We start from the raw sequence: 54,023 nt of genomic DNA, 5'->3' as shown, positions 1-54,023 counted from the left end.
GCACATGCCGTGACCTGGTACAACATCGCGGTCGAGCAGCGGGACATGGCTGCGGAACTCGAGGCCTTCATCGCGTCCGACGTGCCGGGCTGGGACGGTGCCGGTGAGCACCTGCGGTTGATGGGGCACAACATCGAGGCGATCAGAGGGCTGAGCTCGGTCTCCGCGGGTTTCGCGGAGATCGTCCAGAGTGTCGGGGTGCTGGTCGCGCAGACCCGGCGGCTCGTGCGGGAGCTGGTGATCGGCCTGGTCGTCGCCCCGACGGACGCGACGCTGTGGTGGCTGGCGTGCCGGATCGCGGTGTACGGGGTGGCGTTGAACGCCACCCTGACGCACATCGAGGACCGGCTGAACGGTTAGGCGGTCGCGGCACGCCGGGCGGCGCGGCGGCGGGCGATGGCCGGCAGGAACCACATGTAGACGCCGGTGCCCATGAGCACGAACAACGGCAGCAGCGGCACGTACGACACCCACACCACGGAGTTGTCCACGGTCAGCGCGACCGCCGTGAACACGACGGTGGCCATGAAGACCATGCTGACCACGCGGTGGAACTGACGGATCCCCTTGGTGCTGCTCATCTTTCCTGTCCTTCCGGTTGTTCGCTGGCGTTGGGGACAACGGTAGGAGCGGGAGGCTCGGCCGTGCTTCTCGATTCCTGACCGGTACTGTGCTGCGCCATGCAGTTCCAGTCCCCGGTGCTGGTGGGCCGGAGCGAGGAGACCTCAGCGCTGCGGGCCGCGGTGGCACGGGCCGAGCAGCGTCGCGGTGGCGCGGTGTTCCTGGTGGGGGAGCCGGGGATCGGCAAGTCGCGGCTGGCGTCCGAGCTCGCCGCGCACGTCGCGGACCGCGGGTTCCGCGTGCTCAGGGGCCGGGCGAGTCGCGCGGTGCCGTTGCGGGCGCTGTGCGAGGCGGTGCTCTCGGCGTTCCGCAAGGCTCCGGACGAGCGGCAGCTCGGCGCGTACCTGCCCGTGGTGCTGAGGATGACCCCGGACGCGCCCGCCGGGGTGCCTGATCCGGCCGTGGTCAGGGCCGAAGCGGTGCTGCGGCTGTTCACCGCCGAGAAAACCGTTGTGGTGCTTGAGGATCTGCACGACGCGGACGGCGAGACGCTCGCGATCGTGGACTACCTGCTCGACAACCTCGCGGGCGAACCCGTCCTGCTCCTGGGCACGCTGCGGCCGCATCCCGATGGCGCGCAACGGCTCGCGGACTCGGCCGTCGCGCGCAGGGTCGCGTCCGCGTTGCGGCTCACCGGACTGCGGGACTCCGAGGTCGCCGAACTGGCCCGCCACCTGCTCGGCGAGCCGCCGCCCGCCGACGTGCTGGCCCAGCTCACCAAGATCGCCGACGGCGTGCCGTTCGTCGTGGAGGAGCTGCTCAACGGTGACCTCCGGGCCGTGCCTCCCACCGTCGCGGCGGCCACCCTCCACCGGGTCGACGCGCTGGGCCCCGAGTGCGTCGCGCTGCTGGAAGCCGCCGCGATCTTCGGACCGGTGTTCCCGCTCGACGTCGTGGCGGAGGTCGCGGAGGTCGCGGACGCGACGAAGCTGTTGCAGGAGGCCGAACGCGCGCAGCTCGTCCACGGCGACAGGTTCCGGCACGCGCTGACCGCCGACGCGATCAGAGGCCGGATGACGCCGACGGCACGTGCGTCGCTCGCCGGAAAGGCCGCGCGAACCACGGAAGTGTTGCGCCCCACCGAACTGGAGCTCGTCGCCGAGCTGTGGGAGGCAGCCGGCGACACCGCCAGGGCCGTGCACTCCCTGGTGCGCGCCGGAAAGCACGCCGCTGCTCTCGGCCGGTTCGAGACCGCCGTCGAGCTGCTCGAACGCGGCCAGGCGATGACCGGCGACCCGGACCTCACCGCGGACCTGCTCGACGCGCTCGCCACCGTGCTCCCGCTGGCCGCGGTCGTCGTGCCCGCGGACAACGGCGCCCGTGCTTTCGCGCTGGGAGAACGACTCCAGCAGGCGCTCACCGCGGCCGGTGCCGAGCCGGCACGCCGGGCGGCGGTCCGTCTCGCCCAGGCCCGCGTCGCGGCCGTCGCCGGTCAGTGGGAACGCGGGCTCGACCTGATCGCGTCGGCCGTGGAGACCGATGCGGCCGTCGACGTCGTCAAGGCGACGTTGCTGTTCGGGCTCAACCAGCTCGACCTCCTGCCCAAGGCGCGTGAGCTCGCCGAACGCGCGGCCGCCACCGGCACCCCGGAGATCGTCTGCGAGGCCCTGGAAGTGCTCACCCGGTGCACGCGAGGGCAGGACCTGGCCGAGGCGCGGCAGCACGTCCGGCGCTGGCAGCAGGTGGCCGAACAGCACGGCCTCGCCGCCTGGCGGCTGCGCGCGTTGCTGGAGCTGGGCGTCGCGGACAAGTACCTGTCGATCGACGTCACGACGCTGCTGGCCGCCAGACGGGCGGCGCTCGACGCCGGTGCGATCGTCATCCTCATCGCCGCCGACCTGCACCTGGCGTCGACGTACCTGGTCCGCGGGGAGTACGACGAGGCCGCCCGGTGCGGTGCCAGTGCCGCCGAAGCGGCCGGGAAGCTGGGCCTGGACGCGTTGCAGCTGCTCGCGGTGGCCGTCGAGGCGGGCATCGCCGCGATGCACGGACGGCGCAAGGAGACCGATCAGGCGTTGGCCCGGCTGCGCGACCACGGCGGCTCGGAGGAGATCTGGTCGTACAGCTCGGCGGTCTGCGCGTTGATGGAGGAGCGGTACGACCGCGCGCTCGCCGAGTTCGAGGAGGTCGAGCGGGCCGTCACGGAACCGCGGATCCTGCGCGGCACCTTCTACCAGGGGCCGCGACTGCTGGTGCGGGTCGCGCACGGCCTCGCGGGCTGGCCCGAGTACGAGCGGCTCGCCGAGTCGCACCTCGCCCAGGTGCTGCTGTACCGCGTCTACCTGGCGTGGAGCCGTGCCGTCCTGCTCGGCCGCGACGGTCGCGCGGACGAGGCGGGGACGGCGGCGGCGGAAGCGCTGGAGCTGAGCACCGGCCTCGGCCTCCCGCGTCACCTGGGGCTCCGGCTCGTCGGTCCGGCCGCGCTCGCCGACGGCTGGGGCGAGCCGCTGGAGTGGGTGCGGGAGGCCGAGGAGTACTTCCACCGGCTCGGCGTGCCCGCCGTCGCCGCCGCGTGCCGTGCGGTGCTGCGCGAGGCGGGCGCGCCCCGTCAACGACGCCTCCGCGACCACGACACGGTGCCCGCCGAGCTGCGCAAACTAGGCGTCACGGTCCGCGAGCACGAGGTGCTGAGGCTGGTCGTGGACAGGTTCGGCAACACCGAGATCGCCGAACGGCTGTTCCTGTCCCCCCGGACGGTCGAACGCCACGTCGCGAGCCTCAAGGCCCGCACCGGCAGAACGACCCGTGCGGACCTCATCTCCTACGCCCGGCCGTTAATTGGGGGCTCTGCCCCCATGTAGTGCGGCGCGCGGGCGGGAAGACTTCCGAGCACGCCGGCGGCGCTGGACTCGGTGGGGTGTTCAGCGCCGCCGTCACACGTGCCGAAAAATTCTCCGCGAGGTGTCGATCCCGGCATCTACCGTTCGACGCACTCATGACAGCAAGTGCGACAACCAAGGAGAAACCCCGATGCGCACCCTCATCGCCACCGCGTTCGTCTCGCTCGACGGCGTCGTCGAAGCCCCTGGCGGCGAGCCCGGTCACCGCAGCTCCGGCTGGACCTTCAAGGACATCGAGTTCGACGAGGCCGCCTACGAGATCAAGGGCCGTGAGCAGGAGGAAGCCGCGGCGATGATGATGGGCCGCGTCAGCTACGAGGCGTTCTCCCCGGTGTGGCCGACCCTCGACTACTTCCCGCGCTACAACGTGCTCCCCAAGTACGTGGTCTCCAGCACGCTCAAGGAGGACCAGCTCGTCGACAACTGGGGCGACATCACGATCCTGCGCTCGCTCGACGACGTGGCCGCCCTGAAGGAGACCGAGGGCGGGCCGATCTCCATCCACGGCAGCGCGACGCTCAACCGCAACCTGTCCGACGCGGGCCTGATCGACCGCTACCACCTGCTGGTGTTCCCGGTGCTGCTCGGCGCGGGCAAGCGGCTGTTCAGCGAGACCGACAAGGACAAGCAGATGCTGAAGGTCGTCGAGAGCGAGTCCTACTCGAACGGCATCCAGAAGCTGGTCTACGACGTGGTGCGCTGACCCGGACCGCACTGGCCGCGGTCGTCGCGCCCACCGCGGCCAGGTGCGCCCTGGCCTCCCGCCGTGCGGGCGATTGACGGGATCCCCTCTCCGCGCGAGGTTGAAGAAGACAAGGGGAGGACCGGTGCGAGCAACTCTGTGCGGCGTCGCGCTGACACTGGGCAGCCTGGTCGTCGCGGTCGAACCGGCCGCAGCGGCAGGACCGTGCTCGGTGAACCTGACGAGAACGACCCCCGGCGGGTACGTCGTCAAGACGTCCTGCTCCAGCCCGAACGCGTTCATCGACGGCTACGGCAGCACCACCGGCGACGCGAACCGCGAAGCGTTGCTGCTGCGGCAGTTCCAGAACAACACCGGAACGTTGTGCAGCGGCAACCTCAGCCGCGCCGCCGTCGGTGGCTTCGAGGTGAAACTCTCCTGCTCCAGCCCCAGCTCGTTCGTCGACGCCTACGGCACCACGCTGACGGACGCCGCGCGTGAGGCCCGGCTGCTGAAGGAGATCGCACCAGGACGGCACTGCGGCCACTCGCTCGTGCGTGCCGTCTCGGGCGGCTACGAGGTCAAGGGGTCCTGCTCGAAGCCGACCGTGTTCTTCAGCGGGGTCGGCCCCACCGTCACGCAGGCCGCGGAGAACGCGCGACTGTCCTCAGGCGTCGGCTGAGTGCTTGCGATCGGTGTGGCCCAACGACTTCTCCGGCGCCACCCGGTCGCGCACCAGCTGCTTGAGCACCGCGAGGTCGGGAAAGCCGTCCTGTTCCTTGCGCGACCACACCGTCTCGCCGTCGAGCCGGACGTCGAACACGCCACCGGTGCCGGGGATAAGCGCGACCTCACCGAGCTCGGTCGTGAACGTGGTCAGCAGCTCCTGCGCGGTCCACCCCGCGCGCAGCAACCAGCGGCACTGGGTGCAGTACTCGATCTCCAGACGCGGTGTCCTCATGCCTGAGTATTAACAGACTTCCCGGCCCTGGTCGCGTCCGTGCCCCAGCTCGCGAGCAGCTGCAAAGCCTCGGCGGACGCGGTGCCGGGTTCGGCGTGGTAGGTCGTGAAGAACAGGTCGGGCTCGCTGGGCATCCGCAGCGTCTCCCACGACAGCGACATCTCGCCGACGAGCGGGTGGCGCACCTTCTTCACGCCGAAGGTCTTGTCCTTGACGTCGTGCTTGGCCCACAGCTGCCGGAACAGCTCGCTCTTCACGGAGAGCTCCCCGACCAGCGCGGCGAGCTCGGGGTCGTTCGGGCAGCGGCCCGCGTCCATCCGCAGGAAACCGACGACGTCCGCGGCCTTGCTCTGCCAGTCGACGAAGAGCTCCTGGTAGGACGGTCGCAGGAAGATCAGGCGCGCCCAGTTCCGTTCGCGTGGCTCCAGTTCGCCCCAGTCGCCGAACAACGCGGCGGCCATGGGGTTCCACGCGAGGATGTCGGACCGGCGCCCGCCGATGTACGCGGGCACGCTGACGCCGTCGAGCAGGTGCTTCAACGCCGGCCGCAGGTGCGTTCGTGGGGCCTTCTTCTTGCCCGGCTTGCTGTGGGTCAGGTTGTGCAGGTACGAGCGCTCGGCGTCGTTGAGCCGCAACGCGTTCGCGATCGAGTCCAGCACCTCGGCGGAGACGTTGCGACCGTTGCCCTGCTCCAGCCGCGTGTAGTACGCCACCGACACGCCCGCGAGCTGTGCGAGCTCCTCGCGGCGCAGACCCGGCACGCGGCGGGTCCTGCCGTACCGCGGCAGCCCGACGTCGTCGGGGGACAGCCGCGCCCGGCGGCTGCGCAGGAACTCGCTCAGCTCGGTGCGCGGATCGGTCATGCGTCCGAGTATTCCCGGACCAGGCCATTCGTGCCTGATACTGCCAGTGGTAGGCACGGCGGACGTACGAAAACCAGGTGTCTGGGTAGACCCCTCGAACGGGAGCAGTGTCGTGAAGCGACACGACGAAACGAGGAGAAACCCTGATGAGCACCGTCGCTGCCTACGCCGCTCCCGCACCCAAGGCACCGCTGGAGCGCACCACCATCGTGCGTCGCGCGGTCGGCGCGCACGACGTTCTGATCGACATCAAGTTCGCGGGCATCTGCCACTCCGACATCCACCAGGTCAACGAGGGCTGGGGCGAGGGCATCTTCCCGATGGTCCCCGGTCACGAGATCGCCGGTGTGGTCGCCGAGGTCGGTTCCGAGGTGACGAAGTACGCCGTCGGCGACCGGGTCGGCGTCGGCTGCATGGTCGACTCGTGCCGCGAGTGCGAGTACTGCCTGCGCGGGCTGGAGCAGTACTGCGCCAAGGGCAACATCCAGACCTACAACGCCGTCGACCGCAACGGTGACGTCACCTACGGCGGCTACTCGAAGCAGATCGTCGTCGACGAGAACTACGTGGTGCGGATCCCCGACGCGCTGCCGCTGGACGTCGCGGCGCCGCTGCTGTGCGCCGGCATCACGCTGTACGCGCCGCTCAAGCACTGGGGCGTCGCACCGGGCAAGAAGGTCGCGATCGTCGGCCTCGGCGGGCTCGGCCACATGGGCGTCAAGATCGCCCGCGCGCTCGGCGCCGAGGTGACCGTGCTGTCGCAGTCGTTGCGCAAGAAGGACGACGGCCTGAAGCTCGGCGCCCACGACTACCGCGCCACCAACGACCCGGAGACGTTCCGGGAGCTGGCCGGCAAGTTCGACGTGATCGTCTCCACGGTGTCCGCCCCGCTGGACTTCAGCGCCTACCTGTCGTTGCTCAGGACCGAGGGCGCGCTGGTCAACGTCGGCGCTCCCGAGGAGCCAGTCTCGGTGAACCTGTTCAGCCTGATCGCGGGCCGCAAGACGCTCGCCGGTTCGATGATCGGCGGCATCGCGGAGACCCAGGAGATGCTGGACTTCTGCGCCGAGCACGGCCTGGGCGCGGAGATCGAGCTGATCGACGCCGACCAGATCAACGTGGCCTACGACCGCGTGCAGTCGAGCGACGTGCGGTACCGGTTCGTGATCGACACCGCCACGATCTGAGCCTCAGGCAGGCGGGCACGGCACGCCGGACTCGTGCGCCTTGACGGCTCCGGCGATCACCGAGTCGAGCTGCTGAAGCGTTCCCCGCAGGTCCTCGATCTGCCGCACCACCGACGACCGGTGTTCGTGCAGCTTGGTCAGGACGTGCGGGGACGCCTCACCGGTGACCACGCACGGCAGCATCTCCAGGATCGACGCGCTGGAGATCCCGGCCGCGTACAGCTGCTGGATCAGCCGCACCCGGTCGACGGCCTTGTCGCTGTAGTGCCGTTGCCCGCTCTCACTGCGTTCGGACGTGAGAAGGCCCTGCTCCTCGTAGTAGCGCAACGCGCGCACGCTCACGCCCGTGCGTTCCGCCAGCTCACCGATGCGCATGAGACCTCCGCCACAAAAGCTACCTCTGACGTCAACGTCAGGTTTCTAGTGTAGCTCTCATGCTTCTCACCAGCTACCAGCTCGGAAACCTGACCCTGCCGAACCGTCTCGTCATGGCGCCGATGACCCGCGCACGGGCCGTGGACGGCAAACCGACCGCAGCGACGGCGACCTACTACGCGCAACGCGCCACCGCCGGTCTCATCGTCACCGAAGGCGTCCACCCGAACGCCGTCGGCCAGGCCGGTCCGTTCATGCCCGGCATCCACACCGAGGACCAGGTCGCGGCTTGGCGGGTCGTCACGGACGCCGTGCACGCCAACGGCGGCCGGATCTTCGCCCAGCTCATGCACGGCGGGCGCATCGGCCACTTCGCGGTCGCGGGCCATGAGCCCGTCGGTCCGTCGGCGATCGCGGCCGGCAGCGAGGTCTTCACGTCCACCGGCATGGCGCCCGCACCGGTGCCGCGCGCGTTGGCGACCGGTGAGGTCCGCGACCAGGCCCAGGCGTTCGGCGACGCGGCGAGGTGCGCGGTCGAGGCGGGGTTCGACGGCGTCGAGCTGCACGGCGCGAACGGCTACCTCATCCAGCAGTTCCTGTCCTCCAACGCGAACCAGCGCACCGACGGCTACGGCGGCTCGGTCACCGGCCGGATCCGGTTCGCCGTCGAGGCGGTCGAGGCGGCGGTGGACGCCATCGGCGCGGACCGCGTCGGCATCCGGCTCTCACCCGGCGGTCAGGTGCAGGACATCGTCGAGTCCGAGATGCCCGCGCTCTACGACGCGTTGCTGAAAGCGTTGCCGGACATCGCTTACGTCCACGTGCTCGCGACGGCCGACGACGAAGTGCTGATGGCGCTGCGCAAGGCGTGGCCCACGGCGTTCATCCTCAACCCCGGCGGCCAGATCGGGCCGCACGAGAGCACGCGCGAGCAGGGCGAACGCTGGCTCGCCAACGGCGCCGACCTGATCAGCTACGGCCGCGCGTACCTCGGCAACCCCGACCTCGTCGAACGGTTCCGGCTGGGCCTGCCGCTCGTGAGCACCGACCGCGAGACGTGGTTCCAGACCGAGGCCGGCTACGTCGACTACCCCAGCTATCAGCACTGAAGCGCACGCATCAGGTGGTCGACGAGCCGTTCGAGGTAGTCGGGCTCGACCTCGGCGCGGCGCACCGACAGCCGCCAGTAGACGGGCGCGGCGACCAGGTCGAGCGCGATCTCCACGTCGAGGTCCGCCGGTAGCTCGCCACGTTCGACCGCCCGCCTGAGCGTCACGGCGCCGAGCGCGCGGCGCGGTTCCCCGATCGTCGCCGCGATCGCCTCGGCCAGCGCGGGCGTGCGGGCGGCCTCCGCGGTGAGGTCGGGCAGGATCGTGGCGAACCGGGGGTGGGTCAGCCAGTCGTGCACGGCCCGCACGGTCGCGAGCAGATCACCGCGCAACGACCCCGTGTCCGGAACTTCGGCCAGTGGCACGGAGAACTCCGACAGCGCCGCGACCACCATGTCCTGTTTGGACGGCCAGCGCCGGTACAGCGCGCTCTTGCCGACCTCCGCGCGTTTGGCCACCGCCTCCATCGACAGCCGGCCGTACCCGTGCAGTGCCAGCTCGTCGAGCACGGCGTCGGTGATCGCCCGGGTCACCTGCGGCTGCAGGACGGCGGCGCCGGTCGGGGTGCGCTTGGTCATGACGCACATCATAGGACTGGACGAGACGGTCCCGTCCCGCCTAACGTTGTGGACGGGACGGGACCGTCTCGTCCATTTCAATCGGAGGAACATCCGTGGATGTCATCCAGAGGGCGTTGCAACTGCTGTTGGACAAGGACATGATCGGGTTCGCCGGCCTGTGGGCGGAGGACGGTGTGGCGGAGTTCCCGTTCGCCCCGCCCGGCTGGCCCTCCAGGCTGGAGGGCCGTTCCGCGGTCGAGGACTACGTGCGCGACTACGCGAAGACGCTCGACATCAAGGCCTTCCCCAAGAAGGTCGTGCACCGGACCACTGACCCGGACGTCGCCATCGTCGAATTCGACGCCGAGGGCGTCGTGGTGCCGACCGGCGAGCCGTACCGGTCCTCGTACATCGTGGTCATCGCGACCCGCGACGGCGAGATCGTGAACTACCGCGACTACTGGAACCCGCTGCAGCTGCAGGAGTGGAGGGCGTGAGCGCGCTGGTCATCGGCGGCACCGGCACCACGGGTGGCCTGCTCGCGAACCTGCTTCCCGACGCTCGCATCGGCACCAGGAAACCGTTGCGCGACAACCACGTCCGGTTCGACTGGGACGTCCAGGCGACGTACGGGAGCGCCCTCGAAGGCGTCGACCGCGTCTACCTCATCCCGCCCCTCGGCGTCGTCGATCCCGCACCGGTGGTCGAGTCGTTCCTCTCTCGTGCGCGCCATGTGCGGCGAGTGGTGCTGCTGAGCTCGTCCGCGGTGCCGGAGAGCGCCACGGGAATGGGCGCTCTCCCGGCGCTGGTGCGGACGATGCCAGGGTGGGCGGTGCTGCGGCCGTCGTGGTTCATGCAGAACTTCACCGGTGACCACGTGGTCGCGGCGGGCGTTCGCGACGGCGAGATCGTCACGGCCACCGGTGACGGCCGCGTGGCGTTCGTCGACGCCGCCGACATCGCCGCCGTGGCGGCACGGGCGTTGACGGATCCGGTGCCGCACAACACGGATCACGTGATCACCGGCCCGCAGGCGCTGAGTTACGCCGATGCCGCCGCGATCATCACCGAGGTCACCGGGAGGCCGGTGCGGCACCGTTCGGTCAGCACCGGGGAGCTGGCCGAACGGCTTGCCGCGTCGTTGCCGGGGGAGTTCGCCGCGATCCTCGCCGGTCTCGACGAGGACATCCGCGGCGGCGCGGAGGACCGCGTGACCTCCACCGTCGAGGACGTGACGGGAAGGCCGGCGCGGTCGTTCCGGGACTTCGTCAGCCGAACGTCCATCGGGTAGCGCCGCCCGGTTCCGCGGTGGCCACGGCGTGCGCGGCACGCAACGTGATCCGGTAGACGTGCCAGGGCGGAGGACCACCGCTCGGCGCCGTGTAGGGCGCGGTGAACGCCTGGCCGTCGCGCTGGGCGGGCCAGCCGGACTCCCGGTACCGCGCGGCGATCCTGTCCAAAGTGGACTCGTCGGTGATCCGGTGCGCGTCACCCTCCAGCACGAGGTCCATTCCGGTCAGCCGCACCGACACCGTGCAGGCCGGGTTCTCCGCGAGGTTGCGCGACTTGCGGGTGCCCGGCCCGCTCACGAAGTGCAGGGCGTCCTCGAACCAGACGGCGCCGATGCCCACCGAGTGCGGCCGGCCGTCCGGGCGCACGGTGTTCAGGAAGAACGGCACGTCCTTCGACGCGGACTCGGTGGCGAGGAGGTCCCGCGCCAGGCTCCACGGCAGAGCGGTGTTGCCGTACTGGTCGAGGTTGCGTGTCTCAATCGTCGTCATGCACACACGTCGAACGAGCACGGCCGTTTTCGACAGCGGGCACTCACCGGCCGACTGAACCGCACGGCACGACGAAGAACCAGTCCTTCGGCTCGTGCTCCAGCCTGGCCTCAGGGGCACCGCCCGCACACGCCGCACGGGCCCGCGCCAGGCTCTCGTCCCACGGAACGCCCTTCAGCACGGCCTTGGGTTCCTGCAGGTGCGTGAAGACGCTCACGACCACGGCCATCCCGACCAGGTAGCGGCTGCCGCCCACCACCGCGCGTGCCCAGGTCTTCGACGGGGTCGCGTCGAGGCCCACGAAGATCGCCGTGAACAGGAACAGGCACGGCGCGATGCTGTAGCGCTGCCCGGCCATCACGACCTCGGGCGCCTGCACCTGCAGGGCCTGCGTCCAGTTCAGCACCAGGCACGCCACGATGACGATCACGCTGTACGCGACCGCCGCCAGCGCCAGCGTCCGTCCGGCCCGGTCGCCGAACCGCAGGCCCGCCACGATCGGCACGGCCGCGACCAGCAGGGCGGCCAGGATCACCAGGTTGCCGTTGGCCGGGTAGAAGTCGCTGACCCGCTCGGACCCGGTGAACGCCACCACCGGCACCCGCAGCAGGCTCGCCAGCAGCACCTGCACGGGATCGACTTCGTCGTGCGAGTACGGCGTCCGCGTCGCGAACACCACGACCAGGCCCTGGACGACCAGCCCGGCGAGGAACGCGATCGGCACCTCCCTGCGGGACAGGAAGAGCCGCAGGAGCGCGATCGGCGCCAGCACGAACACCAGCGGGCTGGACACGGCGGCGAGGAACACGAACAACGCGACCGGCACCCGTGGGGCGTTGCGCCACAACAACGCCCAGAAGACGCCGTAGAGCAGGAACCAGTGCAGGTTCGCCATGTTGTTCAACGTCTCGGAGTTGCCCGCGGGCAGCACGACGACCAGCGAGGCCAGCGCGAACCGCATCGGCGCCGACCGCAGGTACGCCTTGGAGGCCGCGAACGTGATCAACGCGACGAGTGCCCGCAGCACTGCCGCGGCGATCGCGAACCCGGCGGCGGTCCACTCGATCGGCAGCAGCGCGACGACCTGGGCGACGATGCGCGGCAGCGTGTGCAGGTAGCCGCCGTAGGGCTCGACGAGGTTGCCGAGCGCGGGGAAGCGGATCGCGTCGACCGCGAACCTGGCGCCGTCCTCGGCCCACAGGTGGTCGAGCCGGGCCCAGCCGGGCGGGATGAGCAGCAGGAACGCCACCGAACCGAGGAACCCGGCCAGCAGGCCGAACCACGCCCGCTCGTGCGGCGGCTCCGCGGGCAGCGGGACCACGCTCTCCGCGAGCGCTTTCGGTCGTTCGATCGTCGCCGTCACCTGTCCGTCCCCCCGATGTCGAACTCGGAGGAGAACGTACCGGTCAGCGTTTCGCGAGGTCCGGCAGGCGTTGGTAGCGCGCCCACTGCTCGGCGGACACCGGGGTGATCGTGGAGGAGTTGAGCGTCGCGACCTCGGCCGATCCGACCACCCAGAGCTTGTCGTCGAGCACCAGGCCGACCACGTTGTCCGGGTTCATCACGGCGGGGGCTCCGGCGGGGACCCTGACCGCGAGCTTCAGCGAGTCGACGCCCGGCGGCCGGGTGCCGAGCACACCACGCGCGAACTTGGCGGCCACCGAGCGGCGCTCGAACCGCATCACCGTGCCGTTCACCACGACGTCGAGCGTGCGTTCCGGCGACGGCACCGCGTAGCCGTTGAGCGCCTTGGCCTCGGCCGCGGTGGCGCACCCCTTGATCCCGACCGCGTCGAGGCCGAAGTGGGAGATGTTCGTCGGTCCCGCCGGACCGTCGATCGTGCCGCGCAGCACGTCCAGCGCCACCCGGCCGCACGGGTCCTTGGGGTCGACGGCCGCGTGCCCCTCCGGCGTGCGCACGAGGCCCGGGCCTTCCTTCCAGCTGCCGGGGATCAGCACCGGTTCGAACGGGTGGCGGGTGAAGTCCTTGTTCCAGAACGTGATGGTCGTGCCGTTGTCGGTCTCGTGGGCGATGGCGAACGAGGACACCGCCTCGATCCACATCCAGTCGGCGCTGAACGCCTCGACCACCGACCGGGTGCGCGGCTGGTTGTTCGAGGTCACGGGCTTGAAGCCCTGCGTGCCGAGCGCCTCGACGCCCTTGGTGAACGCGGGGTCCTTCGAGCGCAGCACGTACTGGCCGGCGCCGTTCTGGTGCGAGGCGAGGCCGGTGGTGTCGGTGAACATCAGGTACACCCAGCCGTCGACGTAGACGGCCGACTGCTGACCGGCGCCGTAGGTGTTCTCGCGGATGTTGTCGCCGGCGGGGGCGACGATCGACTGACCGCCGTTCTCCCTGGTCCAGCTGATGCCGTCCTTGCTGGACGCGACGCCGACCGAGCTGCCGTTCGCGTGGTTGTCCCGCGACGCGCCGGTGTAATACATGTAGTAGGTGTCGCCGATCTTGATCAGCGACGGGTCGCACGTGTGCATCGCGTCGAAGCTGGTCCCGCTGCCCGAGAACACCGGGACGGCCGTGCTGAACGGCCCGTCGGCGCTGGGCCCCTCGCTGTAGAGGATGTCGTCACCGCCGGGCGGCGCCGCGCTCAGCTGGCTGCACCACCACGCGCGCACGCGGCCGTTGTCGAGCATCACGGCGGGCGCGTAGTTGTACGGCGCGTCCCCCGCCCCCGCCAGCACCGTTCCGGAGCTCTGCCGCCCGTTCTCGGTGGCGAGAGTGATCTTGTCCCGCGGCGGTGCCGGTGCCGGGGTCTTCTTCGTCGACGTGGGCGCCACCTGCTCCTGAGGGATCCCGGACGGGTCGCCTGCCGCCGCGTTCGTGCACGCCGTGACGGCGCTGACCAGCGCCAGCGCAGCGAGTAACGCGGGAGGGCGACGACTCAGGGGCACTCACCCATCATAGTGATCAAGTCCGCCGTCCGGGTGAAGTCGCCGTGGCGGGCACAACGCCGCAGCTCACGTGTACAGCGCCCGAGCGAGGCCGTCGATCACGGAGGCGGTCAGCGGCCCGAAGCCCAGCACCTGGTGGTCGTCCATGTCGACGACCCGGCGCTTCTGCCCGGCCGGCGTCCGCGCGACACCGGGAAGGGCCTCCAGGCCATCGACTCCGCCGACGGACTGGAGCCCGCCGGACATCACCAGGATGACGTCCGGTGCCGCCTTCACCAGTGCGTCCGGATCGATCGGCACCGCTCCCCGCAGCCCTGTCGCGGAGGCGGCGTCGACCCCGCCGACCGCGGTGATGAGCTCGTCCGCGCCGGTGCCCTCGCCGAGGATCTGGTGCACCCCCGCCCCGCCGCGCAGGTAGAGGAACACGATCCGCGGCTCCGAGTCGCCGGAGAGCTTCTGCGCCGCGATCTTGGTCTTCTCGATCTCCAGGTTCGTGCGACCGGCGAGCTCGCGCCCCTCCGCCGGGACACCGAGCGCGTCGGCGACCTGGTGGATCAGCGTGGCGACGTTGTTGATGGCACGCCTGGAATCCGTGACGACGACGGGAACGCCGGAGTCCCGGAGCTGCTGCACCACGTCCCACGGCCCGAGCGACGTGTCCGTGAGCACGACCGTCGGCCGCAGCCTCGTGATCGCGCCGGCGTCGAGCTGGTGCCCGTTCGCGGTGATGAGCGGAAGCCTTGCGGCGGCGGGAAATCCGGTCGAGAGGTCGCGTCCGGCCATCCGGTCGCCGAGCCCCAGTGCGAACACCGTCGCGCCGAGCGTGCCGTGCCGGTCGAAGGCGAGGATCCGGTCGACGCTGGTCACCGTGACGTCAGTGCCCTGCGCGTCTGTGACGGTCGCCGGCAGGTTCGGCACGACCTGGTCGCTGATCGGCACGACGTCCGGATCGGCCACCGTGGCGGTGCTCGGCCCCGACTTCTGCCGGGGATCCTCAGGCACGAGCTGTTCCAGCGGCGTCCGGGTGCTCGGAGGCGCGTTTCCGTTTGCCGGCCCGGTGCACCCCGCGGCCAACGAGATCGTGAGCACCACCACCCAGAGCCTCACACCTCGAACCTAGTAGCGTGTCGCTGCTTAGTTATGGCGCCTGCGGCTGGGAGGCTGTTGTCATGGCCTCCCAGCTGAAACGGCCGGTGACGTTGTCCGCGCGGGATCGTGAGGAGTTGATCCGGCTGACGACAACGGGTGTGCATTCGGCGTCGGCGATCAGGCGGGCGCGGGTGCTGCTCGCGCTGGACACCTCGGTGGGCGAACCGGATCCGAAGGAAGTGATCGCGGACCGGCTCGAGGTCTCGGGCGAGATGCTGCGACTGGTCGCCAAGCGATTCGCCGAGACCGGTGGTGATGTGCTGGCCACGATCGGACGTAAAAAGCGGGATCTTCCGCCGGTGCCCTCGCCGGTGACCGGCGAGGTCGAGGCGCGGCTGATCGCCCTGGCATGCTCGCAGCCGCCGGCCGGGCATGCGCGGTGGTCGTTGCGGCTACTGGAGAAACACGTCCAGCTCACCGAGGACATCCCGAACCTGGACCACTCGACCATCGGCCGGGTTTTGAAAAAACGGAACTGCGTCCTCACCTGAGGAAGTGCTGGAACATCCCGCCGCGGTCCAACGCGGAGTTCGCCGCCCGCATGGAGGACGTGCTCGCCGTCTACGCCCGGTGCTATGACCCGGCCCGGCCGGTCGTGTGCATGGACGAGAAACCCTTCCAGTTCCTCGGCGAGGTCCGCGAGCCACTCCCGGCCCGGCCGGGCCGCGATGCCCGGCAGGACAGTGAATACGTCCGGTGCGGCACCTGCTCGATCTTCGTGTTCGCCGAGCCCCTGCGCGGCTGGCGCCGCGTGCATGCCCTGCCCCAGCGCACCATGCTCGACTGGGCCGCGCAGGTCAAACAACTCCTGACCGTGGACTATCCCGACGCCGAGACCGTGGTGCTGGTCATGGACAACCTCAACACCCACGCCATCGCCTCTCTCTACGAGGCCTTCGCGCCAGACGAGGCGTTCTCACTCGCCCAGCGCCTGGAGATCCACCACACGCCCAAACACGGCTCCTGGCTCAACATCGCCGAGATTGAACTGTCCGCGCTATCACGGCAATGCCTCGACCGCCGCATCAGCGACCTCGACACCCTCAACACCGAACTCACCGCCTGGCAACACGCCATCAACACCGAGCAACGCAAGGTCCGCTGGCAGTTCACCACCGACGACGCACGCGTCAAACTGCGCCACCTCTACCCCAAGAGTTAGCCGCGACAATCTACTAGTGGCGCGACGCAGAACGTTGGCGAGGTAATTCACGCTCAGCAGGGCGCCTCGCGGCACCGCCCCCACGCCCCCGTACAACCAGTACGAGGACGTGGGGGCGGCACCACGATGCACCCGTCTGACCGCAAATTCCCCCGGCAACGTTCTGCGCCACGCCACTAGTAGCGTGTCGCTGCTTAGTTATGGCGCCTGCGGCTGGGAGGCTGTTGTCATGGCCTCCCAGCTGAAACGGCCGGTGACGTTGTCCGCGCGGGATCGTGAGGAGTTGATCCGGCTGACGACAACGGGTGTGCATTCGGCGTCGGCGATCAGGCGGGCGCGGGTGCTGCTCGCGCTGGACACCTCGGTGGGCGAACCGGATCCGAAGGAAGTGATCGCGGACCGGCTCGAGGTCTCGGGCGAGATGCTGCGACTGGTCGCCAAGCGATTCGCCGAGACCGGTGGTGATGTGCTGGCCACGATCGGACGTAAAAAGCGGGATCTTCCGCCGGTGCCCTCGCCGGTGACCGGCGAGGTCGAGGCGCGGCTGATCGCCCTGGCATGCTCGCAGCCGCCGGCCGGGCATGCGCGGTGGTCGTTGCGGCTACTGGAGAAACACGTCCAGCTCACCGAGGACATCCCGAACCTGGACCACTCGACCATCGGCCGGGTTTTGAAAAAACGGAACTGCGTCCTCACCTGAGGAAGTGCTGGAACATCCCGCCGCGGGCGAACGCGGAGTTCGCCGCCCGCATGGAGGACGTGCTCGCCGTCTACGCCCGGTGCTATGACCCGGCCCGGCCGGTCGTGTGCATGGACGAGAAACCCTTCCAGTTCCTCGGCGAGGTCCGCGAGCCACTCCCGGCCCGGCCGGGCCGCGATGCCCGGCAGGACAGTGAATACGTCCGGTGCGGCACCTGCTCGATCTTCGTGTTCGCCGAGCCCCTGCGCGGCTGGCGCCGCGTGCATGCCCTGCCCCAGCGCACCATGCTCGACTGGGCCGCGCAGGTCAAACAACTCCTGACCGTGGACTATCCCGACGCCGAGACCGTGGTGCTGGTCATGGACAACCTCAACACCCACGCCATCGCCTCTCTCTACGAGGCCTTCGCGCCAGACGAGGCGTTCGCCCTCGCCCAGCGCCTGGAGATCCACCACACGCCCAAACACGGGTCCTGGCTCAACATCGCCGAGATTGAACTGTCCGCGCTATCACGGCAATGCCTCGACCGCCGCATCAGCGACCTCGACACCCTCAACACCGAACTCGCCGCCTGGCAACACGCCATCAACACCGAGCAGCGCAAGGTCCGCTGGCAGTTCACCACCGACGACGCACGCGTCAAACTGCGCCACCTCTACCCCAAGAGTTAGCCGCGACAATCTACTAGCTCGCCTGCGGGCCTTCGAGTGGTGGCCCGCCGAACAACCTGAAAACAGAGGTACCCCAGGCCGGGGGAGTGGCCTGGGGTACCTGGGAGGGGCTGGATCAGACGTCGTAACGGTCAGCGTTCATGACCTTGTTCCAAGCCGAGACGAAGTCCTGCACGAACTTCTCCGACGCGTCATCACTCGCGTACACCTCAGCGACGGCACGCAGCTCCGAGTTCGAGCCGAACACCAGGTCGTTGCGCGTGGCGGTCCACCGGACGGCACCGGTGGCGCGGTCGCGGCCCTCGAAGTTCTCCTGGTCCTCCGTGACCGACTTCCACTCCGTCTCCATGTCGAGCAGGTTGACGAAGAAGTCGTTGGTCAGCGTCTCCGGCTTGGCCGTGAGCACGCCCGCCGTCGAACCGCCGTGGTTGGCGCCCAGCACGCGCAGACCGCCGACCAGCACGGTCATCTCCGGCGCGGAGAGGCCGAGCAGGTTCGCCCTGTCGATCAGCAGGTACTCCGACGGCAGGCGGGTGGCCTTGTTGCCGAAGTTGCGGAAACCGTCGACGACGGGCTCCAGCACCGCGAACGACTCGGCGTCGGTCTGCTCCTGCGTGGCGTCGGTGCGGCCGGCCAGGAACGGAACCTCGACGTCGTGGCCCGCGGCCTTGGCCGCCTGCTCGATCGCCGCGGCACCGCCGAGCACGATCACGTCGGCCAGCGAGACCTTCTTGCCGCCGGTCTGGGCGGCGTTGAACGCCTCCTGCACGCCTTCGAGCGCCCGCAGGGCCTGCGCGAGCTGGTCGGGCTCGTTGACCTCCCAGTTGCGCTGCGGCTCCAGGCGGATCCGGGCACCGTTCGCGCCACCGCGCTTGTCGCTCTGGCGGAACGACGACGCGGACGCCCACGCCGTCTTGACGAGCTGCGAGATCGAGAGGCCCGTCTCCAGGATCTTGGCCTTCAGCGCGGCCACGTCGTCCGCGGAGATCAGCTCGTAGTCGCGCACCGGCAGGCGGTCCTGCCAGATCAGCTCCTCCTGCGGCACCTGCGCGCCGAGGTAGCGCTGGATCGGGCCCATGTCGCGGTGGGTCAGCTTGAACCACGCCCGCGAGAACGCCTCCGAGAACGCCTGGTGGTCCTCGGCGAACCTGCGCGAGATCGGCTCGTAGATCGGGTCGAAGCGCAGCGAGAGGTCCGTGGTCAGCATCATCGGCGTGCGGTTGAGCGTGCCGTCCTCGGGGTCCGGCACCGTGTTGGCGCCCGCGCCGTCCTTCGGCTTCCACTGGTGCGCGCCGGCGGGAGACTTGGTGAGCTCCCACTCGAACTGGAAGAGGTTCTTGAAGAACAGGTTCGTCCACTCGGTCGGCTTCTGGGTCCAGGTGACCTCGAGGCCGGACGTGATGGCGTCACGGCCCTTGCCGGAGCCGTGCGTGCTGATCCAGCCGAAGCCCTGCGCGTCCATCAGCGAGCCCTCGGGCTCCACGCCGACGAGCGACGGGTCGCCCGCGCCGTGCGCCTTGCCGAAGGTGTGGCCACCGGCGATGAGCGCGACGGTCTCCTCGTCGTTCATGCCCATGCGGCCGAACGTCTCGCGGATGTCGCGCGCCGCGGCGAGCGGGTCCGGGTTGCTGTTCGGGCCCTCGGGGTTGACGTAGATCAGACCCATCTGGACCGCGGCCAGCGGAGACTCGAGGTCGCGCTCACCGCTGTAGCGCGCGTCGCCGCCGAGCCACTCGGTCTCGGGGCCCCAGTACACGTCCTCGTCCGGCTCCCACACGTCCGCGCGGCCACCGGCGAAGCCGAAGGTCGTGAAGCCCATGGTCTCCAGCGCGCGGTTGCCCGTGAAGATCATGAGGTCGGCCCAGGAGACCTTGCGGCCCCACTTCTTCTTGACCGGCCACAGCAGACGGCGGGCCTTGTCCAGGTTGCCGTTGTCCGGCCAGCTGTTCAGCGGGGCGAAGCGCTGCATGCCCGCGCCGGCCCCACCGCGGCCGTCGTGGGTGCGGTAGGTGCCCGCGCTGTGCCACGCCATGCGGATCATGAACGGGCCGTAGTGCCCGAAGTCCGCTGGCCACCAGTCCTTCGACTCGGTCAGCACGGCGTCGACGTCGCGCGCCAGCTCGTCGAGGTCGACGGTCAGGAACTCCTCGGCGTAGTCGAAGTCACCGCCCATCGGGTTGGCCTGGACCGGGTGCTTGCGGAGGATCCGGAGGTTGAGCTGGTTCGGCCACCAGTCGCGGTTGCTGCCACCCTCACTGGGGTGGCTGCGGCGCCCGTGCGCGACCGGGCAGCCGCCGGCCTCCTCCACGTTCTCGCTCACCTTGGCGTCAGTGCTGTCGGACACGGGAATCCTTCCGGGTGTTCAGGAACTTTTCGCGGCGGTCGTGCACTCGGAGCAGGTGCCCCAGTAGATGACCTCGGCCTCGTCGATGACGAACCCGTGGTCGTCGGATGCGTCCAGGCAGGGCGCGGCGCCGACTGCGCAGTCGACGTCGGCGATGGCGCCGCAGGATCTGCACACGACGTGGTGGTGGTTGTCCCCGACGCGGGCCTCGTAACGCGCGACCGAACCCTGTGGCTCGATGCGTCGCAGCAGGCCGGCTCCGGTCAACGCCCGGAGCACGTCGTACACGGCCTGGTGGGAGACCGCGCCGAGGTTCTGACGCACGACACCGATGATCGAGTCCGTGTCGGCGTGCGGGTGGGCGTGCACCGCGGACAGCACAGCTATCCGCGGAGCCGTCACCCGAAGTGACGCTCCACGCAACATGCGCTCGAAGTCGGAAGCCGTGGGCACGGGAGCCACCATGCCGTCTTTTCTGGAGTGAGTCAAGTTAACGAACCATGCAATTCACCCGATAGGCTTCCGACAGCCTGCGAACGCCCTCGGCGAGCACGTGCTCAGGAGCGCCTCCGTAGGTCAAACGAAGAAAGCTGCCAGGCGGTTCAGCGGCGAACCACGGCCTGCCGGGGAACACCACGACATCGCGTGCCGCGGCCGCCGTCGTCAGCTCCAGGTCGTCGACACCGCCCGGCAGCTTCGTCCACAGGTGCAGGCCGCCGGACGACCTCGCGACCTCGAACTCCGGCAGGTGCTCGCCGATCGCGCGCGCCAGAGCGTCGCGCCTGGACCGCAAGGACTGCTGGAGCGTGCGCAGGTGCCTGCGCCACACCGGGGACGTCACGAAGTCGATCGCCGCCTCCTGCAACGGCCCCGCGACGTACAGGTCCTGCTTGGACCGCGTGTTCTTCAGCCGGATGCCCGCGGGCCCGCGAGCTCCGATCACGGCGACGCGCAGCCCCGGCGCGGCGACCTTGGTCAGCGAGCGGACGTAGACGACGTGACCGTCGGTGTCCTGCGAGACGAGCGTCGGCGGAGCGGTGCCGTCGATCGTGAAACCGCGCGCCCAGTCGTCCTCGACGAGGAACGCGCCCACCGTCCGGACGATTCGCATCACCTCGACACGTCGTTCGTCGGACAGCACGGCGCCGTGCGGGTTCGCGTGCAGCGGCTGGCAGTAGAAGAGCCGGGCGCCGGTCCGCTCGAACGCCGCCCGCAGCAGGTCCGGCCGCACGCCGTCGGAGTCCGCGGGCACCGGGACGACCTTGAGCCCCGCGTCGCGTGCCGCCGCGATCGCGCCGAGGTAGGTGGGGGACTCGACGAGCACGGTGTCACCGCGATCGCCCAGCCCGCGGAACACGGTCGCCAGCGCTTCCTGAGCGCCCGCGCACACCGTCATGTCGCCGGCCCTGAGCTCGCCGCCGGCCTCCTTCGCGAACCAGGCCCGCAGCTCTTCCCTGCCTTCCACCGGCACGCGTCCCCACGACGCGGGCCGGCGCGCGGCCCTGCTGAGCGCGAGACCGAGCGCCTCGGTGGGCTGCAGGTCGGGGTCGAGGTAGCCGCTGGACAACGGGATGGCCTCTGGCTTCGGCACCGCGAGCAGGTTCGCGACCAGCTCCTCGCCGGGCCTGCCCTCGCCGAGCGCCACCGCCTGCCACGACAGGTCGTGGCTGGTCGCGGACGTGCGCTGGGCGACGTAACTGCCGCGCCCTGGCCGCACCTCGACGAGTCCTTCGGCGGCCACGCGCTGGATGGCCTGCTGCACGGTCGCGGGCGAGGCCCGGTGCCGCGACATCAGCTCCCGCACCGACGGCATGCGATCGCCCGCGCGGCCGGCACGTGCTGTCGCTCTCAGGTCCTCGATAACGCGGACGGCTGCGTTATCCTCATTCATGAGAGCCAAGAGTAACGTTATCGTGCCAGCGGGGGTAACACTCGGCGCGCTCGGCGTGCTGGGTTTCAGCTTCTCCCTCCCCGCGACCCGCTTGGCGGTGGCAGGACTGGACCCGTGGTTCGTCGCGTTCGGCCGCGCCCTCGTCGCCGGCGTGCTGGCGATCGCCTACCTGGCGTTATCACGCGCACCACTCCCGTCGGCGACGCAGATCCGCCGCCTGGTCGTCGTCGCCGCGGGCATCGTGGTCGGCTTCCCGCTCTTCACGTCTCTGGCCCTCACCACCCAGACCTCGGCCCACGGTGCCGTGGTGATCGCGGTGCTGCCCATGTCCACGGCGATCTGGGCCGTCCTGCGCGCCTCCGAACGTCCGCCGATGACGTTCTGGCTCTCCAGCGGCGCGGGCCTGCTCGCGGTGCTGGCGTTCGTGGCCACCGGTGGCGGGTTCTCCGGCTCGTTGGGCCTGGCCGACCTCTACCTGTTCGTCGCGGTCGTGTTGTGCGGCTTGGGCTACGCCGAGGGCGGCGCACTCTCCCGCGAACTCGGCGGCGCCCGGACCGTGTGCTGGGCGTTGGTCGTGTCATTGCCGGTGACGATCCCGGCTTCCTGGTACACAGCGGACTTCTCGCGAGCCACCGGCGTCGTCTGGCTCAGTTTCGCCTACGTGGCCCTGATCTCGATGTTCCTGGGCTTCTTCGCCTGGTACGCGGGACTGGCCGCGGGCGGCGTGGCCAAGATCGGTCAAATCCAGCTGGCCCAACCGGTCCTGACCCTGATGTGGTCGGCCCTGGTCCTCGGCGAACCGGTCGGCTGGCCGGCACTGGCCACCGCCGCGGTCGTGGTCGTCTGCGTCGTGTTGACCCAACGCAGCCGCGTCACCCCGGTGGCGGTCGCTGCGGCACAACCGGTCCGCTGAGCGGATTTATACTGCGGGCCTTCGGCTTTGGGGGTCGGCAGTGGCAACGACGGACAAGCAGCTCTTCAAGATCGTGGACGCGCTCGCCGAGGTGCAGCGGACGTCCGGGAGCTCGTACGACACCTTGAAGGTGCGGGGCAAGGTGTTCGGCTACTTCTGGCCGCGCACGCAGACCGTGGGCCTGAAGCAGACGCTGTCCGAGCAGCTCGCACTGGTGGCGGAGCGGCCGGACGTGTTCGAGGTGCAGTTCACGGCGGGCGGGTTCGGCTGGGTCGTGGTGTACCTGGAGGGCATCGAGGCCGACGAACTGGCGGAGCTGGTGTTCGAGGCCTGGCGGTTGTCCGCGCCGGAGGAGCTGGTCGCCCAGGTCCCGGACCTCGCGCGATGACCAGGGTCAAGTTCGAGCTGCCCGCCGACGACCTGAACCGTGCGACGGCCTTCTACCGCGACGTCTTCGGGTGGTCGGCGCAGCAGCTGCCATTCGGCTACGTCCTCGTGGACACCGACGGTGACCCCGTCGACCCGGCGGACAGCGACGGCGGGATCTCACCGCGCACCGAGTTCGTGCAGGGCCCGGTGCTGATCATCGAGGTGCCGAGCATCGACGAGGTGGCGCGGAAGGTCGCACAGGCGGGCGGCACGCTGCTCAACGCCAAGGAACGCGTTGGCGACTTCGGCTTCTCGCAGTACGTGAAGGACAGCGAGGGCAGCGTGCTGTGCCTGTGGGAGTCCCTTCAGGGGTGACGGATGTCGAGGCGCGAGCCGTCCGCGAACGTCAGCCTGACCACGGGGGCCGCCGGCAGACTCGCCCCTGTGGAAGGGGTTTCCAGCCGCACGGCGTTGCGCGGGATCTCCGCGAACGTCGTGACGACGGTGGCGGGCTTGGCCTCGAACAGATGCGTCGGATACACCACGGCGACCCGCTGGTCGCTCACCGCCAGCCGCGCGTTGCCACGGGCGAACGCGAAGTGGTCGGCCAGTCGCACCGCGGCGCACGACGGGGCGGGCCCTTCCAGCCAGTAGCCGAGCGTCGGGTCGTCGATCCAGTCCGGCGGTGACGGGGGCGCGGGCAACGGCCACCGCAGTGCGTCCAGCTTCAGCGGGGGCATCTCGCCGACAGGGCTCCAGGGCACGTGCACCGATCCGCCGACCACGCCGCCCACGTACCCGAAGACCGGGGCCAGGCCCAGCTCCAGGTTCTCACCGCGGCGCAGCCAGAACTTCGTCAGCTCCTTCGCGACCACCTTGTCCTGGGCCGCGACCCGGGGTTCGAGCAGGAACTCGAACCCGGACCCGTCGACCAGCACGACACGCAGCGAAGAGCCGGCGGCCTGGACGTCGGCGATCTGCGCGCGCGGAATCTCCACGACCACCTGGTACTCCGGCACGGCGACCGGCTCGCCCTCCACGTTCTCACCGAACTTGAGGCGGTTGTCCGTGAAGATCTTGCCGACGCCTTTGCCGAACTCGATCGCCATACCCAGCAACGACGTCGACCCGGGATCCTCGGGAGCCACCACACGCTCGGCGATCACCAGTCGCGTGGACGTCAACGCCCACAAGCGGTGTGAGCGCCTACCGGGCTCGAACGCCGACATCGCACGACCCGCCAGCGACTCGCGGGAAGGTCCGAAGACGAGGTGATCGGCCTCGGGCGCCTTGTCGTCGGCGGAGTCCCCGCCGCCGCCCAAGAACGTCAGCGCGAGGTCGCCCGCCCCTCGGCCCACGGCAGAAGCCCCGCGCGCGAACAACGACCGGCTCGGTGCGCCGAGCCGGTCGAGGCCGTCGACGGCGTAGTAGAAGGTCCGCCGGTACATCGCCCAGACCAACGACTCGCCGGCCCGGCAGACCTGCTGCCGGGCGACGTGGCCGGGGCCGAGCGGTGCAGAGAAGATCATTCGTACTCGAACCCTCGGTTCATGGCGTCGGAACGCTCCTCGTCGGAGGACGGGTCCTGGCCCTTGTTGTAGCCGTACTTGATGCCCTGCTCCATCGCCAGGCCCGGCGCGTTCTCCATGACGCCGTTGGTGATGGCGGTCGGCACGTGCGAGGTGCCGCTCATGCCCGCCATCCGCAGGCCCGCCTCGGTGAGGTTCGTCGTGAGCGAGTCGGCGCCCGCGCCGTCCACGCCGAACCGGCCGGCGAAGCGGTTGCCCGTCTTGGACGCCATCGTTGCCGGGTCTGCCTTGGTGAGGATCTTGGCCAGCGGGTTGCCGTCGACCTTGCGCATCAGCCACTTCTCGGCCATGTTGCCCTCGCGCAGGCCCTCCGCCTTCTCGACGAGCTTCTTCAGCGGGCCGTTGCGCAGCTTCACCAGCATCTTCTCCAGCTGCTCGATCAACGGCTTCAGCTTGCCGAGCAGCTGCTTGACCTTCATGCCCAGGCGCGCCATCGTGCCGCCGACCTGCATGGTGGTGGCGGCTCCCGCGGCACCGACCGAGGCACCTGCCGTGATCCACGAGGCGGCCAGCGCGGCCAGCCACTCGATGATCAGGCCCATGACCAGCTCTTGCAGGATGTCGATGCAGATCTCGACGAACGCGTCGAAGAGGTCGGCGGCGAGTTCCAGCATCTGCTGGAGGCCGCGGATCTCGTTCGAGAACGCGTCCGTGCCCATGCCGAACTCGTCCATCTGCTGCCGGAACTTGTCGCCTGCCTGGCCGGTCCACGGCTGGGAGGTCGCGGCGGCGCGGGTCTTCTCGTGCTCGCCGGCGGACTTCACCCAGTCCGCGACCTTGCCCCAGCCGGTCGCGGTGCTGCGCATCTGCTCGGGGTCGCCGATCGCGGGTTCGACCACCAGCTCGACGATCGGGCTGATCACGATGCCGATCAGGAAGCCCAGGCCGTTGTCGATGAACGACTGGCCGGGGCTCATCACGAACTGCAGCTGCTCCATGCGCGCGTTGACCGCCGCGATGGCCACGTCCGGCGGGCTGCTCGCCCGGGAGATGTCGCCGCCCGTGCTCATCCACGAGCTGCCGTAGCTCGCGTTCTGCTCGAAGTCGCTCTTGCGGCCGGCGTTGCCCGCGCTGTTCAGGTCGGCGAGTGAGCCGGGGCCGCCACCGGAGGACAGCTTCTGCAGTCCCTGGTGGATCGCGTCCTCGACGTCGCGGTAGGTCTGAGCGGTCTGCTCGGTGCGCTCGGACACGCCCTCCAGGAAGCCCTTGGCCTTGTTGGCCATGTCCTGGCACTCCCGCAGGCCTTCGAAGTACTTGAACGCGAGCAGTTCGCCGAGCGGACCGAAGCAGTCGTCGCTCACCCTCGCCTGTTCGAGCAGGGTCGCCAACTGTCCGAAGTGGCCGGCGGCCTCCTTCGAACCGTTGCTGTGCGCGGTGAGCGCGCCGCCCTGCACTTGGAATCCCGTCATGCCCCCATCACCTCAGGATCGAGTTGCCGCCGAAGTCGTCGTCATCTGAGACCGGCGCGGGCCTCGGACGGTTCCCCTGTGGTGGACGCGACATCGGTGGAGGCGGCTGCGGCGGCATGTGCTGGGGCGGCATCTGCTGTTGGGGCGGCATCTGCTGCTGCGGTGCGTCCGGCAGCATCACGCCGGAGTGCGCGTTGAACGCCTCCTTGAAGAGCTCGGCCTGGTCGCCCAGCACCGGCGTCACGGTGTCCTGCAACGCCTGTGCCGCCTGCTGCGTCGCCGCCCTGATGGTGGCGAGGATCTCCTGTTGCAGCTGCGTGTGGCTGTACCTCATCGCGGTCGGGCTGAGTTGCAGGCCCAGTACCGCGCCCGACGGCGCGACGGTCACGGTGACGGAGCCGTCACCGCTGCGAGCCTGCCCGCGCAGCTCCGAGAGCTTGTCCTTGAGCTGGCCGGCTCTGGCGGCCTGCTCCTGGAACGCGCGGATCTTCTCCTCGAGTTGTGCCCTCCGGTCCGGCACGGCGACCCCTTCCCCAGTTCCGAGCAGGTCGGCACCACGCTAGCAACTTGACCTCCAGCGGGATGGAGGTTGCACCATCTCGCGCATGAACGTGGTCGTCAGCGGTGGTGGCAGGGGTTTCGGACGCACGATCGCGCGCCGGTTCGCCGCGCAGGGTGCGACGGTGGTGGTCACGGCTCGTGATCTCGCTGCCGCACAACGCACCCGTGACGAGCTGCCCGGCGCCCACGCGCTGCGGTGCGACCTGACTGACCCGGCATCGGTGCGGCACTGCGCCGACGAGGTGGGGGAGCTGCTCGGGCACGTGGACGTGCTCGTCAACAACGGCGCCGGGTTCCTCGCACAGTCCCAGGCGGACGACGACGCGATCGTGCGGACCATCTTGTCCGGTACGGCCGGAACGGTGCTGATGACCGAAAACTTCCTGCCGCTGCTGCGTCGTTCCGAACGTCCCGACGTCGTGACGATCGTGTCGCTCGAAGCCGAGTCCCGCAGCGATCCCGCGCACGTCGCGCACGCGGCCTTCCACGCGGCCAAAGCAGGACAGGGCCGCTACGCCGAGATCATGTCGCAACGGCTGCGGCCTGAGGGCATCCGCATGATCTCGTTGTACCCACCGGACTTCGACAACGACGACAACGCGCCGCGCGACGGCGTGCTGACCGCGCAGTCCGTGGCCGATTGCGTGGTGTTCGCCGTGAACCAGCCACGTGACTGCTTCATCCGCTCGTTCCACTTCGAGCCGGTGTCCTGAAAGGATGGTCAGCGGAACAGGATGCGGGTGATCTCCGTGTCCGTGGCGCGGCCCTCGTCGTACCCGCCCTCGCCCTTGAGGTTGTTCATGATCGCGACGGTGTACCGCGCGTCCTTCCCCACGAACCCGACCGAGTTCATCACCCAGCCGCCGTCCTCCTCCGACCAGCCGTTCTTCGTGCCGGAGTCAGGTCCCCAGACACCCCACTGCTGCTCGGGGCCGACCTGGCGCATCTGGCCGACGATGTACTCGCGGTCCTCCGCGGGCACGGTGTCGAGCACGTAGTTGATGAGCCGGTCGAGGTCGTTCGTCGTGCACTTCTCGAAGCCCCAGTAGGGGAAAGAAGACGAATATCCCCTTTGGGCAACCAGGCTGGTCATGCCGTACTTGCCGAACGCCGCGTTGAACGTCGCGCCGCCGTAGCGCTTCCACAGCGTGTCGGCCGCGTCGTCGTCGGAGCTGTGCAGCATCGCGGTCATCAGGCGACGGTCGTCGTTGCTGAGCTTGATCTTGCCGGCGCGGTGGCGTTCCAGCAGGTTCACGACCATCGCGAGCTTGATCGTCGACGCGGTCCACGTCATGTCGTCCGCGTGGTCGTTGCGCCACATCACCCCGGACTTGCGGTCGCGCAGCACGATGCCGACCGTGCCGGGCCGGGTTTCGGCGTAGGCCTGAGCTGCCTTGATGCGCTTCTGGAAGTCGCACTCGAAGCCGCTGTCGGGCATCGCGCACACCTCGGGCGTCGCGACGGCCGCGGCCGGGGTGTGCGACGCCGGCGGGGACGTGGACTGCGAGCTGGTGGAGGCGGGTGGTTCCGCCGTCACGGCGTCACCGCACGCCGTCAGGGCGAGCGCGCACGCAACAAGGATCGGACGGAGCATGTGCCGCACGCTAACGCCTCCGATCGGACGTAGTCGACCGCCATACGGACGCGCGTGATCATGTAAAAGATGTTTGACACGGTGTCTGTGAAGTTTTACCTTGGTCGTGTCAGGTTTCTTTGACATCGGGAGCGGGACCGTGGCGTTCGAGGAGAAGCGGGCGTGGGCCTTGGCGATCATCGCCCTGGTCGGATATGCCGTTTACGTGCTGGTTGTCCTGAACGGGGCGGACGGCCCGCTCGTGGACGCGCCGTACGTGGGGGCGTTGCTGTGGACGATCGGGGGCGGGATCGTCGCCGGCATCGTGTCGGGGATCTGGTTCGGCATCGCCGCGCGCAACGACGGCCTGCAGGTCGACGAACGGGATCGCGAGATCGGCCGGTTCGGTGACCACATCGGACAGTCGTTCATCGTGATCGGTGGTGTGTCGGCGATGGCGCTCGCGGCGGCGGAGGCGGCCCACTTCTGGATCGCGAACGTGCTCTACCTGTCCTTCGTGCTGTCCGCCGTGCTCGGTTCGTTGGCGAAGATCGCGGCCTACCGCAAGGGAATGCAGTGAAGCCGACGAAGGTCACGAACTCCATCCGCGCCCTGCGGTTCGCGCACGGCGAGATGAAGCAGGCGGATCTGGCGAAGGCCATCGGCGTGACGCGGCAGACGCTGATCGCCATCGAGCAGGGGAAGTACTCGCCCTCGCTGGAGGTCGCGTTCAAGATCGCCCGCGCCTTCCAGGTGTCACTAGAAGAGGTTTTCCAGTACCCGGAGGAGGAAGACGAGTGAAGGCTGTCGTGCAACGAAGATACGGAACGGCGGTGCTCGGTGACGTGGACGTGCCTGTGCCTGGGCCAGGTGAGGTTCTGCTGGAGGTGCGGGCGGCGGGCGTCGACATGGGCACCTGGCACCTCCTCACCGGAAAGCCCTACCTGGTGCGGGTCATCGGGTTCGGCTTCCGCGGCCCGAAGGTGCCGGTACCCGGCAGGGACGTCTCCGGTGTCGTCACCGAGATCGGTCCCGGCGTGACCGAGTTCGCTGCCGGCGACGAGGTTTTCGGCACCTGCCAGGGGTCGTTCGCCGAGTACTCCGTCGCGCCCGTCTCACGGCTGGCGCGCAAGCCGGCGGGGATCTCGTTCGCGGAAGCGGCCGCCGTGCCGATCTCGGGCGGAACCGCGCTCCAGGGACTGCGTGAAGTGCAGGCAGGCCAACGGGTTCTGGTGCTCGGCGCTGGTGGTGGTGTCGGGTCGTACGGGGTGCAGATCGCGAAGGCCCGTCAGGCACACGTGACCGGTGTGTGCAGCACGCGGAAGATGAACCTGGTGCGGTCGTTGGGTGCCGACGAGGTCGTCGACTACACAGCGGCGGACTTCACCGGCACCTACGACCTGATCCTCGACTGCGGCGGCAACCGGTCGTTGTCCAGGCTGCGCAAGGCGTTGACCCCGCGCGGAACGCTGGTGCTGGTCGGTGGCGAGACCGGGGGATCGCTCACGGGCGGGTTCGAACGGGCGTTGCGCGCGGTCGCGCTGAACCCGTTCGTGTCGCAGAAGCTCGTCCCGCTGATGTCGGCGGAATGCGCCGACGTCTTCGACGAACTGCGCGTGCTGATCGAAGCAGGCGAGGTGAAACCGCCGGTGGAACGCGAGTTCCCGTTGTCGGAAGCGCTGAACGCGATCGACCACGTCTACTCGGGACGGTCGCTCGGCAAGGTCGTCGTCACGATCTGACCGCCGATCACCACGGTGGTCACGTGGTGCAGCGCGGAGATGTCCCGCATCGGATCTCCTTGCACCGCAATGATGTCCGCGTCCCAGCCGGGCTTCAACATCCCCTTGGGGACACCGCACGCCTTCGCTGCCTGACTGGTGGCGCTCGCCAGGGCGCCGGCGTTCGGCACGCCGCCCTTCACCAGGTCGACGACCGAAAACGCGATGGCACCGTGTGGTTTGCCCGACGCGATACCACCGTCGGTTCCCGCTACCGTCCGCACGCCGCGGTCGTACATCATCCCGGCCATGCTCACCTTGCCGGCGTAGCTCATGCCGATCTTGTCCCACGCCTCGATCATGAAGGGCGGTGGTTCCTGGGTGATGCCCAGCGTGTGACAGACCGCGATGTCGGCTTCCACCAACGCGTCCACGAGATCGTCCGGGACCTGCATGCCCCGGTCGGTGAGGCACGAGAGGTGTTCGAGACCGTCCACTCCCGCGGCCACGGCCCGAAGCGCTGCGGCCAGGCTGTGGGCGTGGGCGGTCACCGGCAGGCCGTGCGCGTGGGCCTCCTCGACCACCACGCGGAGCTCGTGTTCGGTGAACTGGCACTCGCCGACCGCGGAGCCGGGGGTGGCGAACCCGCCGCTCGCCATGATCTTGACGACGTCGACCCCGCGCTCGGCCCGCACGCGCACGGCTTGGCGCAGCTCCTCGTCGCCGCAGACCTCGCCGCCCATCGACCAGCAGTGACCTCGGGAGCTGGTGATGGGCGGTCCGGAGCCGAGGATCCGCTGGACGTGCCTGCCCCGCTGCTCGATCACCGCCCACTGGTGGTCGCCGAGGTCCCTGACCGTCGTCACGCCCGCCCGGAGCTGGCGGGCGAGGCTGTCCGCGATCACCGCGTCGAGCTGTTCGGCGCTGAAACCGGGCACCCGGTCCAGGGCGCCGTTCTCGCTGTCCGCGCACAGGTGGACGTGGGTGTCGATCAGTCCGGGCAGGACGGTCGCGGTGCCGAGATCCACGACCTCGGCACCGGGAACGTCGGGATGGCCCTGCTCGACGGCCTTGATCGTGCCGTTCTCGGTGATGACCGTGACGGGACCGGCGAGCGAGTGCTCACCGTCGAAGGCACGCCCTGCTCGCAGCGCCAGCATCGGAACAGTTTGAGCGCCACATGCTGGGAAATCAACGGTCAGCGGGCGTGCGGAAGGGTGAACGAGTCGACCTGCGGCAGGTCGTGGCCGAGCCGGTCGCGCTTCGCGGTCAGGTACGCGATGTTGTGCGAGTTGGGCGCCATCAGCAACGGCACGCGCGACGCGACTGTGATCCCGTTGTCCTCCAACGCCGCGATCTTGTCCGGGTTGTTGGACATCAACCGCACGGACTGCACGCGCAGGTGCTTGAGAACGCGGGCCGCGGGGGAGTAGTCGCGGATGTCCACGGGCAGGCCGAGCGAGGTCGCGGAGTCCAGGGTGTCCAGACCGGCGTCCTGCAGCACGTGCGTGCGGACCTTTGCCACCAAACCGATTCCGCGGCCCTCGTGGCCGCGCAGGTAGATGAGGATCCCGTTGCCCTCGCGGACGATCGTGTTCAGCGCGGCGTCGAGCTGCTCGCCGCACTCGCAGCGCATCGCACCGAAGATGTCGCCGGTCATGCACTCGGAGTGGATGCGCACCAGCACGTTCTCGCGCAGCTTCGTCTTGCCGTAGACGAGGGCCATGTGCTCGTGGCCGTCCGCGCGGAACGCGACCGCACGGAAGGTGCCACGGCGGGTCACCAGGTCGGACTCCGCCACGTCCTCGTCGTTGAAGGCCTGTTCGAACATCTCGGGTCCCCTCGTCACCAGGCGCCTCCCGAGCGTGCAGCTACGCTCGGATGCGAGGTCGCACCGTAACCCGACCGCACAGCGGAGGTCATCCTGTTCAGCATCACCGTCCGCGATCACGTGATGATCGCCCACAGTTTCCGCGGCGAGGTCTTCGGTCCGGCACAACGTCTCCATGGAGCAACGTTCCTGGTGGACGCAACGTTCAAACGTGCCGAGCTCGATTCGGACAACATCGTTGTCGACATCGGACTCGCGACCCAGGAGCTGAACAAGGTCCTGGCCGCGTTCAACTACCGCAACCTGGACGAGGAACCGCAGTTCAAGGGCATCAACACGTCCACGGAGTTCCTCGCGAAGCACATCGCCGACCAGCTCGCCGGCAAGATCTCCGAGGGTGCTCTCGGTGAGGGTGCTCACGGCATCGATGCGATCGCCGTCACACTCCACGAGTCCCATGTGGCGTGGGCGAGCTACGAACGTGCACTTCGTACTGCCGGCTGACGTCGACGATCCGGCCGGTCCCAGCGGCGGCAACGTCTACGACCTGCGCGTGAGCGCGGGCATGAACCGTCTGCCCGTCGCCGGTGACTGGCCGCGTCCGCGCGACACCTCGTCGTTGGAGCAAACGCTTGCGCGGATCCCCGACGGCGAGATCGTCCTGCTGGACGGCCTGGTCGCCTGCGGTGTGCCGGAGGTGGTCGTCCCGCACGCCGGACGCCTCCGGCTCGCCGTGCTCGTGCACCTGCCGCTCGCCGACGAGACCGGGCTCGACCCCGCGACGGCCGCGGCCCTGGACGAGCGAGAACGCCAGGTCCTGAGGGCCGCGAGCGCCGTCATCGCGACCAGTCCGACGGCCGCGCACAACATCAGGACCAGGCACGGGCTCGACAGCGTCCACGTGGTGGTCCCCGGCACGGATCCGGCGCCGGAAGCCCCCGGCACGGACGGCGTCAGCCAACTCCTCTGCGTTGCCTCGATCACACCCCGCAAAGGCCACGACCTGCTGATCAGGGCCTTGCAGAAGATCGACTACGAGTGGCGGCTCGACTGCGTGGGACCGGTCCGGCCGTTCGCCCGGCAGCTGCCGGAAGACGATCGTGTCAGCTTCCGCGGGCCGCTCGTCGGTGACGCTCTGACCAGGGCATATGCTGACGCGGACCTGTTCGTGCTGGCGTCCCGCAACGAGACCTACGGCATGGTCGTCACCGAGGCGCTCGCCCACGGCCTGCCGGTCATCGCGAGCGCCGTTCCCGACGCTTTGGCCGACGGTGGGCTGCTCCTCCCTCCCGGCGACGAACACGCATTGGAAGCTGCGCTGACGCGGTGGTTCCAAGATCAGGAGTTCCGCTCGGAGCTGCGGGCCAGAGCCCTCGCCAGAAGGGCCTTTCTGTCCACTTGGGATCGATCCACAGAGGACCTGCGGAGGGTGCTGGCTAGTCTGCGGCCATGACCTTCGCGCCGGAATGGCTGGCACTGCGGGAGAACGCGGACGCTCAGGCACGCTCGACCGAGCTCGTCGACGTGGTCCGCGAAACTCTGGTGAACCGAAACCCGCTGACGATCCGTGATCTGGGTTGTGGCACGGGATCGATGGGACGATGGCTCGCCGGGAGGCTCGGCGGCGTACAGCACTGGGTGCTGCACGACCGCGACCCTCGGCTGCTCGCGCTGGCGGAGGCCGGTGTGAGCGCCCTCGAGAACGTCACCGCCGAGACTCGTGAGGGTGACCTCACCGAGCTCACCGCCGCCGACCTCGCGGGCTCTGACCTGGTCACCTGCTCCGCGCTGCTCGACTTGCTCACTGTCAACGAGATGAACGCTCTGGCGGTTGCATGCGTAGAAGCACATGTGCCCGCACTGTTCACGCTCTCGGTGGCAGGCCGGATCGAGTTCGAACCGGCCGAGCCGCTCGACGCCGCCTTCCAGGACGCGTTCAACGCTCACCAGCGCCGCGTCGTGGACGGGCGCGAGCTTCTCGGACCGGACGCTCCGGCCGCTGCTGAAGAGGCATTCGTGGCAGCGGGCGCTTCGGTTCGAACGGCTTCGAGCCCGTGGCGCCTGAACTCCGACGCACTGCAGCGCGAATGGCTGAAGGGCTGGGTCGGCGCGGCTGTCGAGCAGGAACCCGCACTGGCCGCAGAAGCGCCCGAGTACCTGCGCCGCAGGTCAGAGGCTTCCGCGGTGGTCCACCACGTCGACCTGCTAGCGATACCCGCCAAGTCATGATCCAGGGAGCTGTGTGATGAAGAAGTTCTGGCCGTGGCTTCGCCTGGTGCTGGCGGTCGCGATCCTGGTGGCGGTGGGCCTGCGCCTGGGCACCGGGGCGTTCGTGGACGGACTGCGCGCGATCGACGCGTTCTCCGTCGCCGCCGCACTTGCGATCGGGTTCGTGACGACACTGCTCAGCGCCGGCCGCTGGGTGCTCGTCGCGCGCCGCCTCGGCCTGTCGCTGACCATGCGGACCGCGGTCAGCGACTACTACCGCGCGTTGCTCGTCAACGCCGTGTTGCCCGCGGGCGTGCTCGGTGACGTGCACCGCGCGGTCAACCACGGACGTGAGTCGGGCGACGTCGGACGGGGCGTGCGCGCCGTGTTCTTCGAGCGCTTCGCCGGCCAGGTCGTGCTCATCGGGATCGGCCTCGGGGTGCTGCTGCTGCACCCCGCGCCCGGCTTCGACCTCGACCTGAGCGGCACCACGGTGGGGCTCGTTCTCGCTGGTCTGGCCGTTGCGGCGGTCGCCGGCTGGCACATCAAGCCCGTGCGCCGCGTCCTGGTCAATACTCTCGCGGACGGCATCAGGCTGTTGTCGTTCAAGACCTGGCCCGCGGTCATCGCACTGTCGGCCGCCACGGTCGCCGGGTACGTGGCGATGTTCGTGGTCGCCGCCCGCGCCGCCGGGTCGACCGCCACGATCACCCAGCTCGCGCCGGTCGTCGTGCTGGCGCTGCTGATCATGGCCATCCCGGTCAACATCGGCGGGTTCGGCCCGCGCGAGGCGTTCCTCGCGGTGGCCTTCGGCGCCGCCGGACTGGGCGCCCAGCACGGTTTCACCACGGGCATCGTCTACGGCGTGCTGGCGTTGATCGCCGCTCTGCCCGGCGCGGTCGTGCTGTTCCTCTCACGCCGTACCAAGGTCGAAAAGGCCGAGGTAGTGGCCGAAGGACTCGGCCAGCCCCGCGAGCAGGAGCTCGCCCTTGCGCGCTGACGCGAGAGAAGGCCTCCCGATGACGCCGGAGGACGTGTACGGCGCCAGACCGAGGGTGAGCATGTGCCGCCGGTCCTCCGCCAGGTGGTCAGCGGTTTCGTAGCCGGGACGGATCAGATCGGGGTGAGCGTGCAGCAGGATCGACGTCTCCAGCTCACCCGCGTGCATGTCGCTGTACGCGGAGGTCTCGATGCCGGCCTTCTCCCGCGCGAACGCCCAGTCGTCCCGTCCCGGGAACAGCGCCATGTTCTCGTTCTCCTGCACGACGTTCGACAGCACGTAGTTGCCACCGTGCCCGTTCACCAGCACCAGGCCGGTGACACCGTTGCGCCGCAAAGAGTCCGCGATGTCCGTGATCACTGAGACCAGCGTGCGCGCGGAGATGCTGACGGTGCCGGGCCAGTCGGCGTGCTCCTGCGAGCACGAGAACTGGATCGGCGGGAGCAGCCGGACCGGGTGCCGCGCGGCGATCTCCGACGCGATCGTCCACGCGATCACCGAGTCCGTGGCGAGCGGCAGGTGCGGGCCGTGCTGCTCGGTGCTGCCGACCGGGAGCACGGCCACGCGCTGGTCGCGGACGTCGACCGTGGTGTCACTCGGAAACATGCGCTTGACCGTAGTCAATCCGGTGGCACAGCGCCGGAATCTCCCCGCTCGCCAGCTTCGGCATGACGTCCGGCAGCTCCTCGAACGCGCTGGAACCGGTGATCAGCGCGTCGAACCGGTCCCCGGCCAGCAGGTCCAGCGCCAGCGCCATGCGTTCGGCGTAGCTGCGGTCGGGGCGGCCGACCGTGCCGACCTGGCTGCTGCGGATCGTGAGGCGCCGCGAGTGGAAGAACTCGCCGAGCGGAACCGAGATCTTCTTGTCGCCGTACCAGCTGAGCTCGACGACCCGGCCTTCCGGCGCGAGCAGGTTCAGCGCGGTGGTGAGGCCGGGTTCGGTCGCGCTGGCGTGGAAGACGAGGTCGCACCCGTCGAGAGCGTTGTCCGGCAACGCGAAGCCCACACCGAGCTGATCGGCGACGGTTTCGCGGCTCGGATCCGCGTCCACGAGCTGCACGCGCGCTCCGGGGAACGTGGCGAGGACCGCCGCGATGCTCGACCCGACCATGCCGCCGCCGACCACCGCGATCCGGTCGCCGATCAGCGGACGCGCGTCCCACACGGCGTTCACCGCGGTCTCGACGGTGCCCGCGAGCACCGCGCGGGCGGCCGGAACGTCGCCCGGAACGGGCGTGACCGAGCTTTCCGGTACCACGTAACGGGTCTGGTGTGGATAGAGGCAGAACACCGTGCGCCCGCGGAGTTGTTCGGGTCCGTGTTCAACGACGCCCACGTTGAGGTACCCGTACTTCACCGGCCACGGGAAGTCCCCTTCCTGGAAAGGAGCCCTCATCGCCGCGTACTGGTTCTCCGGCACACCACCGCGGTGCACGAGGGTCTCCGTGCCGCGGCTGACACCGGAGAACAGCGTCCGCACCTCGACCTCGCCGGGGCCGGGCTCGGCCAGCGCGACCTGACGGACTTCCCCTTTTCCGGATTCATTGAGCCAAAAGGCACTCGCCGTACGTGTCACTCACAACACCTCCGCCGCACGAAGTCCACCAGGAGCACCTGATGATCACACTTCAGCACACCAGGGCGTCCGTCGTCGTACGGGAGCCTGCCGTCTGGGCCGCAGCCCAGGTGCTCCTGCTGGGTGTGGTCGGGGTGACCGCCGGTCTGGGGCCGCTCGGCTGGGCCGCCGGTCTGGCCTACGGGTTCGCCACGTGGGCGTTCCTCGGCTACGGCATGCAGCGGCATCGCACCAGGTCACTGGGCCCGGCCGACCGCGTCACGCTGGCGCGCGGCCTGATGGTCGGCGCGGTGACGGCGCTCGTCGCGGACCGCGCGGGCCAGGACGTGCCGGTGGCGCTGGTCGTGACGCTGGCCGCGGTCGCGTTGTCGCTCGACTGGGTCGACGGTCAGGTCGCCCGCCGCACCGGCACGTCGACCGCGCTCGGAGCCCGGTTCGACATGGAGGTCGACGCGTTCCTGATCCTGGTGCTGAGCGCGTACGTGGCCGTGCACATGGGGCCGTGGGTGCTCGCGATCGGGCTCATGCGGTACGTGTTCGTGGCCGCGTCGTGGCGTTTCCGCTGGATGAACGCACCTCTGCCGGCCAGCTACGCGCGCAAGGTCGTGGCCGCGGTGCAGGGGATCTTCCTCGTCGTGGCGGCGTCGGGCCTGCTGCCGTTCGCGGCCGTTCTGGTCGGTCTCGCGCTCGCCTCGCTGGTGTGGTCGTTCGGTCGCGACGTGCTGTGGCTGTGGCGCAACGCGGCGGTGTCGGTGGGAGGATCCCGCCATGTCTGAGCAGACCTCGACCGCGGCGAAGGTCGGCAACATCGTCGTCTGGATCCTGCAGATCGTTCTCGCCGTGCAGTTCGTCCTGAACGGCTCCGCGTTGTTCACCGACCAGTTCGTCGCGAAGTTCGACGACATCGGCTTCGGCCAGTGGTTCCGCTACTTCACCGGCGTGCTGGAGATCGGTGCCGCGATCGGCCTGCTGATCCCGCGCGTCTGCGGCTTCGCGGCGCTGGCGCTCGCCGGGATCATGGGCGGTGCCGCGCTCACCGAACTGTTCCTCGTCACCAACGGCGGGTTCAAGGCCGCCACGATGCCGATCGTGTTCATGATCTGGGCGCTGGTGATCGCGGTCTACCGCCGCGAGCAGATCCTCGGGCTGTTCAGGAAGTGACTTTCGGGAAGTAGCGCAGCACGGCGACGTCCCCGACTTTCGCGACGTCCTCCAGGTGGAATCGGCGTGCCGGTCCACCGGGGAATTCGGCGGGATTCACGAAACGCGGGGCGGTCGCCTGCCCGATCAGCATCGGCGCGACCGCGACCCTGATCTCGTCCGCGAGTCCGGCGGCGAGGAACGCCGTGTGAATGCTCGTACCGCCTTCGACCATGAGCTTTCTCACGCCGCGCGCGCCGAGATCGTCCAGAATTTCTGGGAAATCGCTGAAGATTTTCGTTTCGGCGAGATGGTCGACCGTGGTCGTGGGGCTCTTGGTGTAGACCAGGCATGGGCCGCCGCAGTGCCAAAACAGCAGGTCAGGATCTAGATCACCGCTTCGGGTGACGGTGACCCGCAGCGGGAGCTCCGGTTTGCCCTCCGCTATTCTCTGCGCGCGCCGCTCTTCGCTGTACACGAGCAGGCGCGCGTTGTCACGGCGCAGCGTCTCGGCACCGGCGAGAATCGCGTCCGACTCCGCGCGCATCCGGTCGACGTGATCGAAGTCCTCGGCGTTGGAAAGCGGAAACCTCTCGGTGCCGCGATCGTCGATGTGGCCGTCGAGGCTAACGGCGACGCTCAGCAGAACGTGCGGGCGGGTCACGGGCTCGATGGTAGTGCAGTTGAACCGCGCACGGGCCGTGCCGCGTTTACCTCATAGGTCAGGAAAGGGGATTCTCGGTGAGGATGTTGCTGCGTCGGACGGCCACTGTCCTGGCAGGGCTGTTCGTGTTGTTCGTGCTCATCGCACCGAGCGACCTGGAGAAGTTCACGTTCGAGGCGTTCCTGCGGGTGCCGCTCGAAGGTCTCATCGGCGTGATGGTGCTGGTGCTGCTGCCGGAGCGGGTGCGCAAGCCCTTCGCTGTCGCGGCCGGCATCGCGCTGGGACTGTTCACCGTCGTCAAGATCATGGACATCGGCTTCGACATGGTGCTGTACCGGCCGTTCGACCTGGTGCTCGACTGGCCGCTGCTGGTGCCGGCGGTCGACTTCGTGGACGTGACGTTCGGCCGCTTCGCCTCCGTGCTGGCCGTGGGGCTCGCGGTGGCACTGGTCGTCGGCATCGTGTGGCTCGCCGCGGTTTCGGTGCTGCGGCTGGGTTCCGTCGCGGCAGGTCGTCGTCCGGTCGCGATCCGCGTGGTCGCGCTGGCGGCGGTGGCGTGCGTTTCCCTTGCCGTGCCGGGGGTTCCGGTGTACTCGGACGCCGCCGCGACGTCGTTGGTCGATCACGCCAAGCGCGTGCGGCTCGGGCTGCACGATCAGGAGGTGTTCGCCGCGGAGGCCTCGGTCGACGCGTACCGCGACCACCCCGGCCTGCTGTCCTCGTTGCAGGGCAAGGACGTCGTCTTCACGTTCGTGGAGAGCTACGGCAAGTCCGCCCTCGACCTGCCGGACGTGTCCGCGAAGCTGGCCGCCGGCAACGACCGGCTGAAGGCGGCCGGGTACACGGCCAAGTCCGCGTTCCTGACCTCGCCGACGGCCGGCGGCGGCAGCTGGATGGCGCAGGCGACGCTGCTGTCCGGGCTGTGGATCGACAACCAGCAGCGCTACCGCAACCTGGTGGCCTCGGACCGGCTGACGCTGCCGCGGGCGTTCCGCGAGTCGTCGTGGCGCTCGGTCGGCGTCGTCCCCGGCATCACGCAGGCGTGGCCGGAAGGCGACTTCTTCCACTACAACAAGATCTACGCCGCCCAGGACCTCGGTTACAAGGGGCCGCGCTTCGGGTACGCGACGACGCCGGACCAGTTCACGTTGGAGTCGTTCCAACGCAACGAACGTTCGGGTGAACACGCCCCGTTGATGGCGGCGATCCCGATGGTGTCCTCGCACGCCCCGTGGTCGCCGACGCCGGATTCGGTGGACTGGTCGAAGCTGGGCGACGGCTCGATCTACTCGACCATGCCGGCCTCGAACGACCCGCCGGAGTCGATCTTCGGCCGCGACCCGGCCGCCGTGCGCGCCGACTACGGGCACTCGATCTCGTACTCGCTGGAGTCGGTGGTCTCGTACCTCGAACGGTACGGCGACGAGAACCTGGTCTTCGTGTTCCTCGGCGACCACCAGCCGGCGCAGATGGTGACCGGCGAGGGGGCCTCGCGGGACGTGCCGATCACCATCGTCGCCAAGGACCCGGCGGTGCTGCAGCGCGTCGAGGCCTGGAAGTGGGACGACGGCATCAGGCCGGGAGGGTCGGCCCCGGTGTCGCGGATGAGCGACTTCCGGGACCAGTTCCTCTCGACCTTCTCGCCACCCCGCCCCTAGGAGCGCTACCGCCACTCGTGATGAACGGCGCATTGGTCCACCTCACGTGGACGAGTGCGCCGTTCATCACGAGTGCCTAGCCCATCGTCTTCTGGCCGTCGATCGTCTCGCGGATGATGTCCGCGTGGCCCGCGTGCTGCGAGGTCTCGGCGATGATGTGCGCGAACACGCGCCGCGCCGACCACGCCTTGCCCTCGGGGAACCACGGCGCGCTCGGCAGCTTGTGCGAGAGGTCCATGTCGACCGTCTCGACGAGCTTGTCGGTGTGCGCGGCGATCTTGTGGTAGCGCTCGAGGATGCTCTCCAGCGTCTCGCCCGGCTCCATCCGGAAGTTGCGCTCGTGGCTGTCGTAGGCGTCCGAATCGGGGTCGGCCTCCAGCGCCGACGTGCCCTCCTCGATGAACTTGACCCAGTTCTCCTCGACCGTCGCGACGTGCTTGATCAAGCCGCCGACCGACAGCGCGCTGACCGTCGGGCTGGACGCGGCCTGCTCGTCGGTGAGGCCCTTCGCCGTGAACGTCAGGAAGTAGCGGTGCTGCTGGAGGCTCTCGAGCAGGTCCGCGCGCTCGCCGGTGAGGATCTCGGTGGTGGTCATCGCTCTAGTCCTTCGCTCGTTTGTCCCGACATGAACGACTGTATGACCACTTGAGGTCAGCTTGTGTCCTAGACGAGCGGCCGCTCCAGCGAAACTCGAGCGACTTTCGAGCGATCGGGCGCTGACCTGCGCGTCACTCTCCGTGAGTCAGCCGAAAGTGACACGGCCTTGTTGTTTCACGCCCGGCTCTCGACCGCCGATCGAGCGCGGCTGAGGTGCGCGGTGGTAGGAGACTCGCCGAGAACTGTCAGACCCCGTCGGTACCGTCCGAACCATGACCGCCGACGACCTCCGCCGCTACCTGCAGGACTCCCGCGACTCCGTCGTTTCCTCGTTGGAGGGCCTCAGCGAGTACGACGTGCGCCGACCGCTCGTGCCCAGCGGCACGAACCTGCTCGGCCTGGTGAAGCACCTGATCGGCATCGAGCTCGGCTACCTCGGCGACTCCGTGGGCCGCCCCGCGCCGGTGACGCTGCCGTGGGTCGAGGACAAGTCGATCTGGGAGAACGGCGACATGTGGGCCAAGCCCACCGAGAGCCGTGAGTACCTCTTGGACCTCTACCGCACGGCCTGGCAGCACTCCGACGAGTCGATCTCCCTCTTACCGCTGGACGCGCCCGCGTCGGTGGAGTGGTGGGCGGAGCACAAGCGCCAGACGACGTTCGGCCACCTGCTGGTCCGCGTCCTGGCCGAGACCGCGCAGCACGCGGGCCACTGCGACGTCGTGCGCGAACTGATCGACGGCCGCTCGGGCGCCGACAACCCGGACGGCTACTACGACCTGGTCTTGAGCATGGCGAGCGCTCCGATCGCGGGTACCAGCAGCTAGAAGGTGTGGGGCCAGGTCACGGCCTCGGCGAACAGCGGTACGAGTTGGACGCTGACCATCGTCAGTCCGAAGCCGAAGCCGAAGCCGAAGCCGAAGCCGAAGCCGAAGCCGAAGCCGAAGCCGAGCCCGAGCCGAGCACGAAGCCGAAGCCGAGCCCGAGCCGAGCACGAAGCCGAGCCCGAGCACGAGCACGAAGCCGAAGCCGACGCCGAAGCTGAGCCCGACGCCGAGCACGAAGCCGACGTCGAGTCCGAAGCCGGTCCGAAGCCGATGGCGGTCAGGGCGGTGAGCGCGGTGCCGACGTGGCGCGGGTCGGCGACCTCGCTCAACGACGCCGGCAACCCGGACGACGCCGGCAACCCGGACGACGCCGGCACCCCGGACGGCTACGACACCCCGGACGGCTACGGCACCCCGGACGGCTACGGCGACCTGGTCCTGAGCATGGCGAGCGCCCCGATCACGGGGCCGGGCACGAGCAGCAGGAAGGCGTAGCGCCAGGTCACGGCCTCGGCGAACAGCGGTACGAGCTGGATGCTGACCACCGTCAGCCCGAACCCGATGGCGGTCAGCGCGGTGAGCGCGGTCCCGACGTAGCGCGGGTCGGCGACCTCGCTCAACGACGCCGAGAACACCCCGGAGTCGGCGATCACCGACGCTCCCCACACCGCGCAGAACGCGACCAGCAGCGCCGATCCGTGCGCGAGAGGAGAGAACAGGCAACAGAGCCCGCTGACGGTGAGCGCGCCGACGGCGGCGGGGGCTCGCCCGAACCGGTCCGCGGCCCACCCGCCGATCAGGCAGCCCACGAACCCTGCCACGCCCATCGTCAGGAACACGGTGAGCCCGGCCTTGGCGTTGGCGCTCAACAGGAACGTGGGCAGCCACGTCCACAACGCGTACAGCTCCCACATGTGCCCGTAGTAGCCGAGGTTGACCAACCGGGGTTTGCGCTCCCGGAACATCTGCAGCGCGTACCGGGGATTGAGCTGTGCGGTCGTGGCGGTGACGAACGGCCCTGGCCGCACGACCAGGAACGCCACGAGCGCGCCCAGGAACGCGATCGCGGCCGCGGTCACGAGCACCTCGCGCCACGGCAGGCGTCCGAAGACGTGCGGCAGCGCCGAGCCCAGGGTCAGCGCCCCGATCAGCACGCCCAGTGCGCGGCCGCGGTTGCGGGACTCCGACCAGGACGCCATCAGCTTCATGCCCACCGGGTAGACGCCGGCCAGCGCCACCCCGGTCAGGAATCGCAACGGGATCGCGGCCGCCAGCCCGTCCACGAACAGCCCGAGCACCAACGTGATCACCGCGCCGGTTGCCGCGGAGACCGCCAGCAGCCGGTGCGGGCGGACGCGGTCGGCCAGGTTGAGCACCGTGGCCCCGATCGCTCCCGTGACGAAACCGAGCTGCACGGAGGCCGTCAGCCACACCGCGGCGCCCGCGCTGATGCCCCACTCCTGGCGCAGCGAGGGGACGACCGCGGACATCGAGAACCACACCGCCAGGCCGAGGACCTGGACGATCGCGATGGCCGCGCGCTGGATCAGCACACCCGGTCTCCTCACCGAACGGTGGTGTGAACCTGCCACAGTCCGGATGCGACCGCAGCACGAGATCGACCTTGTCGAAAGTAAGGTCGGATCGGTTCCGATCGGCAGGGGCGCCGAAACGACGATCTTCGTAGTTTCGGCTGGGTGACTTGGCTGGTGATCGGCACCGACGCGGTGCTGGGTGTGTTCGCGTTGATGTTCCTGGCGTTGTGGTTCCAGCACCGGCTGCGGGCGGTCCTGGCCGGCGCCGGTGTCGTGGTCGCCTACGCGGTCAGCGAGGTGGTCAAGCTCGTGGTGCAGGAGGAACGGCCGTGCCGCACAGCGCCTTCGCTGGCGCCGTGCCCGGAACCGGGCGACTGGTCGTTTCCCAGCAACCACTCGGTGATCGCGGGGGCGTCCGCGATGGCGATCTGGGCGCTGCACCGGACATGGGGCTGGGTGGCGGCGGTCTGTGCGCTCGCTGCGGCCGCGTCCCGCGTGATCGTGGGTGTCCACTATGTACACGACGTGCTGGCCGGGCTGGCGCTGGGAGCGTTGGTGTCGTGGGGGATCGCGGTGCTGCTGGAGAAGAGGCAACAACGCACCGTTGCCGACGCCCCGACCGTGGTGATGCAGCGACTGCGATGATGGGGGCCGTGTGGGCGCGGCTGAGTTTGTGGATGTGCGCGGCGGTGTTGGTGGTGGCCGCGGCGGCGACATCGCGGCCCGGCCGGCTCGCTCTCTGGGAAGTGGTGCTCTACCTCGCCGTGCTCGCCGGGGCGTTCGTGGTCGTGAAACGGCGGCCCGCCGTGGCGCTCGGCCTCGCGCTCGGGGCGTGGCTGGTCTGCTACCTCGTGCGGGTCGAGCTCGACAGCGCCACCGGTGTGATCGCGCTGGCGCCCGCGCTCGCCATCACCAGCTTTCTCGCCGGGCGGCACGCCGAGGACCCGCGCGCGACCGCGATCGCCCTGACCGCCGCGGAGTTCGCGGGGGTCGTCGTCGCACTGACCGAGCGCGGCGGGAGTGACACCGCACTCGCCGTCACGTCCGGGGTCGGGGTGCTCGGGGTGGTGCCGTGGGCGTTCGGTCGGTTCCGCCGGCGGTTCGCGGAGCTGCGGGAGGTCGGCTGGGAGCACGCCTCACTCCTCGAACGGGACGCGGACAACGCCAGGAACTCCGAACGGGCGCGGCTGGCCGGGGAGATGCACGATCTGGTCGGCCACGAGCTCGCGCGGGCCGCGCTCCTGGTCGGTGCGCTGGAACTGGAACCGAGCTTGACCGCGTCGCAGCGCGAGGCCGCCAAGACCGCGCGGGCCAGCGTCACGGCGGCCGCGGAACGGCTCGCCGACGTCATGCAGGTGCTGCGGTCCGACGAGGACGGGCCCGTCGCCACGATCGAGGAAGTCGTTGCCGGGAGCGGACTCGACGTCGAGCTCCGCAACGGTCGCCGGACCGGGATCGACGGCATCATCGCGCGCACCGTGCACCGCATCACGGCCGAGGCGCTGACGAACGTGATCAAGCACGCGCCCGGCGCGAAGGTCACCGTCACCCTCACGGCCAACCTCGAACTGCGGATCACCAACGGGCCCGCGCCGAAGACCCACGCGGTCAGCAGCGGCAAGGGGCTGGTGGGCCTCGCCGAACGCGTCGCGCTCGTCGGCGGCTCGTTCGAGGCCGCGCCGACGGACGACGGCGGGTTCGAGGTGCGGGCGAAGCTGCCGGAACGGCCGTTGCCGCGTACCACGCCCACGCACGTGCACCGCGAGCGCACGGAGGAGGAGATCCGCAAGAGCGCCAAACGAACCGTGCTGATCACGTCGGTCGTGTGTGTGGGCATCGCGATCGGAGTGCCGGGCTACATGGTGTTCGACGCGGTGACGTCGGTGCTCACCCCGCAGCAGTTCGAAGGGGCGGAAATCGGGCAACTCGAGGACGATCTCGACCTGCCGTGGCGCACCCGTGTCGACAACCCGCTCGGGGTCACCGCGCCGCCGGACACCGAGTGCCGCTACTACAGCACGCACCCCAACCCGTTCGACGCCGACCGCCACGACCTGCACCAGCTGTGCTTCCAGGATGATCGGCTCGTGCTCAAGGAGTGGCTCGCCAGGAGGACCGGGTGATCAGGGTCGTGCTCGCGGACGACGAACCGGTGGTCAGGTTCGGCGTCAAGGCCGTCCTCGCCACCGCCGGGGACATCGAGGTGGTCGCGGAGGCCGAGAACGGCAGCGAGGCGGTGGACCGCGTCGCCCGGCACCGGCCCGACGTCGCCGTGCTCGACATCCGCATGCCCGTGTTCGACGGCCTGGACGCCGCCAGGGTGATCCGCGAGTGCCATCCGGACACGAAGACGTTGGTGCTGACCACTTTCGCCGACGACGCGTACATCAGCAGGGCGCTGGGGGAGGGCGCGGCCGGGTTCGTGCTGAAGACCGGTGACCCGCAGGAGATCATCTCCGGGGTTCGCGCGGTCGCGAACGGCGGCGCGTTCCTGTCCCCGCTGGTGGCCAAGAGGGTCGTCGACCAGCTCCAGACGGCACAGCCGCGACCCCTTGCCACGCAACGGATCGCCGTTCTGACGGCACGGGAGCGCGAGGTGCTCGGGCTCGTCGGCGCCGGGCTCTCCAACGCCGAGATCGCGGCACGCCTGCACGTCGTCGAGGGAACCGTGAAGGTCTACGTCAGCACGATCTTCCGGCAGCTCGGGGTCAGAAACCGCGTGCAGGCCGCGATCATCGCCCACGAGTCGGGGATCATCCCCCGGTGATCAGGCCCGGGCACCGATCCCCGAGATCGCCCTGACCTCCATCTCGGCCGCCCTGTCCGCGTTCTCCGGCTCGGCCTTCGAGAAGATCGTCGCCAGGAACCCGCACAGGAACGAGAACGGGATCGACACCAGACCGGGGTTGCCGAGCGGGAACCACGCGAAGTCCACGTCCGGGAAGATCGACGTCTTCGCGCCGGACATCACCGGCGAGAAGATGATCAGCACCAGGCACGAGCCCAGGCCGCCGTAGATGCTCCACAGCGTGCCCGTGGTGTTGAAGCGCCGCCAGAAGATCGTGTAGAGGATCGTCGACAGGTTCGCCGACGCCGCCAGCGCGAGCGCGAGCGACACGAGGAACGCCACGTTCTGGCCGTTCGCCGCGATACCGCCGACGATCGACAGCGCGCCGACGACCACCGCCGTCAGACGGGCGACCCGGATCTCGCGGCGCGGTTCGGCGTTGCCGCGCTTGATCACGTTCGCGTACACGTCGTGCGCGAAGGACGCGGACGCCGCCAGCGTCAGGCCCGCGACGACGGCGAGGATCGTGGCGAACGCCACGGCGGACACGATGCCCAGCAGCACGGCGCCACCGATGCGGAACGCCAGCAGCGGCGCCGCCGAGTTCTCACCACCCGGTGCCGCGGCGATCGTGTCGGTGCCGACCAGTGCCATCGCGCCGAAGCCGATCACCAGCGTGCACAGGTAGAAGATGACCATCGTCCAGGTCGCCCACACGACCGAACGACGGGCTTCCGAGGCGTTCGGCACGGTGTAGAAGCGCATCAGCACGTGCGGCAGCGACGCGATGCCGAGCACCAGCGACAGCGCCAGCGACACGAAGTCCAGTTTGGACATCGTGCTGAAACCGTACTTCGCACCGGGATCGAGCACGGCCTCGCCGAGCTTGTTGTGCTCGGTGGCCTGCTGCATGATCGCGGACAGGCTGAACCCGAACTTGCCCAGCAGGAAGATGCTCATCAGCGTCACGCAGAGCAGCAGCAGGACGGCCTTGATGATCTGCACCCACGTCGTGCCCTTCATGCCGCCGACCAGCACGTAGAGCACCATGACCATGCCGACGACCGCGATCAGCAGCGCCTGGCCCCACTTCGAGCTCACGTTGAGCAGCAACGCGATCAGGCCGCCGGCGCCGGCCATCTGCGCGATCATGTAGAAGAACGAGATCACCAGCGTCGCGTTCGCCGCGGCCGCGCGGACCGGGCGCTGCCTCATCCGGAACGCCAGCACGTCGCCGACGGTGAAGCGGCCGGTGTTGCGCAGGCCCTCCGCGATCAGCAGCAGGCCGACGAGCCACGCGACGACCCAGCCCACGGAGTAGAGGAAGCCGTCGTAGCCGTGCGCCGCGATGCCGCCGGAGATGCCGAGGAACGACGCGGCGGACAGGAAGTCACCGGACAGCGCCACGCCGTTCTGGGCGCCGGTGAACGAGCTGCCCGCGGCGTAGTAGTCCGACGCCGTGACGTTGCGGCTGCTGGCCCGGTACACGATGTAGAGCGTGATCAGCACGAAGACCGCGAAGACGCTGAGGTTCAGCACCGGGTTGCCGGTGGTGGGCATGCCTTACTCCTCGACGCCTGTCTTCTCGGCGAGCAATTGGCGCTGCGGGTCCAGCCGTCGCTTTGCGTAACGGGCGTAGCCGAGCGTGATGATGATCGAAGTCACGAACTGGCCGAGTCCCAGGAGGATCCCGACGTTGATCACACCGATCACCTTGGTGCTGACGAACTCGTGCGCATAGGCGGACAGCAGCACGAAGGTGAGGTAGGACGAGAGAAAGAGTGCGGTCATCGGGAAGACGAACGCCGTGAGGCGCCTCCGCAGGACGCGGAATTCGTCGGTCTCCCGAATCAGCGTGAACTTCGGGTTGCCGTCGGAATCGACGTACGACAAAGCGGCGGGGTCCTCGAATGATGCGAATCCCCGCATTTCCCGATGCTCGTGCTGCGTTTCTCCAGGCGACCACACCGCCTTGGTCATGTATCCCGCCCTCCTGCGTGCGGCGCTCACTGTAGCGCCCGCACGTGTGTAGTCCAACGTGTCTCAATTGGTGGACCAGGTCAAATCGGACACTGCATTAGTCTCAAATGGTGTGACCTGCGGGGTTGTGTCACGCGTTCACCTGCAGTTGACCCGCTGTTGACCCGATTTGCAACAGCACCGCGACGGCTCCAGACCGTTGTCGCACGTGTGCACCTGGCCTAGGATCGATCGGTCCGCGTTTTTGGTGACGGTTGGGGATATAGTGGGGTTCTTAGCGCGCGAACGCACAGTCGCGCCTCCCGGATGGAACCGCTGGCTCGTTCCGCCCGCAGCACTGGCGATTCATCTCTCCATTGGTCAGGCCTACGCCTGGAGCGTCTTCAAGACGCCGTTGGAGAAATCTCTTGGTATCACGGGAACGCAGTCGGCTCTGCCTTTCCAGCTCGGCATCGTGATGCTCGGGCTCTCGGCGGCGGTTCTCGGCACGACGGTGGAGCGCAAGGGCCCGAGGTGGGCGATGTTCACCTCGCTCGTCTGCTTCTGCTCCGGTCTGCTGATCTCCGCGGCCGGCGTGTGGGCGGGCATGTACTGGGTCGTCGTTCTGGGCTACGGCCTGATCGGCGGCATCGGTCTCGGCATCGGCTACATCTCGCCGGTTTCGACCCTGATCAAGTGGTTCCCCGACCGTCCCGGCATGGCGACCGGTATCGCGATCATGGGCTTCGGCGGCGGTGCGCTGATCGCGTCACCGTGGTCGACCTCGATGCTCACGGCGTTCGGCAACACCTCGACGTCGGGCATCGGCAAGGCGTTCCTCGTCCACGGTCTCGCCTACGCGGTCTTCATGAGCCTCGGCGTGCTGCTGATCCGCCTGCCCTCCAAGGAGTTCACGGAGGAGAAGGCGGCGCTGCTCAAGGACAAGCCGAAGGCCACCGTCGCGTTCAACGTGTCCGCGAACAACGCGATCAAGACGCCGCAGTTCTGGCTGCTGTGGGTCGTGCTGTGCTTCAACGTCAGCGCGGGCATCGGCATCCTGGAGAAGGCCGCGCCGATGCTGGTCGACTTCTTCAAGGAGTCCTCGACGCCGGTCGCGACCGCGGCGGCCACCGGTTTCGTCGCGCTGCTGTCGGCGGCGAACATGGCGGGCCGGATCGTCTGGTCGTCGACCTCGGACCTGGTGGGGCGCAAGAACATCTACCGCGTCTACCTGGGTGCGGGCGCGTTGCTGTACCTGACGCTGCTCACGATCGGCTCGTCCAGCGTGCCGCTGTTCGTCGTCGCGGCGATGGTGATCCTGTCGTTCTACGGCGGCGGTTTCGCCACGATCCCGGCCTACCTGCGCGACCTCTTCGGCACCTACCAGGTCGGCGCGATCCACGGCCGCCTGCTGACCGCGTGGTCGGTCGCCGGCGTGCTCGGGCCGCTGATCGTCAACGCCATCGCGGACGCGGGGAAGAAGGCGGGACACACCGGTCCCGACTTGTACACCACGTCGTTCTACATCATGATCTCGCTGCTGGTCGTCGGTTTCGTCGCGAACGAGCTGGTTCGCCCGGTCAACCCGAAGTTCCACGAGCCCAAGGCCGAGGAGACGACCGAGGAGCCCTCGCCGGAGCCGGAAGAGGCGAAGGCGGAAGAGGCGAAGGCGGCTGAGGCGAGCGCTGCCGAGTCCGAGGCTGCGGAGGTGGTCGCTGCCGAGCCGAAGGCCGCGGACGAGGCAACCGCCGAGCCCGAGCCCGAGCCCGAGGTCGCGGAACTCGTGGCCGACCAGCCGAAGGCTGAGGACGGCGAGGCGAAGGACGAGGCGACGGTCGCCAAGTGGAACGAGGCCGAGGCCGCGGACGTCGCAGAGACGACCGAGAAGGAAGAAGAGTCGGAAGGCGTGGTGCGGAAGTGAACTCCCAGCGCTTGTTGCTGATCGGTGCGTGGTTGTGGGTGGGCATCCCGCTCGCCTACGGCCTGTACCGGCTCTTCCTGAACGCGGCCAAGCTCTTCGTCTGATGTTCACCAAGCTCGTCAACTGGCGCAACTGGCGCCTGCCGGTGAAGCTCGCCGCGGTGTTGATCGTTCCGGTCACCATCGCGGTGGGCGTCGGCGTGCTGCAGATCCAGTCCCACATGGAACGCGCCGAGTCCTACGCGGCGCTCCAGCGGCTGGTGAAGGTCCGTTCCGCCCTGATCCCCGTGATCCAGGGGGTGCAGGCGGAACGGCGCATCATCGCCGAGGGAGTCGGTCCTCAGATCCTCGCCGAACAGGTGAAGCGCACCGAGGACGCCCGCAAGGCGTTGCGGGAACAGAACGGCAAGACCTCGTTGAGCGAGGTCGTGACCGCTCGCATGAACGACGTCGGCGCCAAGATCGGCGGCCTGACCGCGTTGCGCGAGCAGACCGGCGACGTGCCGAAGGTGATCGCGGAGTACACCAGCCTCACCGAGCTGATGCTCGACGTGGACGAGGTGCTCGCGAGCGAGTTCGGCGACCCCGCGCTCTTCCGCACGGCGATGGGCCTGCACCACGTGATGCACGTGCAGGAACAGGTCCTCTACCAGCAGGCGGTCGTGCTGTCCGGGCTCACCCGCGGCCAGCTCGTCACCGCCGAGGTGCGGTCGCTCGTCGAGTCGAACGTCAAGCTGAGCTACATCGCGGGAGAGTTCGCCGCACTGGCGACCCCCGACCAGCTCAACGCCTACGGCACGATGTTCAACGGCCCGGACATCGAGGCGCACCGCAAGATGCTGGCCACCGCGGTGCTGCACCCGACCTCGGACGCCCCGGTCACGGGCAACGCGAACTCGAACAGGCCCAAGCCGTTGCCGATCGCGGCAGCGGACTGGAGCAAGGCCTCCGGCGCCGTCGTGACGTCGCTGAACGGCGTGGTGACGGGTCTGCAGGACGACCTGCGCACCACCGCGAACCGTCTGCGCGACGAGACGAGCGACGCGGCCGGCACCGCGTCCGCCGTCCTGTTCGCGAGTCTCGTCCTGGCCGGCACCATCGGGTTCGTCGTCGGCCGCTACCTGCTGCGCTCCCTCAACGCGTTGCGCCGTTCCGCGCTGGAAGTGGCGTGGCACAAGCTTCCCGAGATGGTGGCGACCGGACGCGGCAGCACCGAGATCGAGCCGGTGCCGGTCGACACGACCGAGGAGTTCGGCCAGGTGGCGCGCGCGTTCGACGCGGTGCACCAGCAGGCCGTGAAGTCGGTCATCGAGCAGGCCGGCATGCGCGCGAACATGCGCAACATCTTCGTGAACCTCTCGCGGCGCAGCCAGAGCCTCGTCGAACGCCAGCTCAAGCTGATGGAGGAGCTGGAGAAGTACGAGGAGGACCCGGACCAGCTCGCGAACCTGTTCAAGCTCGACCACCTCGCCACCCGCATGCGCCGCAACAACGAGAACCTGATGGTGCTCTCCGGCGGCGACGTGGCACGGCGGTTCACCCGGCCGATCCCGCTGACCGACGTGCTGCGCGCGGCGGCCGCGGAGATCGAGCAGTACCAACGGGTGATGGTGCACACCGCGCCGAACGCCGAGGTGGTCGGTTACGTGGCAAGCGACCTCGTCCGCCTCCTGGCCGAACTTCTCGACAACGCAACGGCGTTCTCGCCGCCGCACACCCAGGTCTCGATCAGCGCGTCGATCGAGGCCGGAGACATCGTGCAGATCGACGTGGTCGACCACGGCATCGGCATCGACCGCGAGGCGCTGGAGGCCGTGAACCACCGCCTCGAGGCCGCGGGCGAGGGCGTGGACGTCCAGGTGTTCCGTGAGATGGGACTCTTCGTCGTCGGCAGGCTCGCGGCCCGCCACCAGATCGTGGTACGTCTCGATGCCCAACAGGGCAAGGGGACTCGCGCGATCGTGTTGGTTCCGGCGGAACTGGCACCACGACGCGAAGAGTCCTGGGAGAGTTTCCGCGGGGAAGCGATCGAGGCCCAGCAGACGTCGTGGTTCCAGGCGTCCGCTGCCGCCGCGCCGCCTCCCCCACCCGCACCCGCGCGTCAGACGCCGGAATCCGCCCGAGGATTCCTCAACGCCTTCCAGCGCGGTGTGCAGCGAGGCCTTCCCGACCACCAGGAGAGTCGATGAGCACGCAGGTGGACCAGTTCGGCTGGCTGGTCACCAACTTCGCCGAACGCACACCCGGCATCGAGCACGCCGTGGTGATCTCGGCGGACGGCTTGGTGTTGATCTCGTCGTCGAAGCTGCCGGCGCACGTCGCGCCGCAGTTCGCGGCGATCGTGGCCGGCGTGGTCTCACTCGCGGAGTCGGCGTCGCAGTGCTTCGCCGGTGAGGCGGTCGTCCGCACGGTCGTGCAGATGGACCGCGGCGTGATGCTGCTGTCGTCGATCAGCGACGGCTCGGTCCTCGCCGTGCTGGCGTCGAACACGTCCGACGTCGCGCAGGTCGCCTACGAGATGACCGTGGTCGTGCGGCAGGTGGGCCAGCTGCTCACGCCGGAGCTGCGGGCTGAGCTGGCATGAGCGGGGAATCCGACGAACAGGTCAACTTCGGCGATCTGATCAGTGGTTTCAGCTTCGACAGTGAACGGATCCGCAAGCGCGGCAAGAAGAAGAAGGCCACCCGCGCGGCCGATCCCGTGCCGGAGCCGGACCCGTACGCCACGCTGCCCTTCGAACCGGTGGTCCCGCCGCTGCCGTCGGTCGAGACGTCGTCGTCGATCGTGCGCGCCTACGCGTGGACCGGCGGCCGCACCACCTCCGACGTGCAGCTGGAGATCGAGTCGCTGGTGTCGGTGAACGAGCGTTCCGCCACCGCGGTGCGCCCGGAGCACCAGGACGTGCTGGCCCTGTGCCACTCGCCGCGCTCGGTGGCGGAGATCGCCGCGTTGCGCGGGCTTCCTCTGGGCGTCACCAAGGTGCTGCTCGGCGACATGGCGATGCACGGGCTGATCGACGTGCACCGCACGGCGTCGTCGTACGGCGGAGACAGGCCGGACGGGGCGTTGCTGGAACGGGTGCTGGCTGGGCTGCGCCGACTCTGAGCGTGGTTCTCCGCTACGGTCGGAGATCTACCTGGGGAGGTCGGCATGGAGTTCCAAGACGTCGTCCGGCGCAGGCGCATGGTGCGCAAGTTCACGGACGAGCCGGTCAGCGACGAGAGCCTGCAGCGGATCATGCGCAACGCGGTGCGCGGGCCGTCCGCGGGGTTCTCGCAGGGCCAGGGATTTCTCGTACTGCGGGGCGAGCCCCTGCAGCGGCTCGCCGAGAAGTTCGAGTGGTGGAGCGGCGACGACGCCAAGACAGCCCCGGTCGTCGTCATCCCGTTCTCGGCCAAGGACATCTACCTCGACCGGTACTCGCAGGCCGACAAGAGCTGGACGGGGCTGGGCAGCGAGGACCACTGGCCGGTGCCGTACTGGGACATCGACACCGGCATGGCCGCGTTGCTGATCCTGCAGACGGCCGTGGACGAGGGTCTCGGTGCGGTGTTCTTCGGGACGAACAAGGACGAGTGGCCCGCACTGCGGGCGGAGTTCGGCGTGCCGGACATCTACGCGCCGATCGGCATGATCGCGATCGGCCACCCCGCGGAGGAGGGTGTCTCCGAGGGCGCGTCGCCGCTGACTCGCATGCGCAAGAGGTTCGACGAGATGGTGCACTGGGGTCAGTGGCAGTGAGATCGTTCGGCCTGCTCGGGCCGTTGGACGTGGTGCTCGACGGGCGCGGCGTCCACATCCCGCCCGGCAAGCGCCGGGTGGTCCTCGCCGCGTTGCTGCTGCGGCCCGGCCAGGTCGTCGGTGCCGACGAGCTCGTCGAACTGGTGGGCGGGTCGCGCCACGCCCTGCAGACCACCGTCGGCCGGCTGCGCGAGGACCTGGGCCACGCCGAGCTCGTGCGGACCAGGCCCGGCGGCTACCTGCTGGACGTGCGGCCCGACGAGGTCGACGTCCACCGCTTCGACCGCCTGGAACCGCGGGAGGCGCTGGCGTTGTGGCGCGGCCGCCCGTTCGCCGACATCGGCAGCGACACCCTCGAACGCGACCACCTGCCCGCGTTGACCGAGAAGTACCTCGCGACGCTGGAAGCGCGGATCGAGAACGACCTCCGCGACGGCGGGCACGCCCAGCTCGTCCCGGAACTGCGCACGCTCACCCGTCAGCACCCCACCAGGGAGCGCATGTGGGCGCAGCTGATCGTGGCACTGCACCGCTGCGACCGGCAGACCGAGGCGTTGCAGGCCTACGACGACATCCGCGGCAGGCTCGCCGAGGAGCTCGGCCTCGATCCCGGCCGGGACCTGCAGAAGGCCCACCAGC

General features: G+C 69.2%; 63 protein-coding genes (2 of these 63 running past the window's edge). 38 read left to right on the top strand and 25 right to left on the bottom strand.

Annotation, left to right across the window (positions count from 1 at the left end; all coding sequences use genetic code 11):
* Positions 1–360, top strand: the final stretch of a protein-coding gene (locus AOM45_RS37130; protein ID WP_156094491.1) for a hypothetical protein. Its footprint begins 381 nt before the window's first position; the window shows 360 of its 741 coding nt (coding positions 382–741); the start codon falls outside the window, past its left edge; its stop codon occupies positions 358–360.
* On the opposite strand, the gene AOM45_RS37125 is transcribed toward AOM45_RS37130, so the two are convergent.
* Positions 357–581, bottom strand: a complete 225-nt coding sequence (locus AOM45_RS37125; RefSeq protein ID WP_030474164.1) for a hypothetical protein — start codon at positions 579–581, stop codon at positions 357–359. The two genes, AOM45_RS37130 and AOM45_RS37125, sit on opposite strands and share 4 nt — an antisense overlap.
* Before the next feature lie 99 nt (positions 582–680).
* Here AOM45_RS37125 and AOM45_RS37120 point away from each other — a divergent pair, with 99 nt between their 5' ends.
* The 3 genes from AOM45_RS37120 (at position 681) to AOM45_RS37110 (ending at position 4,825) form a co-directional block, all read left to right on the top strand.
* On the top strand, positions 681–3,422 hold the full coding sequence (locus tag AOM45_RS37120; protein ID WP_030474165.1) for an ATP-binding protein: 2,742 nt from the start codon (positions 681–683) through the stop codon (positions 3,420–3,422).
* 169 nt (positions 3,423–3,591) lie between these two features.
* Positions 3,592–4,164: a dihydrofolate reductase family protein gene (locus AOM45_RS37115; protein WP_030474166.1), complete on the top strand. Its 573-nt coding sequence runs from the start codon at positions 3,592–3,594 to the stop codon at positions 4,162–4,164.
* Positions 4,165–4,288: 124 nt separating this feature from the next.
* Positions 4,289–4,825 (top strand): hypothetical protein, encoded by a 537-nt coding sequence (locus tag AOM45_RS37110; protein WP_030474167.1) that lies wholly within the window; start codon positions 4,289–4,291, stop codon positions 4,823–4,825.
* Here AOM45_RS37110 and AOM45_RS37105 read toward each other — a convergent pair.
* Positions 4,811–5,104 carry an Rdx family protein gene (locus tag AOM45_RS37105; RefSeq protein ID WP_030474168.1) on the bottom strand — a complete coding sequence of 98 codons (294 nt, stop codon included), beginning with the start codon at positions 5,102–5,104 and terminating at the stop codon, positions 4,811–4,813. The two genes, AOM45_RS37110 and AOM45_RS37105, sit on opposite strands and share 15 nt — an antisense overlap.
* Complete coding sequence (locus AOM45_RS37100; RefSeq protein WP_051784860.1) at positions 5,101–5,967, bottom strand: helix-turn-helix domain-containing protein; 867 nt, start codon at positions 5,965–5,967, stop codon at positions 5,101–5,103. Before AOM45_RS37100 ends, AOM45_RS37105 begins: the two co-directional genes overlap by 4 nt.
* 146 nt (positions 5,968–6,113) lie before the next feature.
* On the opposite strand from AOM45_RS37100, the gene AOM45_RS37095 reads away from it, so the two are divergent.
* The gene (locus AOM45_RS37095; RefSeq protein WP_030474170.1) at positions 6,114–7,154 is read left to right on the top strand and encodes an NAD(P)-dependent alcohol dehydrogenase; all 1,041 of its coding nucleotides are present in this window, start codon (positions 6,114–6,116) and stop codon (positions 7,152–7,154) included.
* Between the two features lie 3 nt (positions 7,155–7,157).
* Here AOM45_RS37095 and AOM45_RS37090 read toward each other — a convergent pair whose 3' ends face one another.
* Entirely contained in the window at positions 7,158–7,529 is a 372-nt protein-coding gene (locus AOM45_RS37090; protein WP_030474171.1) for a MerR family transcriptional regulator, read from the bottom strand.
* 59 nt (positions 7,530–7,588) lie between these two features.
* Here AOM45_RS37090 and AOM45_RS37085 point away from each other — a divergent pair, with 59 nt between their 5' ends.
* Positions 7,589–8,638: an alkene reductase gene (locus tag AOM45_RS37085; protein ID WP_030474172.1), complete on the top strand. Its 1,050-nt coding sequence runs from the start codon at positions 7,589–7,591 to the stop codon at positions 8,636–8,638.
* Here the strand turns inward: AOM45_RS37085 and AOM45_RS37080 are convergent.
* Positions 8,629–9,216 (bottom strand): TetR/AcrR family transcriptional regulator, encoded by a 588-nt coding sequence (locus tag AOM45_RS37080; RefSeq protein ID WP_236703961.1) that lies wholly within the window; start codon positions 9,214–9,216, stop codon positions 8,629–8,631. The genes AOM45_RS37085 and AOM45_RS37080 overlap by 10 nt on opposite strands.
* Positions 9,217–9,311: 95 nt before the next feature.
* Here AOM45_RS37080 and AOM45_RS37075 point away from each other — a divergent pair, with 95 nt between their 5' ends.
* Both AOM45_RS37075 and AOM45_RS37070 read left to right on the top strand, forming a co-directional pair.
* Positions 9,312–9,695 carry a nuclear transport factor 2 family protein gene (locus AOM45_RS37075; protein WP_201780144.1) on the top strand — a complete coding sequence of 128 codons (384 nt, stop codon included), beginning with the start codon at positions 9,312–9,314 and terminating at the stop codon, positions 9,693–9,695.
* Positions 9,692–10,489 (top strand): Rossmann-fold NAD(P)-binding domain-containing protein, encoded by a 798-nt coding sequence (locus AOM45_RS37070; protein ID WP_030474175.1) that lies wholly within the window; start codon positions 9,692–9,694, stop codon positions 10,487–10,489. The genes AOM45_RS37075 and AOM45_RS37070 overlap by 4 nt, the downstream gene beginning before the upstream one ends.
* Here the strand turns inward: AOM45_RS37070 and AOM45_RS37065 are convergent.
* The 4 genes from AOM45_RS37065 to AOM45_RS37050 form a co-directional block, all read right to left on the bottom strand.
* Positions 10,467–10,979 carry a pyridoxamine 5'-phosphate oxidase family protein gene (locus AOM45_RS37065; RefSeq protein ID WP_030474176.1) on the bottom strand — a complete coding sequence of 171 codons (513 nt, stop codon included), beginning with the start codon at positions 10,977–10,979 and terminating at the stop codon, positions 10,467–10,469. The two genes, AOM45_RS37070 and AOM45_RS37065, sit on opposite strands and share 23 nt — an antisense overlap.
* Positions 10,980–11,022: 43 nt before the next feature.
* Positions 11,023–12,342, bottom strand: coding sequence for a hypothetical protein (locus AOM45_RS37060; RefSeq protein WP_030474177.1), 1,320 nt, complete (start codon positions 12,340–12,342; stop codon positions 11,023–11,025).
* Between the two features lie 43 nt (positions 12,343–12,385).
* Positions 12,386–13,888, bottom strand: a complete 1,503-nt coding sequence (locus AOM45_RS37055) for a glycoside hydrolase family protein (RefSeq protein ID WP_156094492.1) — start codon at positions 13,886–13,888, stop codon at positions 12,386–12,388.
* Between the two features lie 66 nt (positions 13,889–13,954).
* Positions 13,955–14,995: a heme/hemin ABC transporter substrate-binding protein gene (locus AOM45_RS37050; RefSeq protein WP_030474179.1), complete on the bottom strand. Its 1,041-nt coding sequence runs from the start codon at positions 14,993–14,995 to the stop codon at positions 13,955–13,957.
* 62 nt (positions 14,996–15,057) lie between these two features.
* Between AOM45_RS37050 and AOM45_RS52525 the strand changes: the two genes are divergently transcribed.
* From AOM45_RS52525 to AOM45_RS52510, 4 genes are all read left to right on the top strand, one after another.
* Positions 15,058–15,528, top strand: a complete 471-nt coding sequence (locus AOM45_RS52525; protein ID WP_201780143.1) for a helix-turn-helix domain-containing protein — start codon at positions 15,058–15,060, stop codon at positions 15,526–15,528.
* Positions 15,417–16,199, top strand: coding sequence for an IS630 family transposase (locus tag AOM45_RS52520; protein ID WP_236703975.1), 783 nt, complete (start codon positions 15,417–15,419; stop codon positions 16,197–16,199). Before AOM45_RS52525 ends, AOM45_RS52520 begins: the two co-directional genes overlap by 112 nt.
* 229 nt (positions 16,200–16,428) lie before the next feature.
* Positions 16,429–16,899: a helix-turn-helix domain-containing protein gene (locus AOM45_RS52515; protein WP_201780143.1), complete on the top strand. Its 471-nt coding sequence runs from the start codon at positions 16,429–16,431 to the stop codon at positions 16,897–16,899.
* Positions 16,788–17,570, top strand: coding sequence for an IS630 family transposase (locus tag AOM45_RS52510; RefSeq protein ID WP_236703974.1), 783 nt, complete (start codon positions 16,788–16,790; stop codon positions 17,568–17,570). Before AOM45_RS52515 ends, AOM45_RS52510 begins: the two co-directional genes overlap by 112 nt.
* A gap of 115 nt (positions 17,571–17,685) precedes the next feature.
* Here AOM45_RS52510 and katG read toward each other — a convergent pair whose 3' ends face one another.
* From katG to AOM45_RS37015, 3 genes are read right to left on the bottom strand one after another with little or no spacing between them, the layout of a single operon-like run.
* Positions 17,686–19,914 carry a catalase/peroxidase HPI gene (katG, locus tag AOM45_RS37025; protein WP_030469701.1) on the bottom strand — a complete coding sequence of 743 codons (2,229 nt, stop codon included), beginning with the start codon at positions 19,912–19,914 and terminating at the stop codon, positions 17,686–17,688.
* An 18-nt stretch (positions 19,915–19,932) separates the two neighbouring features.
* On the bottom strand, positions 19,933–20,367 hold the full coding sequence (locus tag AOM45_RS37020) for a Fur family transcriptional regulator (RefSeq protein WP_030469700.1): 435 nt from the start codon (positions 20,365–20,367) through the stop codon (positions 19,933–19,935).
* 37 nt (positions 20,368–20,404) lie between these two features.
* Positions 20,405–21,805 (bottom strand): aminotransferase-like domain-containing protein, encoded by a 1,401-nt coding sequence (locus AOM45_RS37015; RefSeq protein ID WP_030469699.1) that lies wholly within the window; start codon positions 21,803–21,805, stop codon positions 20,405–20,407.
* Between the two features lie 22 nt (positions 21,806–21,827).
* Here AOM45_RS37015 and AOM45_RS37010 point away from each other — a divergent pair, with 22 nt between their 5' ends.
* From AOM45_RS37010 to AOM45_RS37000, 3 genes are read left to right on the top strand one after another with little or no spacing between them, the layout of a single operon-like run.
* A complete protein-coding gene (locus AOM45_RS37010; RefSeq protein WP_201780142.1) occupies positions 21,828–22,718 on the top strand; it encodes a DMT family transporter in 891 nt (296 codons plus the stop codon).
* A 40-nt stretch (positions 22,719–22,758) separates the two neighbouring features.
* Complete coding sequence (locus AOM45_RS37005; RefSeq protein ID WP_030469697.1) at positions 22,759–23,106, top strand: MmcQ/YjbR family DNA-binding protein; 348 nt, start codon at positions 22,759–22,761, stop codon at positions 23,104–23,106.
* Positions 23,103–23,462 carry a VOC family protein gene (locus tag AOM45_RS37000; RefSeq protein ID WP_030469696.1) on the top strand — a complete coding sequence of 120 codons (360 nt, stop codon included), beginning with the start codon at positions 23,103–23,105 and terminating at the stop codon, positions 23,460–23,462. The genes AOM45_RS37005 and AOM45_RS37000 overlap by 4 nt, the downstream gene beginning before the upstream one ends.
* Here the strand turns inward: AOM45_RS37000 and AOM45_RS50075 are convergent.
* From AOM45_RS50075 to AOM45_RS36985, 3 genes are read right to left on the bottom strand one after another with little or no spacing between them, the layout of a single operon-like run.
* Positions 23,453–24,616 (bottom strand): hypothetical protein, encoded by a 1,164-nt coding sequence (locus AOM45_RS50075; protein WP_051784015.1) that lies wholly within the window; start codon positions 24,614–24,616, stop codon positions 23,453–23,455. The two genes, AOM45_RS37000 and AOM45_RS50075, sit on opposite strands and share 10 nt — an antisense overlap.
* On the bottom strand, positions 24,613–26,085 hold the full coding sequence (locus AOM45_RS36990) for a WXG100 family type VII secretion target (RefSeq protein ID WP_030469694.1): 1,473 nt from the start codon (positions 26,083–26,085) through the stop codon (positions 24,613–24,615). The genes AOM45_RS50075 and AOM45_RS36990 overlap by 4 nt, the downstream gene beginning before the upstream one ends.
* Before the next feature lie 7 nt (positions 26,086–26,092).
* Complete coding sequence (locus AOM45_RS36985; protein WP_030469693.1) at positions 26,093–26,605, bottom strand: YbaB/EbfC family nucleoid-associated protein; 513 nt, start codon at positions 26,603–26,605, stop codon at positions 26,093–26,095.
* Positions 26,606–26,690: 85 nt separating this feature from the next.
* On the opposite strand from AOM45_RS36985, the gene AOM45_RS36980 reads away from it, so the two are divergent.
* Positions 26,691–27,359, top strand: a complete 669-nt coding sequence (locus tag AOM45_RS36980) for an SDR family oxidoreductase (RefSeq protein WP_030469692.1) — start codon at positions 26,691–26,693, stop codon at positions 27,357–27,359.
* A gap of 8 nt (positions 27,360–27,367) precedes the next feature.
* Here the strand turns inward: AOM45_RS36980 and AOM45_RS36975 are convergent, their stop codons facing one another.
* Positions 27,368–28,240 carry a serine hydrolase gene (locus AOM45_RS36975; protein WP_201780141.1) on the bottom strand — a complete coding sequence of 291 codons (873 nt, stop codon included), beginning with the start codon at positions 28,238–28,240 and terminating at the stop codon, positions 27,368–27,370.
* Between the two features lie 139 nt (positions 28,241–28,379).
* Here AOM45_RS36975 and AOM45_RS36970 point away from each other — a divergent pair, with 139 nt between their 5' ends.
* Genes AOM45_RS36970 through AOM45_RS36960 form a run of 3 tightly spaced genes read left to right on the top strand, consistent with a single transcriptional unit; the run spans position 28,380 to position 29,961 of the window.
* On the top strand, positions 28,380–28,799 hold the full coding sequence (locus tag AOM45_RS36970; RefSeq protein WP_030469690.1) for a hypothetical protein: 420 nt from the start codon (positions 28,380–28,382) through the stop codon (positions 28,797–28,799).
* The gene (locus AOM45_RS36965; protein ID WP_030469689.1) at positions 28,796–29,020 is read left to right on the top strand and encodes a helix-turn-helix transcriptional regulator; all 225 of its coding nucleotides are present in this window, start codon (positions 28,796–28,798) and stop codon (positions 29,018–29,020) included. Before AOM45_RS36970 ends, AOM45_RS36965 begins: the two co-directional genes overlap by 4 nt.
* Positions 29,017–29,961 (top strand): NAD(P)-dependent alcohol dehydrogenase, encoded by a 945-nt coding sequence (locus AOM45_RS36960; protein ID WP_030469688.1) that lies wholly within the window; start codon positions 29,017–29,019, stop codon positions 29,959–29,961. Before AOM45_RS36965 ends, AOM45_RS36960 begins: the two co-directional genes overlap by 4 nt.
* Here the strand turns inward: AOM45_RS36960 and AOM45_RS36955 are convergent.
* Positions 29,919–31,100, bottom strand: a complete 1,182-nt coding sequence (locus tag AOM45_RS36955) for an amidohydrolase family protein (protein WP_030469687.1) — start codon at positions 31,098–31,100, stop codon at positions 29,919–29,921. The genes AOM45_RS36960 and AOM45_RS36955 overlap by 43 nt on opposite strands.
* 38 nt (positions 31,101–31,138) lie before the next feature.
* Complete coding sequence (ribA, locus tag AOM45_RS36950; RefSeq protein WP_236703960.1) at positions 31,139–31,789, bottom strand: GTP cyclohydrolase II; 651 nt, start codon at positions 31,787–31,789, stop codon at positions 31,139–31,141.
* Between the two features lie 75 nt (positions 31,790–31,864).
* On the opposite strand from ribA, the gene AOM45_RS36945 reads away from it, so the two are divergent.
* Genes AOM45_RS36945 through AOM45_RS36930 form a run of 4 tightly spaced genes read left to right on the top strand, consistent with a single transcriptional unit; the run spans position 31,865 to position 34,979 of the window.
* Positions 31,865–32,275, top strand: a complete 411-nt coding sequence (locus AOM45_RS36945; protein ID WP_030469685.1) for a 6-pyruvoyl trahydropterin synthase family protein — start codon at positions 31,865–31,867, stop codon at positions 32,273–32,275.
* On the top strand, positions 32,253–33,224 hold the full coding sequence (locus AOM45_RS36940) for a glycosyltransferase family 4 protein (RefSeq protein WP_308202628.1): 972 nt from the start codon (positions 32,253–32,255) through the stop codon (positions 33,222–33,224). The genes AOM45_RS36945 and AOM45_RS36940 overlap by 23 nt, the downstream gene beginning before the upstream one ends.
* Positions 33,221–34,000, top strand: a complete 780-nt coding sequence (locus AOM45_RS36935; protein WP_030469683.1) for a class I SAM-dependent methyltransferase — start codon at positions 33,221–33,223, stop codon at positions 33,998–34,000. Before AOM45_RS36940 ends, AOM45_RS36935 begins: the two co-directional genes overlap by 4 nt.
* Before the next feature lie 16 nt (positions 34,001–34,016).
* Positions 34,017–34,979, top strand: a complete 963-nt coding sequence (locus AOM45_RS36930) for a lysylphosphatidylglycerol synthase transmembrane domain-containing protein (protein ID WP_030469682.1) — start codon at positions 34,017–34,019, stop codon at positions 34,977–34,979.
* Here AOM45_RS36930 and AOM45_RS36925 read toward each other — a convergent pair.
* Together AOM45_RS36925 and AOM45_RS36920 are read right to left on the bottom strand one after the other, a co-directional pair.
* A complete protein-coding gene (locus AOM45_RS36925; protein ID WP_030469681.1) occupies positions 34,893–35,585 on the bottom strand; it encodes a creatininase family protein in 693 nt (230 codons plus the stop codon). The two genes, AOM45_RS36930 and AOM45_RS36925, sit on opposite strands and share 87 nt — an antisense overlap.
* Complete coding sequence (locus AOM45_RS36920) at positions 35,572–36,555, bottom strand: zinc-dependent alcohol dehydrogenase (RefSeq protein ID WP_030469680.1); 984 nt, start codon at positions 36,553–36,555, stop codon at positions 35,572–35,574. Before AOM45_RS36920 ends, AOM45_RS36925 begins: the two co-directional genes overlap by 14 nt.
* Positions 36,556–36,596: 41 nt before the next feature.
* On the opposite strand from AOM45_RS36920, the gene AOM45_RS36915 reads away from it, so the two are divergent.
* Both AOM45_RS36915 and AOM45_RS36910 read left to right on the top strand, forming a co-directional pair.
* On the top strand, positions 36,597–37,331 hold the full coding sequence (locus tag AOM45_RS36915; protein ID WP_201780140.1) for a CDP-alcohol phosphatidyltransferase family protein: 735 nt from the start codon (positions 36,597–36,599) through the stop codon (positions 37,329–37,331).
* Positions 37,324–37,716 (top strand): DoxX family protein, encoded by a 393-nt coding sequence (locus AOM45_RS36910; protein ID WP_030469678.1) that lies wholly within the window; start codon positions 37,324–37,326, stop codon positions 37,714–37,716. The genes AOM45_RS36915 and AOM45_RS36910 overlap by 8 nt, the downstream gene beginning before the upstream one ends.
* Here AOM45_RS36910 and AOM45_RS36905 read toward each other — a convergent pair.
* A complete protein-coding gene (locus AOM45_RS36905; RefSeq protein WP_030469677.1) occupies positions 37,706–38,359 on the bottom strand; it encodes a RibD family protein in 654 nt (217 codons plus the stop codon). The genes AOM45_RS36910 and AOM45_RS36905 overlap by 11 nt on opposite strands.
* An 83-nt stretch (positions 38,360–38,442) precedes the next feature.
* Between AOM45_RS36905 and AOM45_RS36900 the strand changes: the two genes are divergently transcribed.
* Complete coding sequence (locus AOM45_RS36900) at positions 38,443–40,017, top strand: LTA synthase family protein (protein ID WP_030469676.1); 1,575 nt, start codon at positions 38,443–38,445, stop codon at positions 40,015–40,017.
* Positions 40,018–40,093: 76 nt separating this feature from the next.
* Here the strand turns inward: AOM45_RS36900 and AOM45_RS36895 are convergent, their stop codons facing one another.
* Positions 40,094–40,612 carry a DinB family protein gene (locus tag AOM45_RS36895; protein ID WP_030469675.1) on the bottom strand — a complete coding sequence of 173 codons (519 nt, stop codon included), beginning with the start codon at positions 40,610–40,612 and terminating at the stop codon, positions 40,094–40,096.
* A 274-nt stretch (positions 40,613–40,886) separates the two neighbouring features.
* Here AOM45_RS36895 and AOM45_RS36890 point away from each other — a divergent pair, with 274 nt between their 5' ends.
* Positions 40,887–41,441, top strand: a complete 555-nt coding sequence (locus AOM45_RS36890; RefSeq protein ID WP_051784013.1) for a DinB family protein — start codon at positions 40,887–40,889, stop codon at positions 41,439–41,441.
* 3 nt (positions 41,442–41,444) lie between these two features.
* A complete protein-coding gene (locus AOM45_RS51965) occupies positions 41,445–41,936 on the top strand; it encodes a hypothetical protein (RefSeq protein ID WP_059362887.1) in 492 nt (163 codons plus the stop codon).
* Here the strand turns inward: AOM45_RS51965 and AOM45_RS36880 are convergent.
* On the bottom strand, positions 41,864–42,994 hold the full coding sequence (locus tag AOM45_RS36880; RefSeq protein WP_051784012.1) for an MFS transporter: 1,131 nt from the start codon (positions 42,992–42,994) through the stop codon (positions 41,864–41,866). The genes AOM45_RS51965 and AOM45_RS36880 overlap by 73 nt on opposite strands.
* Positions 42,995–43,138: 144 nt before the next feature.
* On the opposite strand from AOM45_RS36880, the gene AOM45_RS36875 reads away from it, so the two are divergent.
* From AOM45_RS36875 to AOM45_RS36865, 3 genes are read left to right on the top strand one after another with little or no spacing between them, the layout of a single operon-like run.
* On the top strand, positions 43,139–43,621 hold the full coding sequence (locus AOM45_RS36875) for a phosphatase PAP2 family protein (RefSeq protein ID WP_051784011.1): 483 nt from the start codon (positions 43,139–43,141) through the stop codon (positions 43,619–43,621).
* Between the two features lie 8 nt (positions 43,622–43,629).
* On the top strand, positions 43,630–45,099 hold the full coding sequence (locus AOM45_RS36870; RefSeq protein WP_156094035.1) for a sensor histidine kinase: 1,470 nt from the start codon (positions 43,630–43,632) through the stop codon (positions 45,097–45,099).
* Positions 45,096–45,743, top strand: coding sequence for a response regulator (locus AOM45_RS36865; protein ID WP_030469669.1), 648 nt, complete (start codon positions 45,096–45,098; stop codon positions 45,741–45,743). The genes AOM45_RS36870 and AOM45_RS36865 overlap by 4 nt, the downstream gene beginning before the upstream one ends.
* On the opposite strand, the gene AOM45_RS36860 is transcribed toward AOM45_RS36865, so the two are convergent.
* Together AOM45_RS36860 and AOM45_RS36855 are read right to left on the bottom strand one after the other, a co-directional pair.
* Positions 45,744–47,324 (bottom strand): monocarboxylic acid transporter, encoded by a 1,581-nt coding sequence (locus AOM45_RS36860; protein ID WP_030469668.1) that lies wholly within the window; start codon positions 47,322–47,324, stop codon positions 45,744–45,746.
* A gap of 3 nt (positions 47,325–47,327) precedes the next feature.
* Positions 47,328–47,744: a DUF485 domain-containing protein gene (locus tag AOM45_RS36855; protein ID WP_030469667.1), complete on the bottom strand. Its 417-nt coding sequence runs from the start codon at positions 47,742–47,744 to the stop codon at positions 47,328–47,330.
* Between the two features lie 265 nt (positions 47,745–48,009).
* Between AOM45_RS36855 and AOM45_RS36850 the strand changes: the two genes are divergently transcribed.
* The 7 genes in view from AOM45_RS36850 to AOM45_RS36825 are tightly spaced (at most 45 nt apart) and all read left to right on the top strand, a layout consistent with a single transcriptional unit that may run on beyond the window.
* Positions 48,010–49,644 (top strand): OFA family MFS transporter, encoded by a 1,635-nt coding sequence (locus tag AOM45_RS36850; RefSeq protein WP_269083672.1) that lies wholly within the window; start codon positions 48,010–48,012, stop codon positions 49,642–49,644.
* Complete coding sequence (locus AOM45_RS54050; protein ID WP_419503918.1) at positions 49,641–49,748, top strand: MFS transporter small subunit; 108 nt, start codon at positions 49,641–49,643, stop codon at positions 49,746–49,748. Before AOM45_RS36850 ends, AOM45_RS54050 begins: the two co-directional genes overlap by 4 nt.
* Positions 49,748–51,832 carry a sensor histidine kinase gene (locus AOM45_RS36845; protein WP_051784009.1) on the top strand — a complete coding sequence of 695 codons (2,085 nt, stop codon included), beginning with the start codon at positions 49,748–49,750 and terminating at the stop codon, positions 51,830–51,832. The genes AOM45_RS54050 and AOM45_RS36845 overlap by 1 nt, the downstream gene beginning before the upstream one ends.
* Positions 51,829–52,227 carry a roadblock/LC7 domain-containing protein gene (locus tag AOM45_RS36840; protein WP_059362885.1) on the top strand — a complete coding sequence of 133 codons (399 nt, stop codon included), beginning with the start codon at positions 51,829–51,831 and terminating at the stop codon, positions 52,225–52,227. Before AOM45_RS36845 ends, AOM45_RS36840 begins: the two co-directional genes overlap by 4 nt.
* Positions 52,224–52,748, top strand: coding sequence for a DUF742 domain-containing protein (locus tag AOM45_RS36835; RefSeq protein WP_051784008.1), 525 nt, complete (start codon positions 52,224–52,226; stop codon positions 52,746–52,748). Before AOM45_RS36840 ends, AOM45_RS36835 begins: the two co-directional genes overlap by 4 nt.
* Before the next feature lie 45 nt (positions 52,749–52,793).
* Positions 52,794–53,384, top strand: coding sequence for a nitroreductase family protein (locus tag AOM45_RS36830; protein WP_030469662.1), 591 nt, complete (start codon positions 52,794–52,796; stop codon positions 53,382–53,384).
* Positions 53,375–54,023, top strand: partial view of an AfsR/SARP family transcriptional regulator gene (locus AOM45_RS36825; RefSeq protein WP_162185694.1) — the 5' end (the start) only. The gene runs 2,294 nt beyond the window's last position; the window shows 649 of its 2,943 coding nt (coding positions 1–649); it begins with the start codon at positions 53,375–53,377; its stop codon lies beyond the right edge, outside the window. The genes AOM45_RS36830 and AOM45_RS36825 overlap by 10 nt, the downstream gene beginning before the upstream one ends.

Source organism: Lentzea aerocolonigenes, from assembly GCF_000974445.1.
In the GTDB taxonomy this organism is placed as follows: Bacteria; Actinomycetota; Actinomycetes; order Mycobacteriales; family Pseudonocardiaceae; genus Lentzea; species Lentzea aerocolonigenes.
This window is presented reverse-complemented; position numbering and strand designations above follow the sequence as displayed.

Coding starts and splice junctions, on each gene's coding strand:
- AOM45_RS37125 (WP_030474164.1), bottom strand. CDS start 581: ATGAGCAGCACCAAGGGGATCCGTCAGTTCCACCGCGTGGTCAGCATG.
- AOM45_RS37120 (WP_030474165.1), top strand. CDS start 681: ATGCAGTTCCAGTCCCCGGTGCTGGTGGGCCGGAGCGAGGAGACCTCA.
- AOM45_RS37115 (WP_030474166.1), top strand. CDS start 3,592: ATGCGCACCCTCATCGCCACCGCGTTCGTCTCGCTCGACGGCGTCGTC.
- AOM45_RS37105 (WP_030474168.1), bottom strand. CDS start 5,104: ATGAGGACACCGCGTCTGGAGATCGAGTACTGCACCCAGTGCCGCTGG.
- AOM45_RS37100 (WP_051784860.1), bottom strand. CDS start 5,967: ATGACCGATCCGCGCACCGAGCTGAGCGAGTTCCTGCGCAGCCGCCGG.
- AOM45_RS37095 (WP_030474170.1), top strand. CDS start 6,114: ATGAGCACCGTCGCTGCCTACGCCGCTCCCGCACCCAAGGCACCGCTG.
- AOM45_RS37090 (WP_030474171.1), bottom strand. CDS start 7,529: ATGCGCATCGGTGAGCTGGCGGAACGCACGGGCGTGAGCGTGCGCGCG.
- AOM45_RS37085 (WP_030474172.1), top strand. CDS start 7,589: ATGCTTCTCACCAGCTACCAGCTCGGAAACCTGACCCTGCCGAACCGT.
- AOM45_RS37080 (WP_236703961.1), bottom strand. CDS start 9,216: ATGACCAAGCGCACCCCGACCGGCGCCGCCGTCCTGCAGCCGCAGGTG.
- AOM45_RS37065 (WP_030474176.1), bottom strand. CDS start 10,979: ATGACGACGATTGAGACACGCAACCTCGACCAGTACGGCAACACCGCT.
- AOM45_RS52525 (WP_201780143.1), top strand. CDS start 15,058: ATGGCCTCCCAGCTGAAACGGCCGGTGACGTTGTCCGCGCGGGATCGT.
- AOM45_RS52515 (WP_201780143.1), top strand. CDS start 16,429: ATGGCCTCCCAGCTGAAACGGCCGGTGACGTTGTCCGCGCGGGATCGT.
- AOM45_RS37015 (WP_030469699.1), bottom strand. CDS start 21,805: ATGAATGAGGATAACGCAGCCGTCCGCGTTATCGAGGACCTGAGAGCG.
- AOM45_RS37000 (WP_030469696.1), top strand. CDS start 23,103: ATGACCAGGGTCAAGTTCGAGCTGCCCGCCGACGACCTGAACCGTGCG.
- AOM45_RS50075 (WP_051784015.1), bottom strand. CDS start 24,616: ATGATCTTCTCTGCACCGCTCGGCCCCGGCCACGTCGCCCGGCAGCAG.
- AOM45_RS36990 (WP_030469694.1), bottom strand. CDS start 26,085: ATGACGGGATTCCAAGTGCAGGGCGGCGCGCTCACCGCGCACAGCAAC.
- AOM45_RS36980 (WP_030469692.1), top strand. CDS start 26,691: ATGAACGTGGTCGTCAGCGGTGGTGGCAGGGGTTTCGGACGCACGATC.
- AOM45_RS36975 (WP_201780141.1), bottom strand. CDS start 28,240: ATGCTCCGTCCGATCCTTGTTGCGTGCGCGCTCGCCCTGACGGCGTGC.
- AOM45_RS36955 (WP_030469687.1), bottom strand. CDS start 31,100: ATGCTGGCGCTGCGAGCAGGGCGTGCCTTCGACGGTGAGCACTCGCTC.
- AOM45_RS36935 (WP_030469683.1), top strand. CDS start 33,221: ATGACCTTCGCGCCGGAATGGCTGGCACTGCGGGAGAACGCGGACGCT.
- AOM45_RS36930 (WP_030469682.1), top strand. CDS start 34,017: ATGAAGAAGTTCTGGCCGTGGCTTCGCCTGGTGCTGGCGGTCGCGATC.
- AOM45_RS36925 (WP_030469681.1), bottom strand. CDS start 35,585: ATGTTTCCGAGTGACACCACGGTCGACGTCCGCGACCAGCGCGTGGCC.
- AOM45_RS36915 (WP_201780140.1), top strand. CDS start 36,597: ATGATCACACTTCAGCACACCAGGGCGTCCGTCGTCGTACGGGAGCCT.
- AOM45_RS36910 (WP_030469678.1), top strand. CDS start 37,324: ATGTCTGAGCAGACCTCGACCGCGGCGAAGGTCGGCAACATCGTCGTC.
- AOM45_RS36900 (WP_030469676.1), top strand. CDS start 38,443: ATGTTGCTGCGTCGGACGGCCACTGTCCTGGCAGGGCTGTTCGTGTTG.
- AOM45_RS36895 (WP_030469675.1), bottom strand. CDS start 40,612: ATGACCACCACCGAGATCCTCACCGGCGAGCGCGCGGACCTGCTCGAG.
- AOM45_RS36890 (WP_051784013.1), top strand. CDS start 40,887: ATGACCGCCGACGACCTCCGCCGCTACCTGCAGGACTCCCGCGACTCC.
- AOM45_RS36860 (WP_030469668.1), bottom strand. CDS start 47,324: ATGCCCACCACCGGCAACCCGGTGCTGAACCTCAGCGTCTTCGCGGTC.
- AOM45_RS36855 (WP_030469667.1), bottom strand. CDS start 47,744: ATGACCAAGGCGGTGTGGTCGCCTGGAGAAACGCAGCACGAGCATCGG.
- AOM45_RS36845 (WP_051784009.1), top strand. CDS start 49,748: ATGTTCACCAAGCTCGTCAACTGGCGCAACTGGCGCCTGCCGGTGAAG.
- AOM45_RS36840 (WP_059362885.1), top strand. CDS start 51,829: ATGAGCACGCAGGTGGACCAGTTCGGCTGGCTGGTCACCAACTTCGCC.
- AOM45_RS36835 (WP_051784008.1), top strand. CDS start 52,224: ATGAGCGGGGAATCCGACGAACAGGTCAACTTCGGCGATCTGATCAGT.
- AOM45_RS36830 (WP_030469662.1), top strand. CDS start 52,794: ATGGAGTTCCAAGACGTCGTCCGGCGCAGGCGCATGGTGCGCAAGTTC.